Origin of the sequence: Paracoccus yeei ATCC BAA-599 (assembly GCF_000622145.1) — a bacterium.
GTDB classification, from domain to species: Bacteria; Pseudomonadota; Alphaproteobacteria; order Rhodobacterales; family Rhodobacteraceae; genus Paracoccus; species Paracoccus yeei.
Map to the genome: position 1 here is coordinate 69,210 of NZ_KK211403.1, position 54,565 is coordinate 123,774.

58 protein-coding genes and 1 pseudogene are annotated in these 54,565 nt (G+C 67.9%); 26 read left to right on the forward strand and 33 right to left on the reverse strand.

Annotated elements, in window-relative coordinates; genetic code table 11:
- The 11 genes and pseudogenes from BU28_RS25165 to BU28_RS0119890 all read right to left on the reverse strand — a co-directional run.
- Positions 1-442, reverse strand: a pseudogene (locus tag BU28_RS25165) (transposase family protein); the annotation flags it as partial.
- A gap of 294 nt (positions 443-736) precedes the next feature.
- The gene (locus BU28_RS0119845) at positions 737-2,599 is read right to left on the reverse strand and encodes a TniQ family protein (RefSeq protein WP_028720965.1); all 1,863 of its coding nucleotides are present in this window, start codon (positions 2,597-2,599) and stop codon (positions 737-739) included.
- The gene (locus BU28_RS24370; RefSeq protein WP_158212781.1) at positions 2,596-3,498 is read right to left on the reverse strand and encodes a TniB family NTP-binding protein; all 903 of its coding nucleotides are present in this window, start codon (positions 3,496-3,498) and stop codon (positions 2,596-2,598) included. Before BU28_RS24370 ends, BU28_RS0119845 begins: the two co-directional genes overlap by 4 nt.
- Positions 3,491-4,825, reverse strand: coding sequence for a DDE-type integrase/transposase/recombinase (locus tag BU28_RS0119855; protein WP_028720966.1), 1,335 nt, complete (start codon positions 4,823-4,825; stop codon positions 3,491-3,493). The genes BU28_RS24370 and BU28_RS0119855 overlap by 8 nt, the downstream gene beginning before the upstream one ends.
- A complete protein-coding gene (locus BU28_RS24375; RefSeq protein ID WP_028720967.1) occupies positions 4,822-5,400 on the reverse strand; it encodes a hypothetical protein in 579 nt (192 codons plus the stop codon). The genes BU28_RS0119855 and BU28_RS24375 overlap by 4 nt, the downstream gene beginning before the upstream one ends.
- Positions 5,397-6,080: a TnsA endonuclease N-terminal domain-containing protein gene (locus tag BU28_RS0119865; RefSeq protein WP_081791490.1), complete on the reverse strand. Its 684-nt coding sequence runs from the start codon at positions 6,078-6,080 to the stop codon at positions 5,397-5,399. Before BU28_RS0119865 ends, BU28_RS24375 begins: the two co-directional genes overlap by 4 nt.
- Positions 6,081-6,639: 559 nt before the next feature.
- A complete protein-coding gene (locus BU28_RS0119870; protein WP_028720969.1) occupies positions 6,640-10,236 on the reverse strand; it encodes a vitamin B12-dependent ribonucleotide reductase in 3,597 nt (1,198 codons plus the stop codon).
- Positions 10,237-10,626: 390 nt separating this feature from the next.
- Entirely contained in the window at positions 10,627-11,187 is a 561-nt protein-coding gene (locus BU28_RS0119875) for a 5-formyltetrahydrofolate cyclo-ligase (protein ID WP_036763800.1), read from the reverse strand.
- Positions 11,172-12,557 (reverse strand): magnesium transporter, encoded by a 1,386-nt coding sequence (gene mgtE, locus BU28_RS0119880; protein ID WP_028720971.1) that lies wholly within the window; start codon positions 12,555-12,557, stop codon positions 11,172-11,174. Before mgtE ends, BU28_RS0119875 begins: the two co-directional genes overlap by 16 nt.
- A gap of 63 nt (positions 12,558-12,620) precedes the next feature.
- Positions 12,621-13,460 carry a histidinol-phosphatase gene (gene hisN / locus BU28_RS0119885; RefSeq protein ID WP_080622921.1) on the reverse strand — a complete coding sequence of 280 codons (840 nt, stop codon included), beginning with the start codon at positions 13,458-13,460 and terminating at the stop codon, positions 12,621-12,623.
- A 77-nt stretch (positions 13,461-13,537) separates the two neighbouring features.
- The gene (locus BU28_RS0119890) at positions 13,538-13,897 is read right to left on the reverse strand and encodes a helix-turn-helix domain-containing protein (RefSeq protein ID WP_028720973.1); all 360 of its coding nucleotides are present in this window, start codon (positions 13,895-13,897) and stop codon (positions 13,538-13,540) included.
- Positions 13,898-14,121: 224 nt separating this feature from the next.
- Between BU28_RS0119890 and BU28_RS0119895 the strand changes: the two genes are divergently transcribed.
- The 4 genes from BU28_RS0119895 to BU28_RS23970 all read left to right on the forward strand — a co-directional run bounded on the left by BU28_RS0119895 (position 14,122) and on the right by BU28_RS23970 (position 17,252).
- Positions 14,122-15,036 (forward strand): NADPH:quinone oxidoreductase family protein, encoded by a 915-nt coding sequence (locus tag BU28_RS0119895; RefSeq protein WP_233144980.1) that lies wholly within the window; start codon positions 14,122-14,124, stop codon positions 15,034-15,036.
- 122 nt (positions 15,037-15,158) lie between these two features.
- Positions 15,159-15,929 (forward strand): Bax inhibitor-1/YccA family protein, encoded by a 771-nt coding sequence (locus tag BU28_RS0119900; protein WP_028720975.1) that lies wholly within the window; start codon positions 15,159-15,161, stop codon positions 15,927-15,929.
- A gap of 511 nt (positions 15,930-16,440) precedes the next feature.
- Positions 16,441-16,656, forward strand: coding sequence for a hypothetical protein (locus BU28_RS26555; protein WP_143809713.1), 216 nt, complete (start codon positions 16,441-16,443; stop codon positions 16,654-16,656).
- Positions 16,653-17,252: a Hint domain-containing protein gene (locus tag BU28_RS23970; RefSeq protein WP_051578345.1), complete on the forward strand. Its 600-nt coding sequence runs from the start codon at positions 16,653-16,655 to the stop codon at positions 17,250-17,252. Before BU28_RS26555 ends, BU28_RS23970 begins: the two co-directional genes overlap by 4 nt.
- Before the next feature lie 69 nt (positions 17,253-17,321).
- Here the strand turns inward: BU28_RS23970 and grxD are convergent, their stop codons facing one another.
- The 4 genes from grxD to BU28_RS0119925 form a co-directional block, all read right to left on the reverse strand.
- Positions 17,322-17,684 carry a Grx4 family monothiol glutaredoxin gene (grxD, locus tag BU28_RS0119910; RefSeq protein ID WP_028720976.1) on the reverse strand — a complete coding sequence of 121 codons (363 nt, stop codon included), beginning with the start codon at positions 17,682-17,684 and terminating at the stop codon, positions 17,322-17,324.
- A gap of 79 nt (positions 17,685-17,763) precedes the next feature.
- Positions 17,764-18,006, reverse strand: a complete 243-nt coding sequence (locus BU28_RS0119915) for a BolA/IbaG family iron-sulfur metabolism protein (RefSeq protein WP_028720977.1) — start codon at positions 18,004-18,006, stop codon at positions 17,764-17,766.
- Between the two features lie 89 nt (positions 18,007-18,095).
- Positions 18,096-18,761, reverse strand: coding sequence for an adenosylcobinamide amidohydrolase (locus tag BU28_RS0119920; RefSeq protein ID WP_028720978.1), 666 nt, complete (start codon positions 18,759-18,761; stop codon positions 18,096-18,098).
- Positions 18,758-19,573 carry an ABC transporter substrate-binding protein gene (locus BU28_RS0119925; protein ID WP_028720979.1) on the reverse strand — a complete coding sequence of 272 codons (816 nt, stop codon included), beginning with the start codon at positions 19,571-19,573 and terminating at the stop codon, positions 18,758-18,760. The genes BU28_RS0119920 and BU28_RS0119925 overlap by 4 nt, the downstream gene beginning before the upstream one ends.
- Before the next feature lie 278 nt (positions 19,574-19,851).
- Between BU28_RS0119925 and dusA the strand changes: the two genes are divergently transcribed.
- On the forward strand, positions 19,852-20,832 hold the full coding sequence (gene dusA, locus BU28_RS0119930; RefSeq protein ID WP_028720980.1) for a tRNA dihydrouridine(20/20a) synthase DusA: 981 nt from the start codon (positions 19,852-19,854) through the stop codon (positions 20,830-20,832).
- Here the strand turns inward: dusA and BU28_RS0119935 are convergent.
- Together BU28_RS0119935 and mazG are read right to left on the reverse strand one after the other, a co-directional pair.
- Positions 20,802-21,719, reverse strand: a complete 918-nt coding sequence (locus BU28_RS0119935) for a phosphotransferase (RefSeq protein ID WP_233144981.1) — start codon at positions 21,717-21,719, stop codon at positions 20,802-20,804. The two genes, dusA and BU28_RS0119935, sit on opposite strands and share 31 nt — an antisense overlap.
- 5 nt (positions 21,720-21,724) lie before the next feature.
- Complete coding sequence (mazG, locus tag BU28_RS0119940) at positions 21,725-22,564, reverse strand: nucleoside triphosphate pyrophosphohydrolase (protein WP_051578346.1); 840 nt, start codon at positions 22,562-22,564, stop codon at positions 21,725-21,727.
- A 350-nt stretch (positions 22,565-22,914) separates the two neighbouring features.
- On the opposite strand from mazG, the gene yajC reads away from it, so the two are divergent.
- The 11 genes from yajC (at position 22,915) to BU28_RS0119995 (ending at position 31,180) form a co-directional block, all read left to right on the forward strand.
- Positions 22,915-23,247 (forward strand): preprotein translocase subunit YajC, encoded by a 333-nt coding sequence (yajC, locus tag BU28_RS0119945; RefSeq protein WP_028720983.1) that lies wholly within the window; start codon positions 22,915-22,917, stop codon positions 23,245-23,247.
- A 14-nt stretch (positions 23,248-23,261) separates the two neighbouring features.
- A complete protein-coding gene (gene secD, locus BU28_RS0119950) occupies positions 23,262-24,929 on the forward strand; it encodes a protein translocase subunit SecD (RefSeq protein ID WP_028720984.1) in 1,668 nt (555 codons plus the stop codon).
- Between the two features lie 12 nt (positions 24,930-24,941).
- Positions 24,942-25,937 carry a protein translocase subunit SecF gene (gene secF / locus BU28_RS0119955; protein WP_028720985.1) on the forward strand — a complete coding sequence of 332 codons (996 nt, stop codon included), beginning with the start codon at positions 24,942-24,944 and terminating at the stop codon, positions 25,935-25,937.
- On the forward strand, positions 25,937-26,293 hold the full coding sequence (locus BU28_RS0119960; RefSeq protein WP_028720986.1) for an Mth938-like domain-containing protein: 357 nt from the start codon (positions 25,937-25,939) through the stop codon (positions 26,291-26,293). Before secF ends, BU28_RS0119960 begins: the two co-directional genes overlap by 1 nt.
- Positions 26,290-26,922: a heme ABC exporter ATP-binding protein CcmA gene (gene ccmA, locus BU28_RS0119965; protein ID WP_028720987.1), complete on the forward strand. Its 633-nt coding sequence runs from the start codon at positions 26,290-26,292 to the stop codon at positions 26,920-26,922. The genes BU28_RS0119960 and ccmA overlap by 4 nt, the downstream gene beginning before the upstream one ends.
- Positions 26,919-27,575, forward strand: a complete 657-nt coding sequence (gene ccmB, locus BU28_RS0119970) for a heme exporter protein CcmB (RefSeq protein WP_028720988.1) — start codon at positions 26,919-26,921, stop codon at positions 27,573-27,575. The genes ccmA and ccmB overlap by 4 nt, the downstream gene beginning before the upstream one ends.
- Before the next feature lie 52 nt (positions 27,576-27,627).
- A complete protein-coding gene (locus tag BU28_RS0119975) occupies positions 27,628-28,353 on the forward strand; it encodes a heme ABC transporter permease (RefSeq protein ID WP_028720989.1) in 726 nt (241 codons plus the stop codon).
- Positions 28,350-28,493: a heme exporter protein CcmD gene (gene ccmD / locus BU28_RS0119980; RefSeq protein WP_028720990.1), complete on the forward strand. Its 144-nt coding sequence runs from the start codon at positions 28,350-28,352 to the stop codon at positions 28,491-28,493. Before BU28_RS0119975 ends, ccmD begins: the two co-directional genes overlap by 4 nt.
- Positions 28,486-29,025 (forward strand): DsbE family thiol:disulfide interchange protein, encoded by a 540-nt coding sequence (locus BU28_RS0119985; RefSeq protein ID WP_028720991.1) that lies wholly within the window; start codon positions 28,486-28,488, stop codon positions 29,023-29,025. The genes ccmD and BU28_RS0119985 overlap by 8 nt, the downstream gene beginning before the upstream one ends.
- A gap of 122 nt (positions 29,026-29,147) precedes the next feature.
- Positions 29,148-30,254, forward strand: coding sequence for a histidinol-phosphate transaminase (hisC, locus tag BU28_RS0119990; RefSeq protein WP_028720992.1), 1,107 nt, complete (start codon positions 29,148-29,150; stop codon positions 30,252-30,254).
- Entirely contained in the window at positions 30,251-31,180 is a 930-nt protein-coding gene (locus BU28_RS0119995) for a prephenate/arogenate dehydrogenase family protein (RefSeq protein WP_028720993.1), read from the forward strand. The genes hisC and BU28_RS0119995 overlap by 4 nt, the downstream gene beginning before the upstream one ends.
- A gap of 55 nt (positions 31,181-31,235) precedes the next feature.
- Here BU28_RS0119995 and BU28_RS0120000 read toward each other — a convergent pair whose 3' ends face one another.
- Positions 31,236-31,559: an FYDLN acid domain-containing protein gene (locus BU28_RS0120000; RefSeq protein ID WP_028720994.1), complete on the reverse strand. Its 324-nt coding sequence runs from the start codon at positions 31,557-31,559 to the stop codon at positions 31,236-31,238.
- 140 nt (positions 31,560-31,699) lie between these two features.
- Here BU28_RS0120000 and BU28_RS0120005 point away from each other — a divergent pair, with 140 nt between their 5' ends.
- Both BU28_RS0120005 and BU28_RS0120010 read left to right on the forward strand, forming a co-directional pair.
- Positions 31,700-32,392, forward strand: coding sequence for a M48 family metallopeptidase (locus BU28_RS0120005; RefSeq protein ID WP_028720995.1), 693 nt, complete (start codon positions 31,700-31,702; stop codon positions 32,390-32,392).
- A 39-nt stretch (positions 32,393-32,431) separates the two neighbouring features.
- Positions 32,432-33,082, forward strand: coding sequence for a GntR family transcriptional regulator (locus BU28_RS0120010; RefSeq protein WP_028720996.1), 651 nt, complete (start codon positions 32,432-32,434; stop codon positions 33,080-33,082).
- A gap of 62 nt (positions 33,083-33,144) precedes the next feature.
- Here BU28_RS0120010 and BU28_RS0120015 read toward each other — a convergent pair whose 3' ends face one another.
- The 5 genes from BU28_RS0120015 to scpA form a co-directional block, all read right to left on the reverse strand.
- Positions 33,145-34,461 carry a homoserine dehydrogenase gene (locus tag BU28_RS0120015; RefSeq protein WP_028720997.1) on the reverse strand — a complete coding sequence of 439 codons (1,317 nt, stop codon included), beginning with the start codon at positions 34,459-34,461 and terminating at the stop codon, positions 33,145-33,147.
- 65 nt (positions 34,462-34,526) lie between these two features.
- Positions 34,527-35,054, reverse strand: coding sequence for a hypothetical protein (locus tag BU28_RS25905; protein WP_028720998.1), 528 nt, complete (start codon positions 35,052-35,054; stop codon positions 34,527-34,529).
- Positions 35,042-35,866, reverse strand: coding sequence for a hypothetical protein (locus BU28_RS0120025; RefSeq protein ID WP_028720999.1), 825 nt, complete (start codon positions 35,864-35,866; stop codon positions 35,042-35,044). Before BU28_RS0120025 ends, BU28_RS25905 begins: the two co-directional genes overlap by 13 nt.
- A gap of 55 nt (positions 35,867-35,921) precedes the next feature.
- Positions 35,922-36,410, reverse strand: coding sequence for a GNAT family N-acetyltransferase (locus BU28_RS0120030; RefSeq protein ID WP_028721000.1), 489 nt, complete (start codon positions 36,408-36,410; stop codon positions 35,922-35,924).
- A 100-nt stretch (positions 36,411-36,510) separates the two neighbouring features.
- A complete protein-coding gene (scpA, locus tag BU28_RS0120035; protein WP_028721001.1) occupies positions 36,511-38,655 on the reverse strand; it encodes a methylmalonyl-CoA mutase in 2,145 nt (714 codons plus the stop codon).
- Between the two features lie 57 nt (positions 38,656-38,712).
- Here scpA and BU28_RS0120040 point away from each other — a divergent pair, with 57 nt between their 5' ends.
- Together BU28_RS0120040 and BU28_RS0120045 are read left to right on the forward strand one after the other, a co-directional pair.
- Positions 38,713-39,237 (forward strand): DUF4174 domain-containing protein, encoded by a 525-nt coding sequence (locus BU28_RS0120040; RefSeq protein WP_028721002.1) that lies wholly within the window; start codon positions 38,713-38,715, stop codon positions 39,235-39,237.
- 99 nt (positions 39,238-39,336) lie between these two features.
- A complete protein-coding gene (locus BU28_RS0120045; RefSeq protein WP_028721003.1) occupies positions 39,337-39,519 on the forward strand; it encodes a hypothetical protein in 183 nt (60 codons plus the stop codon).
- On the opposite strand, the gene BU28_RS0120050 is transcribed toward BU28_RS0120045, so the two are convergent.
- The 8 genes from BU28_RS0120050 to BU28_RS0120085 form a co-directional block, all read right to left on the reverse strand.
- Positions 39,485-40,171, reverse strand: coding sequence for a hypothetical protein (locus BU28_RS0120050; RefSeq protein ID WP_028721004.1), 687 nt, complete (start codon positions 40,169-40,171; stop codon positions 39,485-39,487). The genes BU28_RS0120045 and BU28_RS0120050 overlap by 35 nt on opposite strands.
- 3 nt (positions 40,172-40,174) lie before the next feature.
- Positions 40,175-42,232, reverse strand: coding sequence for an acetyl-CoA carboxylase biotin carboxylase subunit (locus tag BU28_RS0120055; protein WP_028721005.1), 2,058 nt, complete (start codon positions 42,230-42,232; stop codon positions 40,175-40,177).
- 100 nt (positions 42,233-42,332) lie between these two features.
- Positions 42,333-42,563 (reverse strand): hypothetical protein, encoded by a 231-nt coding sequence (locus BU28_RS0120060; protein WP_036763811.1) that lies wholly within the window; start codon positions 42,561-42,563, stop codon positions 42,333-42,335.
- 54 nt (positions 42,564-42,617) lie between these two features.
- The gene (locus BU28_RS0120065; RefSeq protein ID WP_028721007.1) at positions 42,618-42,866 is read right to left on the reverse strand and encodes a hypothetical protein; all 249 of its coding nucleotides are present in this window, start codon (positions 42,864-42,866) and stop codon (positions 42,618-42,620) included.
- Positions 42,867-42,996: 130 nt separating this feature from the next.
- Entirely contained in the window at positions 42,997-43,413 is a 417-nt protein-coding gene (locus BU28_RS0120070; RefSeq protein ID WP_028721008.1) for a hypothetical protein, read from the reverse strand.
- 93 nt (positions 43,414-43,506) lie between these two features.
- Positions 43,507-43,641 carry a hypothetical protein gene (locus BU28_RS26690; RefSeq protein WP_260502589.1) on the reverse strand — a complete coding sequence of 45 codons (135 nt, stop codon included), beginning with the start codon at positions 43,639-43,641 and terminating at the stop codon, positions 43,507-43,509.
- A gap of 178 nt (positions 43,642-43,819) precedes the next feature.
- Entirely contained in the window at positions 43,820-44,446 is a 627-nt protein-coding gene (locus BU28_RS0120080) for a DUF6497 family protein (RefSeq protein WP_028721009.1), read from the reverse strand.
- Positions 44,447-44,463: 17 nt separating this feature from the next.
- Complete coding sequence (locus BU28_RS0120085; RefSeq protein WP_028721010.1) at positions 44,464-45,996, reverse strand: acyl-CoA carboxylase subunit beta; 1,533 nt, start codon at positions 45,994-45,996, stop codon at positions 44,464-44,466.
- A gap of 178 nt (positions 45,997-46,174) precedes the next feature.
- Between BU28_RS0120085 and alr the strand changes: the two genes are divergently transcribed.
- The 6 genes from alr (at position 46,175) to BU28_RS0120115 (ending at position 51,329) form a co-directional block, all read left to right on the forward strand.
- Complete coding sequence (gene alr / locus BU28_RS0120090) at positions 46,175-47,206, forward strand: alanine racemase (protein ID WP_028721011.1); 1,032 nt, start codon at positions 46,175-46,177, stop codon at positions 47,204-47,206.
- A complete protein-coding gene (locus BU28_RS0120095; protein ID WP_028721012.1) occupies positions 47,203-47,961 on the forward strand; it encodes an MlaE family ABC transporter permease in 759 nt (252 codons plus the stop codon). The genes alr and BU28_RS0120095 overlap by 4 nt, the downstream gene beginning before the upstream one ends.
- Positions 47,961-48,689 (forward strand): ABC transporter ATP-binding protein, encoded by a 729-nt coding sequence (locus BU28_RS0120100; protein WP_028721013.1) that lies wholly within the window; start codon positions 47,961-47,963, stop codon positions 48,687-48,689. The genes BU28_RS0120095 and BU28_RS0120100 overlap by 1 nt, the downstream gene beginning before the upstream one ends.
- Before the next feature lie 117 nt (positions 48,690-48,806).
- Positions 48,807-49,910, forward strand: coding sequence for a PhoH family protein (locus tag BU28_RS23975; RefSeq protein ID WP_036763815.1), 1,104 nt, complete (start codon positions 48,807-48,809; stop codon positions 49,908-49,910).
- Complete coding sequence (gene ybeY / locus BU28_RS0120110) at positions 49,903-50,424, forward strand: rRNA maturation RNase YbeY (RefSeq protein ID WP_051578347.1); 522 nt, start codon at positions 49,903-49,905, stop codon at positions 50,422-50,424. The genes BU28_RS23975 and ybeY overlap by 8 nt, the downstream gene beginning before the upstream one ends.
- A complete protein-coding gene (locus tag BU28_RS0120115) occupies positions 50,421-51,329 on the forward strand; it encodes a CBS domain-containing protein (protein WP_028721015.1) in 909 nt (302 codons plus the stop codon). The genes ybeY and BU28_RS0120115 overlap by 4 nt, the downstream gene beginning before the upstream one ends.
- Here BU28_RS0120115 and BU28_RS24385 read toward each other — a convergent pair.
- Positions 51,326-52,138 (reverse strand): GNAT family N-acetyltransferase, encoded by an 813-nt coding sequence (locus BU28_RS24385; protein WP_028721016.1) that lies wholly within the window; start codon positions 52,136-52,138, stop codon positions 51,326-51,328. The genes BU28_RS0120115 and BU28_RS24385 overlap by 4 nt on opposite strands.
- A gap of 12 nt (positions 52,139-52,150) precedes the next feature.
- Complete coding sequence (gene purL / locus BU28_RS0120125) at positions 52,151-54,322, reverse strand: phosphoribosylformylglycinamidine synthase subunit PurL (protein ID WP_028721017.1); 2,172 nt, start codon at positions 54,320-54,322, stop codon at positions 52,151-52,153.
- Positions 54,323-54,565: the final 243 nt, after the last annotated feature.

A 54,565-nucleotide genomic window follows, 5' to 3' on the forward strand; every position in this document is an offset into this window, starting at 1 on the left:
GAAATAGCCGATGGGGTAACGCTTGAACTTCTGACGTTCCGGCCTATCGCCATCCACATCCGGCAGGCGCGATAGCCCATGCCGCTGCAGGCAGCGATGCAATGCCGAACGCGTCAGATGGGGAATGGATGGTTGCAGGGCATAGAGGCAGTCGTCCAGCGGCAGCAGCGTGTGGCGCCTGAACGCCACGACTGTTGCTTCTTCCTCTGCACTCAGGCTCGTGGAGCGCGGCTCCTTCGGCCCGGTCTTCAGATCCTCCACTGTGGCCCGCTTGCGCCATTTTGACACGGTCTTGGGGTTGATGCCCAGCTCCCGGCTCAGTGACGCGGTCGAAGCTTGCGATCATTCGGGCCAGCCCTGGAACCGATGGCGGGCAGTCCCTCATTATTGCTGCTCGGATGGCGTGCGTGGTCTTGGCGCTCCCGTGACGAACTTGGCCCAGAATGCCTCCTTCCATTCCCAAGAAAGGACCGCACCATCAAACCGTGGGATCAAACAGCTAGCCGGCGAGAATGGACAACTCGCCCTCTAGAATGGCCAATTTATGGGTTACGCGACACGGTCAGCTGTTACCTCACCCAAAAAATGACCATTTAGATTGAGAAAAACAATAGTTTACCGAGCAGAAAGCTCGATACATGACCATTATGTCCCTGAAATCTGTCCACTTTCCGGACTTGCGCAAGAAAAAACCGCGCTCTTTCAAGCGCAGTTTAGCCTTTTCGACGCCTTCGGGTCAAGCGTTACGTATCGCCTCGAAGAAGCGTGGTTCGCGCCGGTAAATCCTTGCGCGAACGCGCTTCGCGGGAAACGCGGGCGAGATGTGGGCCGCATCGAGCCTCCGGACGGCCTCGGACGGGAAAAGCCTCAGGATGCGCGCCTCGTCGGTCATAAAGACGTATCTTCCGGCGAATATCTCCAGGTCCTGCCGTCGAAAAACCGGACGCTCTCCGCCGTTCCAGCGGACACGTCGGGCCTCTCTAAGCCCGGCAGGAGCCAGATCAGGCGAGGCGAGCCTGATCACCACCTCGGGGGAGGTTCGCAGGAACGCGGCGGCGGAACTGACGCAGATCTCGTCAGGATGCTCGGGCGATGTCAGGGCCTCCCGCACGGCCTCGCTGCGAAACCGCAGAGCGTCGAGGCGACGGCCTTTCGCGGTAATCGCCCGAATGTCGGCAAGCCCGCCGTTCAGGACTGCCTCGATGACGCGACCGCTGGACACGCCGGTTTGCCGTGACACCGCCGAGAGATTTGTCCATCCGGAGACCTCAGCGGCTTGCGCCTCAGCCCGTGTCGCAACGTCCCGCAGAAACATGTCCATCTCGGATCTCCGATAACCGGTTCGGCGCAGGCCGGCACGACCGTTTCCGATCGGGGCGATGACGCCCGCGTCAAGGAGGGATTTCGCGACACTGCGAGAGCAGCCGAGATATTCGGGAAGATCGTTGAACCGCAGCGCGCTGCTCAGATCCTTGGCCAGTATTTCCGCGCCCGCCGAATCCAGGAGAATGAAGTTCGGCGTCCGAGCGTCGTCAGGCGAGATCATCCCCTCGGCCTCCAGCGCGCGCCTGAAGCGCTTCGGATGAGCGGCTGATGTTCGGCCCGCGCGACGAAGCGTCACTCCGTCCGGCGCGGGTGCCGGCTCCCCACCCACATTAGTGCCCTCATCATACGGGAACGCCCTGAACATGGCGTCCCGGAAGACGCTTCGCGACGGATCTGCCGATCTGCCCGGTCCAGCCTTGGCGAAGAAGTCGTGCAGGGCGCCGAAGGTGGCGCGTGGCGCGAACCGCTTCATCCCGCGACCCGTTGCGTCGCTGGCGATCCGGTCCAAAAAAGCGTGTAGCCCGTCAGGCCCTCCGTTCATGATCGTGAACCCGGCACGTGCCTCTTCAGACGTCGCGGAAGCCGCGTCCTCGTGATTGACGTTGACGCCGCGCGTCGCGACCACGCCGATCATTTCCGTCACATTGATCGCGTCCCTGAGCTCGTGGGCGTCCAGGAAGGGCTGGCCCCGGGCACCATTCAGCCGATCCTCGACATAGGTCTGGAGGGGGCTTTCCTCCGTTGCCAGTCTCAGGGCCCGTGAGATCATGCCCGGGTCCCGGCCGATCAGTGCGGGAAAGTCGGCCATCGCCGACCGGGCGTCTGACGCGTCGATGTCGGTAAGCGCCAAACGGTGACGCGAGCAGACGCGACATGTCCTGATCTGCCATATCGTCCGGTGCGCCCAGGGGGCGCCCAAGTGATACGGATGGTCCGACGCGTCCTCCTCCACGCAGGCCGGGCAGAAGCGGACAGGCCCCACGATAACGGCGCGGGAGCAGAGGGCGTGCCCGCGGAACAGGTATCTTGATCGGGTCGTGCGGATCAGCGCGTCATGGCCAAGGGACTCGACCGGCTCGCCGCCCACCTCGGCGAGCGCGGCGAGCGCCGTCTTTTCGCCGCGGCAGACGCCGGCGCGGGAAAGGCCGACCAGTCTGCAAAAATCGTGCGCCGACGCCCCGACGTGAAAGCTCGCCAGCCGGGAGAGCCATGAGGAGGGGGACTCGCCCGCCCGTCTGGGCAGCGTCGGGAAGAGCCTTTCAGGAACGGTCATTCTTTACCCATCCCCAGAAACGGGTTGGCGTCGAACGGGACCCCCTCCCGGAACCCCCAGGACTCGGCGAGATGCTGACGGTCGACCGAGGTCGCTCTTTCCTGGCCGGCGAGTTCGATCGCGTCGAGAACGCCCTCGATCATGCGGCCGAACCCGTAATCGGCCGCCCGGGCCAGCGCCAGCAGATCGGCCTCGCTCATGTCGGACGCGAGCCCCGCCCTGTCGCAGTAGCCCGTCGCAAGCTCCATAAGGTCACGCCCGTCGCACTCCCAGGTCACCGGCCGGAGCGAGAGCTTGGCCATCCTGCGCGACACCTGCTCGTCGGAACGCACAGCGTCCTCCAGCATGGGCAGCCCCGAAGGCACGGGGACGACGGCATGATCCCCTTTCATCAGGGTCTTGATCGTGTTCAGGATGCCGTGGCGCTCCCTCGGGAGGCCGGTCCGGAACACGTCATGCGCCTCGTCTATCCAAAGGACCACCACCCCGAAGAGGGCCATCCGATGCCTCACCCGTTCCCAGATCTTGTGTTGCGGGTCGCGCGCGCCGGACATGTCCAGGCCGGTCACGCGGATGATCTCCGCGCCGAGGCTTTTGAGCGTCGCGGGGCTCGGCACGTCGATGGCGAGGGTCGGCATGGCGGCCGGCCCGGCCGCCGGGCCTAGCAGGTCGCGAAGCCCGCGTGCCACCAGCGAGGTCTTGCCTTGGCCGGGCGCGCCGGTGACCACGAGGCCGCGCGTCTCGCGCGTGGCGCCGAAGAGCCGGGGGCGAAGCGGCTGAGCCGGATCTTCGCCGGACGTCAGAAGCGCCCCCATGTGCCGCCTGAAGTCCGAGTCACGATCCCTCTCGACGTAAAGGGATCTGAGGCGGTCCATGCGGGAGCGGGAAAAGTCACTCATCGTCAGCCTCCCGCAAACGCCAGCCGCCCGCCCGACCGGGACCGCCCTGCCGCCCGGCACGCGGCTCGCCGTCGGCCACGAACCCGCCGGCGAGGATATCGCCCGCTCGGGCATCCGCGGCCTCGGCGGAGAGGGCCGGGAACCCCGTGAAGAGGCGCGCCTCCGCGCGCCCCAACGCTTCCGTCGTCCAGTTTCGGGACGTGATCCCGGCGGCGCGGCAGGCGTCGTCGTTGATCCGGTCGATCTCCTCCAGCGCCTCATTGACCGCAACGCCGGCCGCCGCCGCGCTCCGGAGCCCCGATGCGCGAACGCGCCGAACCACGAGCTCCCAGGCGGCCGCGGTCACCCCTCTGAATCGGGGATCAGCGGCCGGGACCCCGTCCCAGCCCGCTCCGAAATCCGCCTCGATCCGGCCCAGATCCTCGGGCGACCACCTGACCTCCAACGTTCGCCCCGGGTTCCGGACGCGCCAGGCCGCAAGTTCGCGGCTCTGATACCGGACCCCCATCACGCTGACCCCGCCGCTTTGGGGCACGCGCGAGAGGCGAACGCCGAAAACGAGCCGCCGCAGGCGAGCGTCCGGCGGCGGGATCACCCCGAACTGGTCGTCGGCGCTGAGCGCTCGCCATACCTGAAGCGGGGTCCGTCCGGCGAGCCCCGCGTGAGGCCGGTTGTGATAGACGTCCACCACCCAGCGGATCAGGGCGCGGCCGAGATCATCCGCCGTCAGGGCGGCGGGGGCCTCAATGTCCGCGTCGCCGCGTTCGAGCACGTTGCCGAAGGTGCGGCCCGTCAGCCGGGCCAGCAGGTCCGTGCCGATGCTGCGAAACACCCGCTCGATATAGGGCCGCATCCAGGGCGTGCCCGCCGGCGCCCGTTCCACCGCGATCCGCAGGTCATGGCAGGCGGCCCGGAACTCGGCGGACTTGTAGGCCGCGCCGCAATCGGTGACGACCAGCTCCGGCGTGCCATGCATGTCCCAGGGGGAGAGGGCGCCGACCGCGTTCGCCCAGGGGCCCTTGTCGAGCGTGACCAGCTCCAGGGTGCGCAACGCCGTCGCGGCGGTGGGGGACTTGTCGAGCTTCATCGCGACGATGCAGCGCGAGGTCGCGTCGATCGCCACCGAGAGCCAAAGCCTTTCGGTTTTGGCGCGGTCTCCAATGCCGGACTCGTCCAGAAGGTCCCCGAGGCCCATATCGGAAATCAGGGTCAGCAGATCGACCAGCCACTCGTCGATCTCGACCCGCTCCAGGAGCCGGGTCGGCGCGAGGCCGGCGGAGACGGCGCGATGCTTGCGCAGCGCCGCCGCCTGGCCCAGGCGCTTCACGTCGATCTCGAACGGGTCCAGGCGCGCGATCGCCTGGCCGGTGGCCTTGTGGGACGGGACGGGCAGTTCGGCGTCGCCCGCCGCGTGGTTCGAGCGTTCACGAGCCGCAGGGTCCTGGGCGAGGGGGGGACATGGCACTTGCGGTCCCCGGTGTATCCGGCCTCGCCGCGCACGATCTCGTTCGCGGCCCGGGTCATCCGGCCCATCGCGGCGTAGAGCGACGCGTCCGTCCGGGACAGCTTGCCGGCCGCCTCCATGTCGAGGAAGGCCTGGACGTAGGCGTTGCGCCGCCTGATCACGTCCATCTGCCGGCCGCCGAGCCGTGACAGGCAGGCCGCGTCGGTATTGGCCGCGCCGTGCGGCGCGTAATGGTCACGCCGGATCTCGACGTCTTCGGATAACCGGCGGGCCAGGTCATGATGCGAGATCTGGACTGACAGGCCGTCCCGTCCGGGGCGGACGAGGACGTAGCCGCCCTCGGTCGCGTGTCCGACCTCGTGCGGGACGCCGCCGATAATCACGCAATCATGCCTGGAGAGCCGCCACGCGGGGACGGCGCGCGGAAGAGTGCTCATGCGGCCACCCCCGTCGGGGCGACCAGGGTGTCCGGCGTGATCGGCGAACGTCCGTGCGGCGCGAGCGCGCCGTCCCGAACCAGGCTCAGGACCGCCCGCGCCCCGGCACAGCCAGCGCCGGAAGCCTTGGCGATGGCGCCGATGGGCGACGCGCCCCCCATCGTTCGAACGACACTGGTCACGGCGGCCAACGCGTCGGGACATACGGGGCCGAGCCGGTTGAGGAGGGTCGCGTTGCGCACCTCGACCGGGTCGGTGTCGCGATCCGTCACCAGGACGATACGGGCCGCGAAAGCGGGATCGATCTGCGCAGCGATCTCGGCCAGCGCCACACGCACGCCGCTGCTGATGACGCGGGCCGCCGGCTTCACCGCGACAGCGACCCTCTCGCCAGAGCGGAGCGTGACCAGGAAGTCGAACGTGTGGTGCCGCACCACTCCGGACCCGTCCCTCCACGCCACGCGCGGCGGCTGTTCGGCAACGTCGGCAACGTCGGAGCGGGCGCGAAGCACCTCAAGCACCTGCATCTCAAGATGACTCTCGAAATAGACGACGCGGGCGCCGCTGAAATCGGCGACAAGCTCCCCGGTGAAATGGTGCTTGCCGACGACCCCTCCACGGGACGCCAGAGACGGCGCGGGCGGCACGATCGTGCCGCCCGTAAAATGAGACTGAGTCATGCGAAATACCCCCGAGACACGCGCAATAAGACCGCTCCGAAGCCGGAACGGGATGATCAGCCGTCTGTCTCGGGGATTAGATCTCCCGGAGCGCGCCTACGGCGCGGCCCGTGTCAGGAGCAGGTCGGGCGTGCAACACGCCCTTCCGCCCCGAAACGAGGCGGCATGATAATCGGGCGCGTTTCTTGTGAGGCATCGCGTCGACCATAAATGTTTGCTGGGATACCATATGTAGTCGAATCACCCGATTCGATCAAGATGTGGATTGTCCGAATCTAAGTCACACCGGTCGGGTTCGAATTTATTAATAAAAATCAATAGTTTGATTATCGTTTGGTCGGGTAAAACCTCTTTCGCCACCACCGCGTCAAAAGGGCCGTAATTGGTAAGCCCGCGCGGGATGGAAGAAGAGCGAAAGGTGTTTCGTCCTGATTTCGTGGAATTTCAGAGGCGGCTGACCTTCCGGAGAAATCGGAAAGGACAAACCTCAGAGGGCGAGAATGGACAACTCGCCCTCCAGAATGGCCAATTTATGGGTTACGCGACATACGCGACACGGTCAGCTGCAGCCGCTGGTGCCGCCGCAGGTGTTGCACTTCATGCAGGTGCCGTTGCGCACCAGCGTATAGTTCCCGCATTCGGCGCAAGGGTCGCCTTCGTATCCCTGCAGGCGGGCCTTGGTGCGCAGGTCCACGGCGGCACCCCCCTGCGTCACGGCCAGGGTCGAAACCCCGGCCTGCAGCACCATCAGATCCTGCGGCAGGCGCTTGCGCAGATAGCCTGTCGAGCTGATCTGCTTGAGCATCTCAAGCGAGCGCGTGGCGCCTTCGACGGCCGGCGGGACAGGGGCCTGGGTTTCGCGCTCGCCTCCGCCCAGGTCGTCGAACCGCGCGCCTTGCGGCTGGACATGCGCCAGATCGGTGCGGTCCAGATAGCTGACGGCCAGTTCGCGGAAGACATAGTCCAGGATCGAGGTCGCGTTCTTGATGCTGTCGTTGCCCTGCACCATCCCCGCCGGCTCGAACCGGGTAAAGGTGAAGGCATCCACGAACTCCTCCAGCGGCACGCCGTATTGCAGGCCGACCGACACGGCGATGGCGAAATTGTTCATCATCGCGCGAAAGCCCGCGCCTTCCTTGTGCATGTCGATGAAGATCTCGCCCAGGCTGCCGTCGTCGTATTCGCCGGTCCGCAGATAGACCTTGTGCCCGCCGACCATCGCCTTTTGGGTATAGCCCTTGCGGCGCTGGGGCAGCTTTTCGCGGTGGCTGCGCACCGCCTCCTTGACGATGATCCGCTCGACCACCTTTTCGGCGATGACGGTGGCGCGTTCCTGCGGGGTGCCGCTTGCCAGCACCTCCTCGGCCTCGTCATCGCCCTCGACCAGCGCGGCCGCCAGCGGCTGGGACAGTTTCGAGCCGTCGCGGTAAAGCGCGTTGGCCTTGATCCCCAGCGACCAGGACAGTTCATAGGCCGCCAGCGCATCGGCAATCGTGGCGCTGTTGGGCATGTTGATCGTCTTCGAGATCGCGCCCGAGATGAAGGACTGCGCCGCCGCCATCATGCGGATGTGGCTTTCCACCGACAGATAGCGGGTGCCCTTCTTGCCGCAGGCGTTGGCGCAGTCGAAGATGGCCAGATGCTCGGGCTTCAGATGGGGGGCGCCTTCCAGGGTCATGGTGCCGCAGACGTGGTCGTTGGCCGCCTCGATCTGGGCCTTGGTAAAGCCCAGGTGGCGCAGCATGTCGAAGCTGGGGTCCAGAAGCTTCTCGGCCGGGATGCCCAGGGTCTGGCGGCAGAAATCCTCGCCCAGGGTCCACTGGTTGAAGATGAAGCGGATGTCGAAGGCCGATTCCAGCGCCGCCTCGATCCGGTCCAGCTCGGCCGGGCCGAAGCCGTGGCCGACCAGGCTGGCGTGGTTGATATGGGGCGCGTTCCCCAGGCTGGCGTGGCCCACGGCATAGGCGGCGATCTCGTCGATCTGGGCGGGGGTATAGCCCAGCGTCCGCAGCGCGGCGGGAACCGAGCGGTTGATGATCTTGAAATAGCCGCCGCCCGCCAGCTTCTTGAACTTGACCAGCGCGAAATCGGGCTCGATCCCGGTGGTGTCGCAATCCATGACCAGACCGATGGTGCCGGTCGGGGCGATCACGGTCGCCTGGGCGTTGCGATAGCCGTGCTCCTCGCCCAGGGTCAGGGCCTCGTCCCAGGCGTTCTGGGCCATGGCGACCAGGCGCGGGTCGGGGCAGTTCTCGACGTCCAGTTCGACGGGACGGACGTTCACCCCGTCATAGGCGCCGGTGCCATGGGCGGCGGCGCGGTGGTTGCGGATCACGCGCAGCATGGCCGCCGCATTCCGTGCATAGCCGGGGAAGGGCCCGCGCTCGGCCGCCATTTCGGCCGAGGTCGAATAGGCCACCCCCGTCATGATCGCGGTCAGCGCGCCGCACAGCGCCCTGCCTTCGGCGGAATCATAGCCCAGGCCCATCGTCATCAGCAGCCCGCCGATGTTGGCATAGCCCAGGCCCAGCGTGCGGAAGTCGTGGCTGCGCTGCGCGATCTCGGCCGAAGGGAACTGCGCCATCAGCACGCTGATTTCCAGCGTCAGGGTCCACAGCCGCGTGGCGTGGACATAGGCGTCCGCGTCAAAGCCGGTGCCGTCCCAGAAGGTCAGCAGGTTCATCGACGCCAGATTGCAGGCGGTATCGTCCAGGAACATGTATTCGCTGCACGGGTTGCTGGCACGGATCGGCCCGTCCTCGGGGCAGGTGTGCCAGGCGTTCACCGTGTCGTGGAACTGGATGCCGGGATCGGCGCAGGCCCAGGCGGCATGGCCGATCTGGTCCCACAGCTCGCGGGCGCGCACGGTCCTGGCGGTGCTGCCGTCGGTGCGGCGGACCAGTTCCCACGGCAGGTCGTCGCGGACGGCGCGTAGGAAGGCGTCCGTCACCCGCACCGAATTGTTCGAGTTCTGCCCGGAAACCGAGGCATAGGCATCCGAATCCCAATCCGTGTCATAGGTTGGGAATTCAATCGAATCAAAGCCCTGCCGGGCATATTGCAGAACCCGGTTGATATAGGTTTCGGGGATCATGCTGCGCTTGGCGCCGCGGATCGCCGCCTTCAGGGCGGGGTTCAGGGCGGGATCGGTGGCATCCTGGGTGCTGCCGTCCCATTCCCGAATCGCTGCGAAGATCTCGTTCAGCTTCCGTTCGTGCATCTTGGAGCCGGCCACCAGCGACGCGACCTTCTGTTCCTCGATGACCTTCCAGTTGATGAACTGCTCGATGTCGGGGTGATCCATGTCGCAGATCACCATCTTTGCCGCGCGTCGGGTCGTACCGCCCGATTTGATCGCGCCGGCTGCCCGGTCTCCGATCTTCAGGAAGCCCATGAGCCCCGAAGATTTCCCGCCGCCCGACAGTTTCTCGCCCTCCCCTCGAAGGGACGAAAAATTGGTGCCCGTTCCCGAGCCGTATTTGAAGAGCCGCGCCTCGCGCACCCACAGGTCCATGATGCCGCCGTCGTTCACCAGGTCGTCGCTGACCGACTGGATGAAGCAGGCATGGGGCTGGGGATGTTCATAGGCGCTGTCCGACCGCACCAGCTTGCCGGTCCGGTAATCGACATAGAAATGCCCTTGGGACGGGCCGTCGATGCCATAGGCCCAATGCAGCCCGGTGTTGAACCATTGCGGACTGTTCGGCGCCCCCATCTGGCGCGCCAGCATGTGGCGCATCTCGTCGTAATAGGCGCGGGCGCTTTCCTCGTCCGAGAAATATTCGCCCTTCCAGCCCCAATAGGCCCAGGCGCCTGCCAGACGGTCGAACACCTGGCGGGCCGAGGTCTCGCCCACAAGGCGCTCAGCTTCGGGCAATTCGGCCAGGGCCACCTCGTCCGCGACCGAGCGCCACAGGAATTCCGGGACGCCCTTTTCCTTGACCCGCTTCAGCCGCGCCGGCACCCCCGCCTTGCGGAAGTACTTCTGGGCGATCACGTCCGAGGCGACCTGGCTCCACCCTTCGGGAACCTCGACGGCCTCGTTGCGAAAGACGATCTGGCCGTCCGGGTTGCGGATCTCGCTGGCGGTCGTGGTAAAGGCGATCCCGCCATAGGCTCCGCCGCGTTCGGTGGTAAAGCGCCGCTCGATTTTCATCCTGCACCCCGATCTGCCTGCCGCCCGCCCGGATGCACGGCGCAGACCCGGCGACGCCATGCGTCGTCCAGGACCGCAGCGCGCGGGCAAGGCTGTTGATGTCTGTCTGTCTGCCGCCGCTGCCCGGACCGTGCGTGGCACAAGATCTGGTGGCTGGGCGATCATGACGCACAAACTGACGCGCGTCGCGAGTCGATTCAACGTGAAAATTTTTACATGAATGTCAGCTTGAGGTTGACAGTCGCCCCGGCGCGACAGGCCGTAGATTCGTCGTCACCCCGGGTTAATTTCATCCACCTGTGCGGCCCTTGGGCAAAACCCAAGCGATCCGGCGGTTGGTCACAGCTTATCCACCGCCTTGCCCACAGGTCGGGTTGCGGTTTTGTTCGCCTAACCCCGCGCCAAAGGTTTTTTCGCCGGAACCAGAATCCGGCGGTCCGTGACGACCAGATCCAGCGGCTGGTCGGTCGGTTCGGCGGGAATCGGGGGCACCTCTTGCGTGTCATAGGCGAATCCCACGGCCAGCACCTCCCCGTCCCGGCGCAGCACCTCGAGCGTGCGGTCATAGAAGCCGCCGCCATAGCCCAGCCGGTTGCCGACCAGGTCAAAGCCGGCCAAGGGCACGATCAGCACCTGGGGAACCAGAACCGGCGCGTCCTCGGGCGGATGGCTGGTGCCGAAGGTCCCGCCCTCGAGCCGGCCGTCATGGCGGCGAAAGACCAGCGGCCGGGCCGGGCCCGTCACCACGGGCAGGCAGACCGGCCCCGCATGCGCGTCCATCGCGGGACGCGGATCGGCCTCGCCCCGCATGGGCCAGTAGCCGGCCAGAACCTTGCCCGCATGGGGTTCCAGGACCTCGCGCAGGTTCCTCGTCAGGGCCGCGTCGTCGCCCCCCTGGGCGCGCGCGGCCAGCGCCCGCAGGCGCAATTCGGATTTCAGATCAGCATCCATGTCGCCAGCCCCAGGAAAGCAAAGAATCCCATCATGTCGGTCATCGTGGTGACGAAGGTGCCCGAGGCCAGTGCCGGATCCAGCCCCAGCCGGCTAAGTCCCAGCGGCACCAGCACGCCCCCCGTGGCGGCGACGATCTGGTTGGCGATCATCGCCATGCCCAGCACGACCCCGATCATCGGCGCGCCCAGGATGAAGGTGCCGGCCAGGAACAGGATCACCGCCAGTCCCAGCCCGTTCAGCAGCCCCGCCGCCAGTTCGCGCAGGATGACGCGCCGCGCATTGCCGCTGGTCAGTTCCCGCGTGGCCAGCGCCCGGACCGCGACCGCCAGCGACTGGGTGCCCGCAATGCCGCCCGTCGAGGCGACGATGGGCATCAGCGCGGCCAGGATCACCAACTGCGCCACCGTCGCCTCGAACCGCGAGATGACCAGCGCGGACAGCGAGGCGGTGAACAGGTTGATGACCAGCCAGGGCAGGCGCTGCCGCGCCGTCTGAAGCGGCCCGTCCGAGACATGGCTTTCGTCCGAGACGCGGGCCATGCGCAGGAAGTCCTCCTCATGCTCCTCGTCCAGGACCGACATGGCGTCGTCGATGGTGATGATGCCCACCAGCCGGTCGTGGTCATCGACCACCGGCGCCGAGATCAGGTGATACTTGTTGAAGGCATAGGCCACGTCGCCTTCGTCCTGCCGGGCCGAGATGGTGCGGAAGCTGTCCTCGGTGATGTCGCGCAGGGGGATGTGGCGGCGCGAGGCCAAGAGCTTGCCCAGCGTCACATAGCCCGTCGGATGGCGGCGCGGATCGACCAGGACGACGTGATAGAACTGATCGGGCAGCCAGTCCTCCTGCCGCAGAAAGTCGATGGTCTCGCCCACCGTCCAGTGTTCGGGTGCCGTCACGACCTCGGACTGCATCAGGCGGCCGGCCGAGTATTCGGGATAGGTCAGCGACTGTTCGACGGCCGCCCGGTCGCTGTCGTCCAGCGCCGCCAGGATGGCCTGCTGCTCGGGCGCCTCCATGTCCTCGATCAGGTCGACGACATCGTCGCTGTCCATCTCGCGCACGGCTTCGGCCAGCACGGCGCGGGGCAGCTGCTCGATCACCTCCTCGCGGATCGACTCGTCGATCTCGGTCAGGATGTCGCCGTCGATCTCGCCCGAGTAAAGCTGCAGGAACTCGCGCCGGCGCTGCGGGGTCAGCTGTTCGATCAGGTCGGCGATGTCGGCCGCGTGCACCGGGTCCAGAAGCGCATCCAGAAGCGGGCCGTCGCCCTCGTCGATGGCTCGCTCGATGGCGTTCAGGTCGTGCCGGCTCAGCTGGAAGTCGTCTTCCGTTGCGTCGGCTTCGGCATCGCGATGCTCGGTCATGGCGGGCTCACTTTGGGCGGGCGGTTCGTGTTGGCGGCACCATAGGGGGGATGGAGCCGCGCCTCAATCGTCCGCCGGGCCGAGAAGCGCCAGCGCCTGGGCGTGAAGCGCGGGCGACCCGGCGGCCAGGATCCGGCCGCCGCCATGGGCAGGGCGGCCCTGCCAGTCGGTCACGATCCCGCCCGCCGCCTGGACGACGGCGATCGGGGCGGCCACGTCATAGGCCTGCAGGCCCGCCTCGATCACCAGATCGACATGGCCCGCGGCAAGCAGGGCGTAGGCATAGCAGTCAAGGCCATAGCGGGTCAGCCGCACCCGGTCGGCGACGCGACGAAAGGCGGCATGTTCGGCAGGGCTGCCCACCTCGGGGTAGGTGGTCATCAGCGTGGCCTGGGCCAAGTCGACCCCCTGGCGGGCGGCCAGCGCGCGGGTGCCCGCGCGATCCGACAGGCTGGCGCGGCCGAACCCGCCCTCGAACCGCTCGCCAAGGTGGGGCTGGTCCACGATGCCATAGATCGGGCCGTCGGCCGCGGTCACGCCGATCAGGACGCCCCAGCTGGGCGCCCCGGCCATGAAGGCGCGGGTCCCGTCGATCGGGTCCAGCACCCAGGTCAGGCCGCTTGTGCCGGGCTGTGCGCCGAATTCCTCGCCCAGGATGGCGTCGTCGGGGCGGGCCTCGGCCAGGATCGCGCGCATGGCGCGTTCGCTGGCACGATCCGCCTCGGTGACGGGGTCAAAGCCCTTCTGGGCCTTGTTGTCGGGATGCAGGTCCGGGCTGCGGAACAGCCGCAGCGTTTCGACCCGCGCCGCGTCGGCCAGCCGGTGCGCCGTCGCGACGATCCCAGCGGCCGTGTCCGGGGAAATGCCGGCACTCGCGCCGGCCGGCCTTTGGACTTCGTGCATGGACACCCCGCGGCTGTGACAGGGATCACAGATAGCGCGCCTTTCCCCCAAGCGAAAGCCCAGGCGCCCCGGTCGGGTCAGGCGGCGTCCGACAGCACCCGCGCCAGTTCAAAGATCTGGCGGCGCTGCGCCTCGGGCATGGCGTAATAGGCGCGGACCAGCTGCAGCGCCTCCTTGTCGCCCAGGATGTCGCCTTCGACCGTGGCCTGAACCTGCCCGTCCTCGAGCCCCTCGAAGAAGAAGCTGACCGGAACCTCGACCGCCTGCGCGATGTCCCACAGGCGCGATGCCGAAACCCGGTTCATGCCGGTTTCGTACTTCTGGATCTGCTGGAACTTGATGCCGACCTTTTCGGCCAGCTGCTGCTGGGTCATTCCGATCATCCAGCGACGATGGCGGATCCGCTTGCCCACGTGGACATCGACGTTATGCTTCATGGTAACACCTCACTCACTCAATCTGAACGTGCACTATAGCATCGTGCCGCAATTTTCGAGCGCGAACTGGATCATCTGACCAAAAAGACAATCCCTTTGACGCTCTGCCCGGCTTTGCGGTTACTTGCGCAAACCCGGTGGCAGCTTCGGGGAATATGGCAGGGGGAAATATGGCTGGATACTGGAAAGTGATGGGGTTGTCCGAAAAGGCAACTTCGCCCGCGATGGGCGAGTGGCCCGCCCGTGCGCCGGGACCGGACGAGGTGGTGGTCAGACTGCGCGCGGCGGCGCTGAACTTTGCCGACCTGCTGATGCTGGACGGGCGCTATCAGGACACCCCGCCGCGCCCCTTCATCCCCGGCCTCGAAGGCGCGGGCGAGGTGATCGAGGCCGGGCCCGAGGCGGGGCTCGCGCCCGGCACGCGCGTCGCCGTCTACAGCCAGGGCACCATGGCCGAGGCGAATGTCTTTCCCGCCGCGCATTGCGTGCCGATCCCCGACACGATGGGCTGGGCCGAGGCGGCGGGTTTCCTGATCGCTTACGGCACCAGCCACCTGGCGCTGTCCCATCGCGCAGGCCTGCGTGCGGGCGATGCGCTGGCCGTGCTGGGCGCCGCCGGCGGGGTCGGGCTGACGGCGGTCGAGATCGGCGCCGCGCTGGGGGCGCGGGTGATCGCCGTGGCCCGGGGGGCGGCACGGCTTGAAACGGCCCGCGCGGCCGGCGCGGCCGAGACCATCGACAGCGAGACCTGCCCCGACCTGCGCGCGGCGCTGCGGGCACTGGGCGGGGTCGATGTGGTCTATGACCCCGTCGGCGACGCGCTGGGTGAGGCGGCGTTCGGCGCGCTGCGCCCGGGCGGGCGCTTCCTGCTGATCGGCTTTGCCGGGGGCAAGCCGCCCCGGCTGCCGCTGAACCATGCGCTGGTCAAGAACATCGCCATCCACGGGCTGTACTGGGGCGCCTATCGTACGCTCGATCCCGGTGCCATGCGGGACAGCCTGACCGCGTTGATGGCGCTTTACCAGGCGGGCCGGCTGCACCCCCACGTCGGCGCCACCCTGCCGCTGGAGCGCCTGCCCGAGGCCTATGCGCTGCTGGAAAGCCGCAGCACCTCGGGCAAGATCGTCGTGACGATCTGACTTTTGCGTCACCGGCCGGGCGGCGGGGCGGTGGCGCATTGAAAATCCTGCGAACTCTGCCAATATCCTGCGTGATGGTGGGCCGGCATGGCCGCACCGCGATTTTCGACCGGGGAGAACCGATGCAAGACTACAACACGATCCGCACGGCCGGGACCGCGACGCGCTCGGCCGCCGTGGACGAAGGGCTTCGCGCCTATATGAACAAGGTCTATGGCCTGATGGCCGTGGGCATGCTTGTTACCGCCGGCGCCGCCTGGGGCATGGCCGGACTGGCGTTGTCGGACGTGCAGACGCCCTATGCGCTGGGTAACGGCCAGTACCTGACCGAGTTCGGCAAGACCCTGTACCTGTCGCCCTTCAAGTGGCTGGTGATGTTCGCGCCGCTGCTGATGGTCTTTGCCTTCGGCGCCGCGCTGAACCGGCTTTCGGTGCAGGGCGCGACCACGCTGTTCTATGCCTTCGCCGCCGTCATGGGCGTGTCGATCAGCTGGATCTTTGCCGCCTATACCTCGGTGTCGATCGTGCAGACCTTCCTGGTGACGGCCATCGCCTTTGCCGGCCTGTCGCTTTACGGCTACACAACCAAGCGCGACCTGTCGGGCATGGGCACCTTCCTGATGATGGGCCTGATCGGGCTGATCGTCGCCTCGATCGTGAACATCTTCCTGAAGTCCAGCGCCATGCAGTTCGCCATCTCGGTGATCGGCGTGCTGATCTTTGCGGGGCTGACCGCGTTCGACACGCAGAACATCAAGAATACCTATCTGCGCCTGGCGAACTCGGATCGAGATTTTCTGGGCAAGGCCGCGATCATGGGCGCGCTGCAGCTGTATCTGGACTTCCTGAACCTGTTCATGTTCCTGCTGCAGTTCATGGGCAACCGCGAATAAGCGGGCGTTCCATCCACGAGATTCGCGACAAGGCCGGGCATCTGCCCGGTCTTATCCATTTGTTCTGCCATGGTTCCTGCGCAGGGATCCCGGCGCTCTGACCCTTTGGCTTCGCCGGCCTGTCGCCTGTCAATTTTCCAGACATGACGTACAAAATAACGCGGAATGATTATCCATGAAATCCAATGCAATGATGCAGGTAATATTGGTTAACGCTTTCATTTAAAAAGATTCCGTACTGACAAGTTCAGCAATTCTTCTTGTCAGGCAATTAAAGCAAATTAGACATGACGGCGCCGGTGCATTCCGCGCCGGTGCCGTCTCGATGCAGTCCGCCAACTTCCTCCGGTCCATTCTGACCGGATAACGCCCTTGGGCGAACGGGAATGTCTGTCTTGATTGTCGATGCGGTGAACCGATCACGCCATGCATTGGGCGTGTCTGATAGCGAGTACTTGAATGACTTCCCAGAACAAGCACAACGGCAGCAACGACCACGGCGGCCATGGGCATGACCATGGCCACGGGCACCACCATGGCCACGGGCACGACCACCACCATGGCGGGCACGGACATGGCCACGGGCAGGACCACCACCATGGCGGGCATGGACATGGGCACGGGCACGACCACCACGGCGGCCACGGCCATGGGCACGGGCATGGCGGCCATCATGGCGGTGGACATGGCGGCGGCTGCGTTCCCTGCTTTGCCGGCGGCACCATGATCCTGACCGAGGCGGGCGAGATGCCTGTCGAACGCCTGGTTCCCGGCACCCGCGTCATGACCCGCGATAACGGGCTTCAGGAACTGCGCTGGACCGGATCGCGCGTTGTCGATGCCGCGATGCTGGACCAGAACCCAAACCTGCGCCCGATCCGCATTGCGGCCGGGGCGCTGGGGAACGGCCTGCCCAGGCGCGAGCTGATCGTGTCGCCGCAGCACCGTGTGCTGGTGCGCTCCAGGATCGCGCAAAAGATGTTCGGGGCGGCCGAGGTTCTGGTCGCCGCCAAGCAGCTGCTGCAGATCGACGGCATCGACATTGCGACCGACCTCGAGTCGGTCGAGTACTTCCACTTCCTGTTCGACCGGCACGAGATCGTCCTGTCGGAAGGCGCGGAAACCGAGTCGCTTTACACCGGCCCCGAGGCGCTGAAGGCCGTGGGCCCCGCCGCCTGCGAGGAGATCTTTGCGATCTTCCCCGAACTGCGCGACATGCCCGAGGATCACCCCCCCCAGGGCGCGCGCCTGCTGGCCTCGGGGCGCCAGGGCCGCAAGCTGGCGGTCCGCCACGCCCAGCACCAGAAGGCGCTGGTCCAGTAACACCCGCGGGAGCGAAACGAAAACGGCCGGTCGCGGGACCGGCCGTTCCTTTTTCCCGGGACCGCCCTTTCAGGCGTTCGCTTCGCGGATCTTGTTCGCGGCGTCCTTGTCATAGGCCACGCCGGCCTTGTCGAACAGCTGGTCCAGCTCGCCCGACAGGGTCATCTCGGTCACGATGTCGCAGCCGCCCACGAACTCGCCCTTGACGTAAAGCTGCGGGATCGTCGGCCATTCCGAGAAATCCTTGATTCCCTGGCGGATGTCGGCATCCTTCAGCACGTCCACGTCGCGATAGTCCACGTTCATGTAGTTCAGAACACCGGCCACGCGGCTGGAAAACCCGCATTGCGGCATTTCCTTGCTGCCCTTCATGAACAGCACCACGTCGGCGCCTTCGATGGTGGCCTGGATCTTTTGACGAACATCCGTCATCTGGTTTTCCTTTCGTTTCCTTCGCCGGCAGGCGGGCAGGTCGATCCGGCCCGGCCCGGCGGGCCTGTCTGCGGGCCGGTTATTCGGGGGCCTTGGTGGTCAGGGCCAATGCGTGCAGCTCGCCGCTGGGGCCGTCCATCTTGCCCTGAAGCGCGGCATAGACGGCGCGCTGCTGCTGAACCCGGTTCATGCCGCGAAAGCTTTCGTCGATGACCTCGGCGGCATAGTGGTTGCCGTCGCCGGCGAGGTCCGTGATCGTGATCTGGGCCTTGGGAAAAGCTGCGCGGATCAGCGCTTCGATGTCCTGGGCTTCCATCGCCATGAAGGGGTCCTTTCTGGGTTTCACCCACATGTAAGGAACCCCCCCGCGCCACGCAAGATCGCGGCAGAGGCCCATGTGCCGGGCCGGGGTCATCGCCGGCCCGCCAGCGGCGGCGGCGCCTGCATCCAGGCCCGGACGCCCGCGGCCACCGCGTCGTGGCAGGCCCGGCCAAGCGCCTCGCCCAGGGCCGTATGCAGTCCGGCATGGGGCAGGGGCGTCCCATCCAGGCGCACGGCCAGGGCGATGCAGTCGGTGCCGGTCCCGGTGGCCTGCCCGGTGGAAAGCACGGGTCCCAGCGCGATCATCGCCGCCGTGCGGGCCTGGGCCGCGATGGTCATGGCCTCGACCAGCGCGGGCAGGTCCAGCGCGGCACCGATCCTGACCGCCATGTTGATCGTCCCCCAGCCCGCCGGGTCCGGCTCGCGCCGCCGCCCCACGCGTTCGGCGTTCGACAGGCCGACGGTCGCCAGCGCCTCGACCTCGATGCCGCCGATCCGCGCCACGGCGTGATGATGCCGCCTGACATCGCGCGAGGTCAGCATCGCGACCGACCCCGACTCGTCCCGCCACGCCAGTTCGGCGGCAAGCCAGGGCGCCACGTCCAGGTCCGTCGTCAGGTCCGCGTCGCGCACCTCGCGCCACAGGATGCGCTGCGCCGAAACCAGACCGGGACGGTGGACGGCCCAGCTCAGCACCCGGTGCGGCGCGCCCAGGTCGACGCCAAGCCAAGGCCGTTCGCAGGCGATCCGCATCACGGCGCGATCATCCGCTGGCGGGCAGAGGCAAGGGCGCGCAGCGCCTCTGCTACGGCGGGGGTACCGCACAGCCAGGCCCGGTCGGGAATCTCCAGCCGCCGTGCGCCCAGGTCGCGCAGCGCAGGATGGGCCAGCACCTCCTCGGACCGCGAGGCACCGGGATAACGCGGGCCCAGCACCAAGAGGTCGGGCCGGCCCGCCACAAGCTGTTCAAGCGCAAGGGTGCCGCCGCCGCGCATGCCCAGCTCTCCGGCCAGGTTGCGAAAGCCCGCGGCGTCCAGGATGCGGCCCGCCAGGCTGTCCGGGCCCGTGGTATAGCCGTTCGCCTGATAGATGGCCGCCAGGGGCCTGGGCCCGCGCGGATGCAGGAAAGGCGCGATGTCCCGGTCGAAGGCGCGGACGCGCGCCTGTGCCTCGGGGGCGCGGCCCAGCAGCGTGCCCATGCGGTAGAGCGCGTCGCGGATGCCCTCCAGGTCCTCGGCCGGGTCGAACAGGGCGACGGAGACGCCCAGCCGCTGCAGCAGCCGCACGGTCGCGGCGTCGCCCAGGCTGCTGGCCAGCACCAGGTCGGGCCGTAGGGCCAGCACCTCCTCGGCCCGGCCCCGGTTGGACGGGATCGCCGCCGCCCGGCTTGCCATGGCTGAGAGCGCCGGGTCGCGCGCGAGTTCCGAAACCGACACGAGCTGTTCCGGCGCAGCCACGGCCAGCGCCAGTTGGTCGGTGCAGAGGTTGATCGACACCACCCGCCGGGGCGCCGCCCCCGCGGGCATCGCCAGCGCGACCAGCATGGTGAACAGAACCCAAAGCCGCAAATCCGTCCCTCCTGCGGCCACGGCTTAGCGCGGCCCCGTCCTCTGCGCCACCGCGATCCGCAGCGGCGCAGCTCGGGCGGGCAGAGCGTGTTCCTCTCGGCTCGGGTTGTCGGGAACAGCTGAACAGGCATTCGGCCTTGTTTCGCGCCCCGTGCGCGCCATCTGGGAAAGAAAGCTTCGGCGCAATGTGCATTCCGAGGTCGAAACCCGGCGCAACGAACCGTAAAAGGGCCCGTGAACCGGCACGCCTGCACGCCCGATGCATTGAAATACAGACGATGAACAACGAACAATCCTACAGACTGTCCGTCGCCCCGATGATGGACTGGACCGATCGGAACTGTCGCGACCTGCACCGGCTGCTGTCGCGCCGGGTGCTGCTTTACACCGAGATGGTGACGGCGCAGGCCGTGATCCACGGCGACCGGGCGCGGCTTCTGGATTTCGACGCGGACCAGCATCCCGTCGCCCTGCAACTGGGCGGGTCCGAGCCGGCCCTGCTGGCCGAGGCGACCCGGATCGCGGCGGATTGGGGCTATGACGAGATCAACCTGAACGTCGGCTGCCCCAGCGACCGGGTGCAGTCGGGGTGCTTCGGCGCGGTGCTGATGACCCGGCCGGAGTTGGTGGCCGAATGCGTCCAGGCGATGATGCGCGTCAGCCCGGTCGAGGTCACGGTGAAATGCCGCATCGGTGTCGACGACCAGGTCCCGGAACAGGTCCTGCCCGCCTTCATCGCCCGGATGCGGGACGCGGGCGTGCGCCGCCTGTCCATCCACGCCCGCAAGGCCTGGCTCCAGGGCCTGTCCCCCAAGGAAAACCGCGAGATCCCGCCCCTGGACTATCCGCTGGTCCACCGAATGAAGGCCGAGTTTCCCGACCTGCACCTGTCCGTGAACGGCGGCATCGGCTCGCTCGACCAGGTCCGCGACCAGCTTGGCACGATGGACGGGGTGATGGTCGGGCGCGCAGCCTACCACCAGCCCTGGGACATTCTGGGCCGGGCCGATCTGCTGTGGGATCAGGAGCCGCCCTTCGCCACGCCGCTTGACGCCGCACAGGCCATGCGGCCGCGGATCGAGGCGCATCTGGCCCGCGGCGGGCGGCTTCACCAGATCGGACGGCACATGCTGGGCCTGTTCCACGGCCGCCCCGGCGCGCGCGGCTGGCGGCGGATCCTGTCCGAAGGCGCGGCGCGGGCCGAAGCCCCGGCCGAGGCGCTTGCCGTCTATGACGCCGCGCTGGCCGAAGTCGCCTGAGCCCAGTCCCGCATCGCCCCGGCCAGCGCCGACCGGCGGACCGGCTGGCGCGCGGAATCGAGGTAATAGGCCAGCATGATCTCTCCGATCATGAAGCGCAGGAGGGCGCGCTGGTCGGGCGCGATCAGCCCCGGCACCGCCGTCAGAGCCTGGTAGTCGGGCGCGGCGATGCCATCGATCCGGGGCAGGGGGATAGCGCGCCGGCTTTCCAGCCAGACCAGCAGCCGGGCTGCGTCCCGGACCACGGCCATGGCCCCCCAGTCCTGCAGGTCGATGCCCGTCATCCGGTCGGTGACGGCGTCGTAGAACAGGTTGTCGCCGGTCAGGTCGCCATGCAGGCGTGCGCGCTCGACCCGGGTTCCGGCCAGGGCGCGGCCGTCCTGCGCCATGCGCCGCAGGACGCCCGAGACCAGGGCGCGGTCCGCCCAGTCGCCGGTCGTGGCGGCCAGCCGCTCCTCGATCCCGCGCAGCCAGAAGCGCGGGCCGAACCGCCCCTCCTCGCGCGCAGGGCCCGCCAGATGCGCCAGCCATGCCCCGGCCCGCGCCACCAGCCGCGCGCGTTCGGCAGCGGGCGCCGAATCCAGCGCCTGGACCAGCGGCACGCCGGGGGCGGCGCGCAGCACCACCGCGCCTGCCTCGGGCAGGACCGTCAGCGCCGGCGCGACGCAGTCAGGGCTGTTCCCGAATGCCGCCGCCGCCTCGTCCAGCCGCCGCGCGGCGCCCAGGGCCGTCGCAGCGGGATCGGCGGTGCGGAACTGCTTGAGGAAGGCGCGTTCGCCCTGCAGCCGGATTTCCCAGACCCGGCGCTGGGGCAGGTCGCGGATCAGCCGCAGGACCCTTGCCCCGGCAAGCGGGGGCAGGGCCGCCAGCTCGGCGGGCAGGTCCAAATCCTTCAGCCCCGCTCGTCCGCCTTGGCCTGGTTCCACAGGGCGTCCATCTCGGCCAGGTCGCTGTCCTCGGGGCGGCGCCCCTGGGCGGCCAGCGCAGCCTCGATCCGGCGGAAGCGGCGGGTGAATTTGGCATTGGCCAGGCGCAGCGCCTCCTCGGGGTCGATCTTCAGGTGCCGGGCGAGGTTCGCCATGACGAACAGCAGATCGCCGAATTCCTCGGTGACATGGCCCTGGTCGGCGCCTTCCTGCGCTTCGGCCAGCTCGGCCGCCTCCTCGCGGATCTTGTCCAGGACCTCGGCCGGGCCCGGCCAGTCGAAGCCCACGCGCGCGGCCCGGTTCTGCAGCTTGACCGCGCGGGTCAGGGCGGGAAGTCCCAGGGCGACGCCGTCCAGCACGCCCTTCTCGGCCTTGGCGGCGCGTTCGCGGGCCTTGATCTCCTCCCAGTCGCGGACCTGCTGTTCGGCCGACTTGTCGCGGGATTCGTCGCCGAAGATATGCGGGTGGCGGTCGATCATCTTGTCCGAAATGCTGGCGACGACGTCGGAGAATTCGAAAAGTCCCGCCTCGGCCGCCATCTGGGCGTGAAACACCACCTGCAGCAGCAGATCGCCCAACTCGCCCGGCAACTCGTCCCAGGCCTCGCGGGCGATGGCATCGGCGACCTCATGCGCCTCCTCGATCGTGTAGGGCGCGATCGAGGCAAAGCTCTGTTCGATATCCCAGGGGCAGCCCGTCTTGGGATCGCGCAAGGCGGCCATGATGGCAAGCAGGCGGGGAATCCCCGTCTCGTCGGGCTCGGCGATGCGCTCGGCCAGGGCCGGATGGATTGCGTCTTGCGCCATGGCGTTCCCCCTGCGGTTCGGATCCCTTCTGCTGCCACAGGGCGCGGCCGGTGTCCACGCCGTCCGTGGCGGGTGCGGCTTGGGGGCTCCGCCCCCGTCCTTCGGACTCCCCCGGGATATTTGGGCAAGAAAGAAGCCGAGGCTGCCGGGTCAGTGTTTCTTGCTTGTCCAAATATCCTGGGGGGAGCGCGGGACGCGCGGGGGGCGAAGCCCCCCATTCGGGACAAGGTCGGGGCTGTTGCCGATCTCGTCATCCCGGCTTTTCTTGCCATCCCCCGGTCGCGCGGCTAGGGTGCGCGCCAATTCCGCCGGGGGACCGCCCGGAACCTGTCAACCGAAGGGATCAAACCATGTTCGTGACCCCCGCCTATGCCCAGGCCGCGGGCGCCCCGTCTGCCGGCGCCAGCATCGCATCCTTCCTGCCGCTGATCCTGATCTTCGTCATCATGTATTTCCTGATGATCCGCCCCCAGCAGAAGCGCATGAAGGAACACCGTGCCCTGATCGAGGCGCTGAAAAAGGGCGACGAGGTCATCACCCAGGGCGGGCTGATCGGCAAGGTTACCGCCGTGCGCGACAACGAGCTTGAGGTCGAGATCGCGCCGGGCGTCAGGACGCGCGTCGTGCGCTCGACCATCACCGGCGTCGTCAACCGCACCGCGCCCGTCGCCGCCAACAGCTGAGGCTAACGGCCAAGATGCTTCATATCCCGACCTGGAAACGCCTGCTGATCCTTGGCCTGATCGCCATCGGTCTGCTTTATGCGATGCCGAACCTGTTCTATTCGCGGGTCGAGCAGCATAACGATGCCATCAAGACCATCGGGCGGAGCGGCGTGGAGACGCCCGAGGATGTCGCCGCCCGCGCCGGCTGGCCGGATTGGCTGCCCTCGGGGCTGGTAAACCTCGGGCTCGACCTGCGGGGCGGCGCCCATCTGCTGGGCGAGGTCCATGTCGCGGATGTCTACAAGGCGCGGATGGACGCGCTTTGGCCGGAACTGCGCGATGCGCTGGTGGCGCAGCGCGATACCGTGGGCGCCGTGCGCCGCATCGCCTCGCCCGACGGCGGCCAGCTGATCGTCGAGATCGGCAACCCCGACCAGATGGCCCGCGCGGTCGAGATCGCGCGCGGCCTGGCCACGCCCGTCACTTCGCTGACCGGGGCGGGGCAGTCGGACATCGTGGCCACGGGGTCGGGCAACCGGCTGACCGTGCAGCTGTCGGATGCCGAGAAGGCCGCGACCGACGACCGCACCGTGCAGCAGTCGCTGGAGATCATCCGCCGCCGGATCGACGAGGTCGGCACCCGCGAGCCCACCATCATGCGCCAGGGCAAGGATCGCATTCTGATCCAGGTGCCCGGCATCGGCTCGGCCGAGGAGCTGAAGCAGCTGATCGGCACCACCGCCAAGCTGACCTTCAACCCGGTCGTCGGCCGCGGCACCGATCCGAATGCCCGGCCCGGGCCCGGACATGTCCTGCTGCCTTCGATGGACGAGCCGGGCGTGTTCTATACGCTCGAGGAAAACCCCGTCGTCACCGGCGAGGACCTGACCGACGCGCGGCCGAGCTTCGACCAGAACGGCCAGCCGGCGGTCGATTTCCGCTTTGGTCCGGCCGGGGCCAAACGGTTCGGGGCCTATACCTCGGCCAATATCGGCCAGCCCTTTGCCATCGTGCTGGACAACCAGGTGATCTCGGCCCCGGTGATCCGGCAGGCCATCACCACCGGCTCGGGCCAGATCTCGGGCGCGATGGACGTCGACGAATCCACCCGGCTTGCGGTCCTATTGCGCGCGGGCGCCCTGCCGGCCGAGATGACCTTCCTGGAGGAGCGGACCATCGGTCCGGAACTGGGCCAGGATTCGATCGACGCGGGGCGGCTGTCGTCCATCATCGCGACGGCGGCGGTCGTGGCCTACATGATCGCAAGCTATGGGCTGTTCGGGGTCTTTGCCTCGATCGCGGTCACCGTCAACGTCATCCTGATCCTGTCGATCATGTCGATGATGGGGGCCACGCTGACGCTGCCCGGCATCGCCGGAATTGTTCTGACGGTCGGGACCGCGGTGGACGCCAACGTCATCATCTATGAACGCATCCGCGAGGAATTGCGCGCCGGCAAGCGCGTGGTCAAGGCCATCGACGACGGCTTCAACGAGGCGATGTCGGCGATCATCGACGCGAACGTAACCTCGTTCATCTCGGCCGCGGTGATGTTCTTCCTGGGCTCCGGCCCGGTCAAGGGCTTTGCCGTGACGCTGACCATCGGCCTGGTCACCTCGGTCTTTACCGCGATCTACCTGACGCGTCTGATGATCGTGTTCTGGCTGGAGTGGCGCAAACCCAAAGAGCTGATTCTGTAAGGGAGCAGGACCATGGCATTTCGTCTGAAACTCGTTCCCGATCATACGGAAATCGACTTTTTCCGCTGGCAGTGGCTGACCTTCGGCCTGTCGGCGGCGGCGATGCTGGCCTCGGTCATCATCGTCGCGGTGATGGGGCTGAACTTCGGCATCGACTTCAAGGGCGGGACGACGATCCGCACCGAAAGCACGACCGCCTTCGAGGTGGGCGACTATCGGCAGGCGCTGGCGCCGCTGGACCTGGGCGACGTCTCGATCACCGAGGTGTTCGACCCGAGCTTCGGCCAGACGCAGCATGTGGCGATGATCCGCATCGGCACCACGGACGAGACCGGATCGGTCACGCCCGAACAGTTGAACCAGGTCGAGGCGGCGCTGAAGACCGTCGATCCCGAGGTGCGGTTCGCCGCCGTGGAATCGGTCGGGCCCAAGGTCTCGGGCGAACTGGTCAAGACCGCCTTCTATGCGGTCGGCGCCGCCTGCCTGGGGATCATGGCCTATATCTGGCTGCGCTTCGAATGGCAGTTCGCCATCGGCTGCGTCGTTTCGCTGATCCACGACGTGCTGCTGACGATCGGGCTGTTTTCGCTGTTCCAGCTGCGCTTCGACCTGACGACCATCGCGGCGCTGCTGACCACCTTGGGCTTTTCCTGCAACGACACGGTCGTCGTTTTCGACCGGCTGCGCGAGAACCTGATCAAGTACAAGACGCGGCCGCTGATCGACCTGATGAACCTGACCTGCAACGAAACCCTGTCGCGCACGATCATGACGGCCGTCACCACCGGGATCGCGCTGACCGCGATGCTGATCTTTGGCGGCGACGTGATCCGGGAATTCGTCGTGGCGATGCTGTTCGGGGTGTTCGTCGGCTGCTATTCGACCATCTATGTCGCCAAGAACATCGTCCTGTGGCTGGGCGTCAAGCGCGACTGGGCCAAGCCCGGCGAGAAGAAGGACAAGCCCGCGACCGAGGAAATCCCGGCCGCCTTCCGGGACGCGCCCTGATGGCCAACATGGTTCCGACCGAGTTCTCGGGGGCCGTGCCGGTGGACGGCTACGGCCCCGGCTTTTTCCGGGTGGGCGGGGTCGTGCATCGCTGCGCGGTCATCGTGACCGAGGCCGGGGTGACGCCCTGGGGCGGGCTTGAGGACCGCGCGGCCCTGCTGGCACTCGCGGGCTCGGTGGACGTGCTGTTCCTGGGCATGGGGGCGGACATCGCCTTTCCGCCCCGCGACCTGGTCCTGGCGCTCGAGGCGGCGGGCGTGATGCCCGAGCCGATGAATTCGCCCTCGGCCGCGCGCAGCTACAACGTCACCCTGTCAGAAGGGCGGCGGGTTGCCTGCGCGCTGCTGCCGCTGTGAGCCTGCTTGAGGTTCGCGGCCTGGCGGTGGCCAGGGGCGGGCTGCGCGTGCTCGAGGGGCTGGATTTTTCCTTGCAGGCCGGGCGCGTCCTGGTCCTTCGCGGGCCGAACGGCCTGGGCAAGACGACATTGCTGCGCACGCTGGCCGGGCTGCAGCCCGCCGTTGCGGGCGAGGTCGTGGCGGCGCAGGACGGCGTCGCCTATGCCGGCCACGCGGATGGGCTGAAGCCCGCGCTGACGGTGGCCGAGAACCTGCAGTTCTGGGCGTCCGTCTTTGGCGGGCGGGGCATTGCCGAGGCGCTTGGGGCCATGGACCTTGCGCCCCTGGAAAGGCGCCCCGCGCATATGCTGTCGGCGGGACAGAAGCGGCGGCTGGGACTGGCGCGACTGATGGTCACGGGCCGTCCCGTCTGGCTGCTGGACGAACCCACGGTTTCGCTGGACACGGGGTCTGTGGCGCTGTTCGCCGCCATGCTGCGCGGCCACCTGGGGCAGGGGGGCGCCGCGATCATTGCCACCCATATCGACCTGGGCCTGCCCGAGGCGGAGGTGCTGGACCTGAGCCGGTGGCGCGCCCGGCCCGGTCGGCGCGAGGCACGGCCCGCGGGCTTCAACGAGGCGTTCGGATGAAGGCGCTGCTGCTGCGCGACCTGCGGCTGGCCGTGCGCGCCGGGGGCGGCTTCGGCCTGGCGCTGGCCTTCTTCCTGATCGTCTGCACGCTGGTCCCTTTCGGCATCGGCCCCGAGGGCGGCACCTTGGCCCGCGTCGCGCCCGGCATCCTGTGGATCGGGGCGCTGCTGTCCTGCCTGCTGTCGCTGGACCGCATCTTCGCGCTCGACCACGAGGACGGCTCGTTGGACCTGCTGGCCACCGCGCCGCTGCCGCTGGAGGGCATCGTTGCGGTCAAGGCTCTGGCGCACTGGCTGACGACCGGCCTGCCGCTGGTGGTCTTTGCCCCGGTGCTGGGGCTTTTGCTGCATCTGCCAGGGCCGGCCTATGGCTGGCTGGTCGTCTCGCTGGCGCTGGGGACGCCCGCGCTGTCGGTGCTGGGCGCCTTTGGCGCGGCGGTGACGGTCGGGCTGCGTCGGGGCGGGCTGCTGTTGTCGCTGCTGGTCCTGCCGCTGTATGTGCCCACCCTGATCTTCGGCGCCGAGGCGGTGCGGCGCGGCGCGCAGGGCGCCGATCCCGCGACGCCGTTAGTGTTTCTGGCGGGCATCTCGCTGGCGTCGCTGGCCCTGATCCCCTTTGCCGCAGCCGCCGCGTTGCGCGTCAACCTGCGGTGAATGCACCATGAGGCCAGTTGAGCGGCGCGGCGCGGCGGGGTAGGGAGGGATCATGTCGCTTTGGGAATACGCCAACCCCGTCAAGTTCATGCGCGCCTCGGGCGCGGTCCTGCCCTGGGTGGCGGGGGGTGCCGCGCTGTGCATCGCCCTGGGCCTTGGCTGGGGTTTCCTGACGCCGCAGGACTATCGCCAGGGCGCGACGGTCAAGATCATCTTCCTGCACGTCCCCGCCGCGCTGATGGCGATCAACGCCTGGCTGATGATGCTGGTGGCCTCGCTGATCTGGCTGGTCCGGCGCCATCACGTCAGCGCGCTGGCGGCCAAGGCCGCGGCCCCGGTGGGGGCGGTGATGACGCTGATCGCGCTGGTCACCGGCGCGATCTGGGGCCAGCCGATGTGGGGGACGTGGTGGGAATGGGACCCGCGGCTGACCTCGTTCCTGATCCTGTTCCTGTTCTACCTTGGCTATATCGCGCTTTGGGCCGCCATCGAGGACCCGGACAGCGCCGCCGACCTGACCGGCGTTCTGTGCCTGGTCGGTTCGGTATTCGCGCTGCTGTCGCGCTATGCGGTGAATTTCTGGAACCAGGGCCTGCACCAGGGCGCGTCGCTGTCGCTGGCCCCGGGCGAGCGGATGTCGCCGGTCTACAAATACCCGCTTTACGTCTCGATGCTGGGGTTCTTCCTGCTGTTCCTGGCCTTGATGCTGGTGCGCACCCGGACCGAGATCCGCCGCCGCCGCCTGGCCGCCCTGCTGGCCCGGGAGAACCGCGCATGATCGAGCTTGGAAAATACGCGGGCACGGTGCTGGCCGCCTATGGCATCAGCCTGGCCCTTCTGGCCGGTGTCGTGGTCCAGACGCTGCGCGCCAACGCCCGCGCCCGCCGCGCGCTGGAGGAGCATGAACGCCATGGCTAGGGTTTCGCCGATGATGCTGCTGCCGGTGGCGATCTTTGCGGGCTTTGCCGCGATGGCCGGCTGGGCGCTGCTGCGCGACGACCCCGACAGCCTGCCGTCGGCCATCGCCGGCCGCGAGGCGCCGGCGGTGTCGGCCACGACGCTGCCGGGGGCGACGCAGCTGACCGACGCGATGCTGCGCGAACCCGGCGTCAAGCTGGTGAACTTCTGGGCCAGCTGGTGCCCGCCCTGCCGGGCCGAGCACCCGACGCTGACCGCGCTGTCGGCCGAACTGCCGGTCTATGGCATCGACCTGAAGGACCCCGAGGCCAATGCCGCAGCCTTTCTGGCCGAGCATGGCGACCCGTTCCGGGCGCTCGCGACCGACCCGCGCGGGCGGGTGGCGATCGACTGGGGCGTGACCGCCCCGCCGGAAACCTTCATCATCGACGGGCAGGGCAAGATCCTTTACCGCTTCGCCGGGCCCCTGGTCGGCGACGATTACCGCCAGCGCTTTCTGCCCGAGCTGGAAAAGGCCCGCGCCGTCGAGTGACGGCAAGGCCGGCATGGGTATTTGGGAAACGGTGAAAGCCTGGGGCCTGGCGCCTGTTGGGCGAGGGCCTTTCCAAGCCGGTCGCGCGGGGCTAAGACGGCCGGGCTTGCAAGAGGCCCCACATGTCGCAGAACCAACCGACCATCGCCCCGCAACCCGGGATCATGGAGATCGCGCTTTACCAGGGGGGCGCCGCCAAGGTCGCGGGCGTCGAGAACGTGGTGAAGCTGTCGTCGAACGAAAACCCCTTTGGCCCCTCGGACAAGGCGCGCGAGGCCGTGGTCCGCGCCGCGCACAGTTTGCACCGCTATCCCAACACCGACCACGCCGGCCTGCGGGCGGCGATCGGCGCGGTCCACGGGCTGGATCCCGAGCGCATCATCTGCGGCGTGGGTTCGGACGAGATCATCCATTTCCTGTGCCAGGCCTATGCGGGGCCGGGGACCGAGGTCCTGTTCACCGAACATGGTTTCCTGATGTATCGCATCAGCGCCCATGCGGCGGGCGCCACCCCGGTTCAGGTGGCCGAGCGCGACCGGGTGACGGACATCGATGCTCTGATCGCCGGCGCGACCGAGCGGACGCGGCTGATCTTTGTCGCCAATCCGAACAACCCCACCGGCACCATGGTCGGTCTGCCCGAGCTTGAGCGGCTGGCCCGTGCCGTGCCGCAGGCGATCCTGGTGGTGGATGCCGCCTATGCCGAATATGTCGAGGGCTACGACGGCGGCGCGGAGCTTGCGACGCGGCTGCCGAACGTGGTGATGACGCGGACATTTTCGAAGATCTATGGCCTTGGGGGGCTGCGCATCGGTTGGGGCTATGGCCCGCGACCGATCATCGACGTGCTGAACCGCATCCGCGGCCCCTTCAACCTGTCTCAGGCGGCGATGGATGCGGCCGAGGCCGCCGTGCGCGACCGCGACCATGTGGCCCGCTGCCAGGCCGAGAACGCCCGCATGCGCGCCTGGCTGGCCGAGGCGCTGGCGGAAAAGGGCGTACCCTCGGACACCTCCTGCGCCAATTTCATCCTGGCGCGCTTTGCCGATGAGGCGACGGCCACCGCTTGCGACGAGGCGCTGAAGGCCGAGGGGCTGATCGTGCGCCAGGTGGCCGGATATGGCCTGCCGCATTGCCTGCGCATCACCGTGGGTGACGAGGCATCCTGCCGGCGCGTCGCCCATGTCATCGGCCAGTTCATGGCTGCGCGCGCCGGGGTTGGGGCATGAGCGCGATCTATGACCGGGTGGCGCTGATCGGGCTGGGGCTGATCGCCGGCTCGATGGCGCGGGCCATGCGCGAGAAGGGGCTGGCGCGCGAGATCGTGGGTCATGCCCGTTCGGCCGAGACACGCGCCACAGCCGCCGAGATCGGGCTGGTCGACCGCGTCTTCGAGACGGCGGCCGAGGCGGTCGCGGGGGCCGACCTGGTGGTCCTGGCGGTGCCCGTAGGTGCCATGGGGGATGTCGCGGCCGAGATCGCGCCGCATCTTGAGCCCGGCGCCACGGTGACGGACGTGGGCTCGGTCAAGCAGGCGGTGGTGCAGGCCGTGGCGCCGCATCTGCCGGATGGCGTGCATTTCATCCCCGGCCACCCCCTGGCCGGGACCGAACACTCAGGGCCGCGCTCGGGCTTTGCCAGCCTGTTCCAGAACCGCTGGTGGCTGTTCACGCCCACCGAGGGCTGCGATCCCCTGGCGCTGGAGCGGCTGCAGGACCTTGTGCGTCGCTTTGGCGCCAAGACCGAGCGGATGGACGCCGCGCATCACGACCTGGTGCTGGCCGTCACCAGCCACACGCCGCATCTGATCGCCTATACCATGGTGGGTGTGGCCGACCACCTGAAGCGCGTCACCGAATCCGAGGTGGTGGAGTATTCCGCCGCAGGTTTCCGCGACTTTACCCGCATCGCCGCCTCCGACCCGACGATGTGGCGCGACGTGTTCCTGCAGAACAAGGACGCCGTGCTGGACATCCTGGGCCGTTTCACCGAGGAGCTGTTCGTCCTGCAGCGCGCGATCCGCATGGGCGACGGCCAGCACCTGTTCGATTACTTCACCCGCACCCGCGCCATCCGCCGCGGCATCATCGAGGCCGGGCAGGACACCGCCGCCCCCGACTTCGGCCGCAGCCAGCCCGGGCCCGGCGAGGGCTGAGGCATGAAAAAACCCCCGGCAGCCTTGGTGCCGGGGGTCGTGGATGATCCGCGGATCACTCTTCGTCGCTGTCGGGCACGTCCGCGATGTCGTCCAGCGACACGTCGCCGTCATCGTCGTCGTCGTCCAGCAGATCGTCGTCCAGATCGCCGTTGTCGGCATCCGCATCCAGATCCTCGTCATCGACCAGATCGGTCTGATCCTCGTCCCGCGCCGCGGTCTTTTCCGAGATCAGCGACCGAGAGCGACCGTTCGTCAGGCTTTCGACCGTGAAGACGTTGCCGCATTCCGGGCAGGTCATCGGATCGTTCATCAGGTCGTAGAAGCGGGTCGCACAATGGGGGCACTGACGCTTGGTGCCCCATTCCTCTTTGGGCATGGTATTCTCTTTCCGCCGCAGTTGGGTAAATCCGCTGTCCCCTGCCACAGGTGGAACAGGCTGTCAAAGCCTTTTCCCCCTTGCAGGCGGGGCGCGGTCAGGCTTCCTAGCTAGGCAAGCTGGGCCACGGGGTCAAGGGAATGACGGCACGGAACATCATGGTCGGGGGGGATATTCCGGTGACGCTGCGCCGCTCGGCGCGGGCGCGGCGCATGACGCTGCGGGTAACCCGGGCCGAGGGGCAGGTGGTGCTGACCCTGCCGCTTTGCGCCACCCTGACCGAGGGGCGGGCCTTCGCCGAATCCCGCGCCGAATGGCTGCGCCGGGTCCGGGCCGAGATGCCGGCGGTTCAGCTGGTGGCTCCGGGCGCCTGCCTGCCGGTCGAGGGGCAGGGGCTTTGCATCACCCCGGCGCCGGTGCGCGCGGCCCGCATCGCGGGCGATGCGCTGCTGGTTCCGCAGGGCCGGCCGGCGGCGGTCGTGGTGGCGGCGTTCCTCAGGCACCTGGCCCAGGCCCGCCTGGTTGTCGCCTGCGACCGCCACGCGGCGCGGCTAGGCCGGCCGTTCCGGGCCATCGCGCTGCGCGACACCCGGTCGCGCTGGGGCAGCTGCACCCATGGCGGCCGGCTCATGTTTTCCTGGCGCCTGGCCATGGCTCCGCCCGCCGTCCTCGACTATGTCGCAGCGCATGAGGTGGCGCACCTGGCCCATATGGATCATTCCGCCGCCTTCTGGGCGACCACCGCCGCCCTTTGCCCCGACTGGCGGGCACAGCGCGGCTGGCTCCGCACGAACGGCCATGACCTGCTGGCCTGGCGGTTCCGCGCCGATTGACGGATTGACGCGCCGCGCGTTTGTGATCACAAGGCGGGCATGAGCATCGCACCCACCCGCCCCTCGGAGACATCGGCCCATGAACGCGTCTATCGCAGCCTGCGCGGGCGGATCATGCTGGGCGAACTGCCGCCCGGCCTGCCCCTGACGCTGCGCGGGCTTGCCGCGGAACACCGCGTGTCGATGACCCCCGCGCGCGAGGCGGTGCGCCGCCTGGTCGCCGAGGGCGCCTTGACGCTGTCCAGTTCGGGCCGCATCACCACGCCGGAACTGTCGGTCGAGCGGATCGAGGAACTGGCCGCCCTGCGCGCCCTGATCGAGCCCGAGCTTGCGACCCGGGCCCTGCCGCGTGCGCATCAGGCGCTGATCGACCGGCTGGCGCTGATCAACGCGGCCATCGGCGAGGCGGTCGAGGCCCATGACGCCGTGGGCTATATCCGCACCAACCTGGAATTCCACCGCACGCTTTACCTGCGGGCCCAGGCGCCGGCAATGCTGGCGATCCTGGAAACCGTCTGGCTGCAACTGGGGCCGACGATGCGCGCGCTCTATGGCCGGGTCAAGCGGCACGAACCCCCGCGCCACCATCGCATGATCCTTGCGTCGCTGCGTGCGGGGGATGAGCCGGGACTGCGGCTGGCCGTGCGCGCCGACGTGACCCACGGGCTGCGCCACCTCGCGCAGGGCTAGGGCGCTGCCTGCGCTTTCACCGTTTCACAAATACCCATGCGACAGTGGCGGCAGGCGCTGCGTCAGACCTCCTCGATGCGCAGCTCCACCGGGTCGCCCGCGATGACGCCGGTGCCGGGCAGGGCCTCGATCGCGTGGTCGATGGCCTCGGGCGTGGTCTTGTGGGTGACGATCAGGACCGGCGCGACCCCCGCCGTCTGCTGGTGGCCGTATTGCCGCATCCGGTCGATCGAGATGCCCGCATCGCCCAGGACGCTCGCGACCTTGGCCAGCGCGCCCGGCTTGTCGGTCAGGGCCAGGCGGATGTAATAAGCGGCTGGCACGGCGGTGCGCGCGGGCTGGGGCAGGGCCAGGCCGCTGGCCGGCAGGCCAAAGGCCGGCATGCGCACGCCGCGCGCGATCTCCACGATGTCGGACAGGACGGCGCTGGCGGTCGGGCCTTCGCCGGCGCCCGCGCCCCGCAGGACGATCTGCCCGACGGAGTCGCCCTCGATCACCACCATGTTCGTGCCGCCCTGCAACTGCCCCAGCGGGCTGTCGGCGGGGACAAGGCAGGGGGACATGCGCTGTTCCAGGCCCCGGCCCGTCATCTGCGCCACGCCCAGCAGCTTGATGCGATAGCCCATGTCGGCTGCGCGGCGGATGTCGTCGATGCTGACCCGCTCGATCCCCTCGATCTCGACCGCGTCGAAGGTGGGCCGGGTGCCGAAGGCGATGGCGGCCAGGATCGCCAGCTTGTGGCTGGCGTCGATGCCGCCCACGTCCAGCGTCGGGTCCGCCTCCAGATAGCCCAGCTGGCGCGCCTCCTCGAAGACGGTCTCATAAGGCAGGCCGGCGTTTTCCATCCGGGTCAGGATATAGTTGCAGGTGCCGTTCATGACGCCCATGACGCGGCGGATCTCGTTCCCGGCCAGGGACTCGGTCATGGTCTTGATGACCGGGATGCCGCCGGCAACGGCCGCCTCAAAGCGCAGGACGCAGCCGTTCGCCTCGGCCAGTTCCGCCAGTTCCTGGCCATGGATCGCCAGCAGCGCCTTGTTGGCGCTCACCACATCCTTGCCGGCCTTCAGCGCGGCGGTCACCGCCTCGCGCGCGACGCCCTCGTCGCCGCCGACCAGTTCGACGAACACGTCCACGTCCTCGCGCAGGGCAAGGGCGCGCGGGTCGTCCTCCCAGGCATAGGCCGACAGGTCCACCGCGCGGTTCTTCATCCGGTCGCGGGCGCTGACGGCGCTGATGGCGACGGGGCGGCCCGACCGGGTGGCCAGCAGCGCGGCATGGTTCTGGATGATCCTGACGGTGCCGGTGCCGACCGTCCCCAGGCCTGCGATGCCGAGACGAAGCGGAGAGGCGTCTTGCCCCTTGTTCTGGGCGGTCATGTGAAACTCGTATCTATGGACAGGGGCGGTGTTAGCGGATGGCGCAGCACGTTGCAACGCACGCCTTACGGGCCGTCGTCGCCCGGCCAGCGGCCCATGACGCCGGTCGCGCGCATGACGGCCAGGACGCGCCCGCCCAGGTCCAGGGTGGCCGCCTGGATCGACGCCAGCTCGGCCAGGCTCAGCGGCGCGTCCTGGACCTCGCCCCGGCTGCCGACAAAGGCGGGGTGCCAGCGTCCGGCATCGCCCGTCGGCCGCCACGAGGCATGGCACAACAGGTTGCGCTGCAGTTTCGCGCGGCCCAGGGCTTCGGTGATCTGGTCGCGGTCGCGCAGGCCGGGGTGGCGCCGCATGGCGGCGTCCAGTTGCTCGATCAGCGTGCCCATCGAATCGTCGGCCAGCTGGCCCATGCGTTCGACCCAGTTCTGCATCTCGGCGGGCGTCAGGTCGTCGGCCAGCCGCGCCCGGTCCAGCGCATAGATCGTGCGCTTCAGAACCTCTTCCAGCCAACCGAAGCTTGCCACGCATTGCCCCAGCGCGGCGGCGAAATCCTGGGGCAGGGTGTGATGCGCCTCGGGGCCTAGTCGCGCCACAGCTGATCCACCCAGCCCACCGGGCGCAGGTAATGGCGCAGGTGCTTGGACAGGCTTTCGCGCCGCCGCCCGTCGAAGGTCGCGCGCAGGTGATCCAGGGCCGAGCGGTGCTGGTCCTTCTCGCTCCACCGTCCGACGATGGCGTCGGGCGGGTTCAGGTCGCCCGGAAAGATCACGATCCGCGTGCCGCGCGGGATCCGCGCCTGCCGCCAGTAGTTCAGCGGAAAGTTCGGCACGCAATGCATGCGGAAATGCGCCAGCCAGCCCTTGGGCCAGAACTTGACCCCGCCCGGCGCGTTGCGGGTGACGAAGCGCTGCTCATAGCGGAACTTGTCGGCGGCGGCCTGCGGATCGGCGCGGAAGATCTCCTGCAGGGGCTTCAGCTTGCCGACGCGCATGCGATAGACCGAGGTCTGGCCCATCTTCTCGAAGGGCGTGTTCGGGTTCAGGCCAAGCACGGTGTCGTCCGGGTCGCCAAAGGAAAAGAAATCGTCCAGACTGCCGGTGACGATCACGTCGAGGTCCAGAAACAGCACCACCCCCGTCACGTCGCCCAGATCGCCCCATAGCCGCGATTTCGGCCACTTGCCGCGGGTGTTGACCGGGGCCTGGTATTCGAACTCGGGCAGGGGCCGCACGGCGATGTCGGGATGCAGCCCTGCGCCGTCATCGGTAAAGCAATACAGCCGGAACGGCGGCGTGATGTTGCGCGCAACCATGCCGTGCAGGCGGTTGACGAATTCGGGCCCGAACTTGGTGCCCCATTTGATGCAGATGATCTGCTTGACCGTGCTGTTGCGCCCGTCGTTCATACCCGCCTCGCTTTCAGAGCGCGACTCTGGCACGCGGCCCCAGGGCAGGCAAGGCTCACAGGATCTTCTGCAACAGCAGCAGGTCCATCCAGCGCCCGAACTTGCGCCCGGCATCCGGGAGACGGCCGACCAGGGCATAGCCCAGCGCGCGATGGAAGGCCTCGCCCACCCGGTTCTCGGCCGAAACGGCGGCGATCATGGAATGGGCGCCGGCCCGGCGGGCATGATCCTCGATCGCCGCCATCAGCGCGCGGCCCAGCCCCCGGCCTTGGGCGTCCGGGGACAGGATGATGGTATGCTCCATGGTATGGGCATAGCCGTTGCTGGCGCGAAACCGGTCGTAGGTCGCAAGGCCCACCGGCCGGCCCGCCGCCTCGGCCACCAGGAAGGCGCGGCCCGCCGCCTGCCGCTCGGCGATCATTCGCTGCAACGAAGGCACCGTCTTTTCCTCTGATGAAAAGGTGACGGCGGTGTCCCGGATCAGCGGGTTCCAGAAGGCCATGATCGCGGGCAGGTCGGCATCGGTGACGGAGCGGATCGTCACGGCGCGCCTCGGAACGGACCGGCCGCCGGGCCCCGCGCACGGCGCCCGGTCTTCACCGTTTTCCAAATACCCATGCGACGGATGCGAGGGGCACCGCGGTTCATGCCGCGCGCGCCGCCCGGATCAGGCCCAGGATGTCGCGCGCGGCCGAGGGGATGTTGGTCCCCGGTCCGAAGATCGCCTTGACCCCGGCCTTCTTCAGGAAATCGTAATCCTGCTGCGGGATGACGCCACCGCAGATCACGATGATGTCCTGGGCCCCCTGGTCCTTCAGCGCGGCGATCAGCTTCGGCGCCAGGGTCTTGTGGCCCGCCGCCTGGCTGGAGATGCCGACCACATGCACGTCGTTGTCGATGGCGTCCTGCGCCGCCTCCTCGGGGGTCTGGAACAGGGGGCCCACGTCCACGTCGAACCCGATGTCGGCGAATGCGGTGGCGATGACCTTGGCGCCCCGGTCGTGGCCGTCCTGACCCATCTTCACGACCAGCATGCGCGGGCGGCGGCCCTCGTCCTCGGCGAATTGCTCGACGTCGCGCTGGATCCGGGCGAACTCGTCATCGCCTTCATAGGCGGCGCCATAGACCCCGGCCAGCGTCTTGACCTCGGCCCGGTGGCGGCCGAATTCCTTTTCCATCGCCATGCTGATCTCTCCCACGCTGGCCCGGGCGCGCGCGGCCTCGACCGCCGCCTCAAGCAGGTTGCCGCCTTCCTTCGCGCGCCGGCTCAACTCGGCCAGGGCGGCCTGGCAGGCCGCCTCGTCGCGGCTGGCGCGGATGCGTTCCAGGCGCGCGATCTGGGCCTCGCGCACCTTCATGTTGTCGATGTCCAGGATGTCGATCGGGTCCTCTTTCGTCAGACGATACTTGTTCACGCCGACGATCACCTCCTCGCCGCGGTCGATCTGGGCCTGGCGGCGCGCGGCGGTTTCCTCGATGCGCAGCTTGGGCATGCCGCTGGCGACGGCCTTGGTCATGCCGCCCATGGCCTCGACTTCCTCGATCAGGGCCCAGGCCTTTTCGGCCAGTTCGTGGGTCAGGCTTTCGACGTAATAGCTGCCGGCCAATGGGTCGACGACATGGGTGATGCCGGTTTCCTCTTGCAGGATCAGCTGGGTGTTACGCGCGATGCGGGCGCTGAACTCGGTCGGCAGGGCAATGGCCTCGTCCAGCGCGTTGGTGTGCAGCGATTGCGTGCCCCCCAGCGCCGCCGCCATCGCCTCATAGGCGGTGCGCACCACGTTGTTGTAGGGGTCCTGTTCCTGCAGGCTGACGCCCGAGGTCTGGCAATGGGTGCGCAGCATCAGGCTGCCGGGCTTTTTCGGATCGAACTCCTTCATGATCCGCGTCCACAGCAGGCGCGCCGCGCGCAGCTTGGCGGCCTCCATGAAGAAATTCATGCCGATGGCGAAAAAGAACGACAGCCGCCCGGCGAACTGGTCCACGTCCATGCCGGCCTTCAGCGCGGCGCGGACGTATTCGCGCCCGTCGGCCAGCGTATAGGCCAGTTCCTGCACCAGGTTCGCGCCCGCCTCCTGCATGTGATAGCCGGAAATCGAGATCGAGTTGAACTTGGGCATCTCGTTCGAGGTGTATTCGATGATGTCGGCGATGATCCGCATCGAGGGTTCGGGCGGATAGATATAGGTGTTCCGCACCATGAATTCCTTCAGGATGTCGTTCTGGATCGTGCCCGACAGCACGGAACGCGGATGGCCCTGTTCCTCGCCGGTGACGATGAAGTTCGCCAGGATCGGGATCACCGCGCCGTTCATCGTCATCGAGACCGAGACCTTGTCCAGCGGGATGCCGTCGAACAGGATCTTCATGTCCTCGACCGAATCGATGGCGACGCCGGCCTTGCCCACATCGCCCTCGACGCGCGGGTGGTCGCTGTCATAGCCGCGGTGTGTCGCCAGGTCGAAGGCCACGGATACGCCCTGCTGCCCGGCGGCCAGCGCCTTGCGATAGAAGGCGTTCGATTCCTCGGCGGTGGAAAAGCCCGCGTATTGCCGGATCGTCCAAGGCCGGCCGGCATACATGGTCGCGCGCGGGCCGCGGGTGAAGGGCTCGATCCCCGGCAGGCTGCCCAGATGCGGCAGGTCCTGGATGTCGGCCTCGGTATAAAGCGGCTTGACCTCGATCCCTTCCAGCGTGTGCCAGGTCAGGCTGTCGGGATCGGCGCCCCGCAGCTCCTTGCTGGCGAGCTGGCGCCAGGTCTGAAGATCGGCTTTGGTGCTTTCGCTCATCTTGCATCCTTTCCCGTGGCCCGCTTCGCCCTATATGAAGATAAGGACGGGGGCGCGATGAAACTGAAACGGTTGATCTTTCTGATGACGGTGCCGCTGCTGGCGGCGATGGGCCCACGGCCGGACGGGGAAGGGGACGGCCATCGTCCCTTCGTGCGCGGCGAAGTTCCGGCCGCGACCAGCGAGGCCAAGCCCATGTCGCGCGTCCTGCCCGAGGGCGAGCTGTCGGTCATTCCCGCCGACCAGGCCGAGCCGCAGGAATTCCTGTGGCAGGCCCGGCCGCTGGTGGTCTTTGCCGACACCGCCGCCGACCCCGACTTCGCGGCGCAGCTTGCGCAGCTGCGCCGCGACCCGGCGGCGCTTTTGCTGCGCGACGTGGTGGTCATCACCGACACCGACCCGGCGGCGAACAGCGCCTGGCGGCGGCAGTTCCGTCCAGAGGGGTTTTCCGTGGTGCTGCTGGACAAGGACGGCCAGGTCAAGCAACGCCTGCCCAGCCCCCGGTCCGTGCGCGAGATTTCCCGCGCCATCGACAAGTTTCCGCTGCGCCGGCGCGAGATCGGCCGTGCGGCACTGCCGTAGGATCGTGCGAAAATCGAAACGACTTCATTGCGGGACGGGCCTTCGCGCATTATCTTGAGCACAGGGCAGCCCCGCTGCCCGCTGCCAAGGAGGCTTGCCATGTCCAAATCGTCCCAGCCGCGCGCGACGGAACAACCCGCCCCGCCCAAGCGGCGCAGGCTGGACCCGGCGACCGAAGTGCTGGTCGAACGCCTGCGCAGTGCCCGCACTGCGAATGAAATGGCGGTGATTGTCGGCCTGAAACCCATCAAAGGCCGCTCCGGTCCGAAGATCGCCTACTAAGACGCTGGCGCAGCGCGGCCAGTTCGCCCGGCAGGCTTGACGACAGCAGCGCCAGTTCCGCCTGCCTTGCAGCCAGTTCGGCCTCGCGCTCCTCCTCGATGACGCGGCGCAGGGCATCCTCTCCCAGAAAGACGCTGGTCATCAGCAGGCGCAGGGCTTCCTGCCCGCTTTCCCGCGCCGCCTCGGTCAATTCCAGATAATCCCCGAACATTTCGACCGCGCGGCCGTGATCCTGGTCGGCCTGCTTCTGCATGGCCCGGGCAAAGGACGCCATGATGGACAGCTGCCTGTAATAGGTCACGACCGGGTCGATGACCTCGGCCGGCAGGATGTGCACGTCCTCGATGATCGCGGAAAAGATGCGGTCATTGGCCTGCTCCGGGATAAAGGGGATCCGGCCGCTGTCGCGCAGCCGCGCCAGCAGCGCGGCGGTGCCGCCCGCATCCAGCCGCTGGCTTTCCAGGGCGACGACATGGGCGCGGATTTCGGCCAGCAGCGCGCGCTGCACGTCGCTGACCCGCTCGGCCCGCAGGGTGCGGGCACGGCGGCGGTTCAGCCAGTCGTTGACGGGCCAGGCCAGCATCGCCACGGCGGCGGCGACCAGCGCCGCCAGCACCGTGGGATTGAAAAGGCTGCCCTGGGTCCCGCCCATGGATCACTCGAATTCCATGATGACGTCATCGACCTTGAGGCTTTCGCCCGGCGCAGCGTTGACCGACTTGACCACGGCACGGCGTTCGGCGCGCAGGATGTTTTCCATCTTCATCGCCTCGACGGTGGCCAGCGCCTGGCCCTCCTGCACCTCGTCGCCGGCGGCCACGTTCACCTTGACCACCAGCCCGGGCATCGGGCACAGCAGGAACTTCGAGGTGTCGGGCGGCAGCTTTTCGGGCATCAGCCGCGCCAGTTCGGCGGCGCGCGGACGGCGGACATAGGTCTTGAGATCCGCTCCCCGCACCCTCAGCCGATAGCCCGAGGGCAGGGGTTCGACCTTCATCACCAGGGGCGTGCCGTCGACCGACAGCCGCGCCAGGGACTGCCCGGGCAGCCAGTCGCTTTCCACGCGCAGCTTGTGGCCCTGCAACTCGACCGTCGAGCCCTGCTTGTCGGCGGTGATGCGCACGGGAATGTCCTGACCGGCAAGGCTGACGACCCAATGTTCGCCGACATGGCGTTCGTGGTTGTCCAGCCGCCCCGAGATGCGGCAGCGGCGGATTTCCGCCACGCGGTGCATGGCCGCGGCCGAGGCGGCGACGCGCAAGACCTCGTCCTCGGGCAGGGTCGCGCCCAGGAAGCCCTCGGGATATTCCTCGGCAATGAAGGCGGTGGAAATGTCACCCGAGACGAATTTCGGATGGTCCATCACGGCCGACAGGAAGGGCAGGTTGTGGCCGATGCCCTCGACCTCGAATTCGTCCAGCGCCAGACGCATGCGTTCGACGGCGGCCTCGCGCGTCGGCGCCCAGGTGCACAGCTTGGCGATCATCGGGTCATAATACATGCTGATTTCGCCGCCTTCATAGACGCCGGTATCGTTGCGCACGCCGGCGGGACCCGCGGGGGGCGTGGCACCCGGCTGGGCCGGAACCCAGCGGCTGGCCGCAAGCATCGGGCCGGCCGCGACCTCGGACGGCGGGCGATAGCGCGTCAGCCGGCCGATCGAGGGCAGGAAGTTGCGATAGGGGTCCTCGGCGTAAAGCCGGCTCTCGATGGCCCAGCCGTTGATCGTCAGATCGTCCTGGGCAAAGGGCAGCGGCTCGCCCCCGGCGACGCGGATCATCTGCTCGACCAGATCGACGCCGGTGATCAGTTCGGTCACCGGATGTTCGACCTGCAGCCGGGTGTTCATTTCCAGGAAATAGAAATTGCGCTGGCCGTCGACGATGAATTCGACGGTGCCGGCGCTGGTATAGCCCACGGCACGGGCCAGGGCGCAGGCCTGCTCGCCCATGGCCTTGCGGGTCGCGGCGTCCAGGAAGGGGCTGGGCGCCTCCTCGATGACTTTCTGGTTGCGGCGCTGGATCGAACATTCGCGTTCGTGCAGATAGACGCAGTTGCCGTGCTTGTCGGCCAGCACCTGGATTTCGATGTGCCGGGGCTGGGTCACGAATTTCTCGATGAAGATGCGGTCGTCGCCAAAGCTGTTTGCCGCCTCGTTCTTCGAGGATTCGAAGCCTTCCCGCGCCTCCTGGTCGTTCCAGGCGATGCGCATGCCCTTGCCGCCGCCACCGGCGCTGGCCTTGATCATCACCGGATAGCCGATCTGACCCGAGATCCTCACCGCCTCCTCGGCATCGGCGATCAGGCCCATATAGCCCGGCACCGTGCTGACGCCGGCTTCCTGCGCCAGCTTCTTCGAGGTGATCTTGTCGCCCATCGCCTCGATCGCGGGGCTGGGCGGGCCGATGAACACCACGCCCTCGGCCTCGAGCGCCTGGGCGAACTTCATGTTCTCGGACAGAAAGCCATAGCCCGGATGCACGGCCTGCGCGCCGGTCTGGCGGATCGCATCCATGATCTTGTCGATGACGATATAGGACTGGTTCGCGGGGGCGGGACCGATGTGAACGGCCTCGTCGGCCATCTTGACGTGCAGCGCATTGCGGTCGGCGTCGGAATAGACGGCGACGGTCTTGATGCCCATGCGCCGGGCGGTCTTGATGACGCGGCAGGCGATCTCGCCCCGGTTGGCGATCAGGATTTTATCGAACATGACGGCTTATCTTTCCCCCGCAGTCCCTGTCTGGACATGAAAAAGCCGCCCTGGCGCACGGCCGGGACGGCATGAATGGCAAACGCCTTGGCGTTCTTGATCAGTAGCGGCGCTGAGTCGGCTGGCACAGCCGCACGTCGTCGCACAGCGCACCTGCGGCCGCGCCGATGGCTGCGCCCTTGACCACGTTATGGCCGCCGACATGGGCGACGGTCGCACCGACGCCCGCGCCGATAAGGCCGCGGTCCATGTCGGTCGGGTTGATGTTCTGGGTGCAGCCGGCCACGGCCAGAAGGCCGAACCCAAGCGCGAAGACGATTTTCTTCGACATGTCGAAAGCTCCGAAAAGGGGGCGCGGCGCGTGGCGCCGTCAGCCCCGGTGAAATCAGTAGCCGCGCGACTGGCAGACGCCGGCGTCGTCGCACAGCGCGCCGCCCGCAGCACCGATAAGAGCGCCGGTGCCCACGTCGCCGTCGATGATCTTGGCGACAGCCGCACCGGCCAGCGCGCCGCCGGCCGCGCGCTGCGCGTCGGGGGACAGGCCCATGCCGCCACCATAGCCCTGGTCGCAAGCAGCCAGTCCGGCGACCAGAAGGGCAACGCCAGAGAGACGGAGGATGACGGATTTTTGCATGGTTCTTTGCCTGTATTGTGGGACCCCAAGGGGGCCGACCGTGTCAGCGATGCAGGCAATATTGCACGCCAGTATGGCGGAAGAAACTGACAACGATGTGAAAACTTGCGCGCCTGCATATTTCCGCCCATCAGTCGTTCCCGTCGGCCTCGTCGTCCTCGTCCTCGTCCCAATCCAGGTCGTCCCAGTCGAACTCGGGCGCTTCGGCGGCGAAAAGCTGCGGAAAGCTCGCCTCGGCCTTTTTCATGTCGATGCGCAGCATCTGGTCATAGTCGGTCGGGTCCAGCTTGCCGATGGCGACGACCTCGCGGCCGATCAGCCAGGACAGGCGGCCGGCGTCCAGATTGCCGCGGGGAAAGGGTTCCTCGCCAAACTGCCGGATCAGCGCGGCCATGAAGCCTTCGTCCGCGCGACGATCGGCGGCCTTGCGGTCGCGAAAACGCTCGCGCTGGACCAGGGGCGTCGCCCCCTTCTTGTTGGCGCGCCGGATGGTGAATTGAAAGTCGGTGCCGGGAAGGCGGCCGGGAAAGCCGCGGTGCTTCAGCATGAGATGCCCCTTTTCTGCAGCGGATTGGCGCGCAGGCGGCGGGGCGGACGCAAAGGGCGCGGGCCGCCAGGCAGCCCGCGCCTTGGGTCGGGCTTAGTTGGCGCCGTATTTGCCCTGGAAGACAGGCTCGGGCTGGACCGGGGCAGGGGTGATGACCTCGGGTTCCTTCTTGGCGCAGGCAGCGGCCAGGCCGACCAGGACAAGGGCGATTGCAAGCTTTTTCGACATGATGTCGTGCTCCTGTGTTGCGGGGCGGGGCCCCGACTGCTCGGGTTGGATTCGGCTGCCATCGGCGGCCGAGACCACAGCATAGTCAGAGCCTTGGGCGCATCACAGGCGGCGAGATCGCGTTTCGTCCGGCGGGCAGGCCCCTGTGGCAGGCTTGCATCATAGCGGATATTCGCCATCACCAGGGTTCCCATTCGCAGCTGTCGCGGTCGGCGGGCAGCTTGAACGCCTCGAACAGCTGCAAGGCGCCGGGGTCGTAGCTGCCGAAGGGCGTGTTCTTGTCGGACAGGCTGATGACGATCTGGCGCGGCCGCGGACCGGGGTTCGCGATGCGGGGCAGGACCCATTCCTGGCACAGCCAGACGATATCGTCATGCACCGGGTCCTGCGCCAGCACGTCGGGCGCGGTGGGCAGGGCCTCCTCGACCATCGCGTCGGCTTCGGCCTCGGCCTGGTCGTCGACCTCGGCCGGGGCCGGGTCCAGCGTGGCCGGGTCGATCATGCCGTCCTCGGCCGTATCGCCCGTGACCTCGGCGGTTTCGGTGTCGATGTCGATCGGCCCGCGGTCCGCCCCCTCGATCGCGTCCGAGGCGGGGCCGCTGGTCGAGGGCACCCGCGAGGCCAGGTCCGGCACCAGGAAGCGAAAGCGATAGGTCAGGCCGGTGCCGCCCGAGGTGTCCCGGATCGTCTCGATCCATTGCGCCTGCGCGCCGGACGGCAGGGCGATGGGCGCCTTGTCCTGTGCCGCCGCAGGGCCGCCAAGCGCCGCAAGCGTCATGCCGACCGCCGCAAGGAAATGGGCCATGGTCCGGTCCGTCGCGGTCACAAGGGAATGTTGTCGTGCTTTTTCCATGGATTGGACAGCTTCTTGCCACGCAGGGAAGCCAGCGCGCGCGCCACCCGCCGGCGGGTCGAACGCGGCTGGATCACTTCGTCGATAAAGCCTTTTTCGGCGGCGACAAAGGGGTTGGCAAAGCGGTCCTCGTAATCCTTGGTCCGGGCGGCGATCTTGTCGGGCTCGCCCAGCTCGCTGCGATACAGGATCTCGACCGCGCCCTTGGCGCCCATCACCGCGATTTCCGCCGTGGGCCAGGCATAGTTGAAATCACCGCGCAGGTGCTTGCTGGCCATGACGTCATAGGCGCCGCCATAGGCCTTGCGGGTGATGACCGTGACCTTGGGCACCGTCGCCTCGCCATAGGCGAACAGCAGCTTCGCGCCGTGCTTGATGACGCCGCCATATTCCTGGGCCGTGCCCGGCAGGAAACCCGGCACGTCGACAAAGGTCAGGATCGGGATCTCGAATGCGTCGCAGAAGCGCACGAAACGCGCCGCCTTGCGCGAGCTGTCGATGTCCAGGCAGCCCGCCAGCACCATCGGCTGGTTGGCGACCACGCCCACGGTCTGGCCCTCGATGCGGATGAAGCCGGTGATGATGTTGGCCGCGAAATCCTGCTGGATCTCGTAGAAATCGCCCTCGTCCGCGACCTTCAGGATCAACTCCTTCATGTCGTAGGGCTGGTTCGGGTTGTCGGGGACCAGCGTATCCAGGCTGGGCTCGATCCGGTTCGGGTCGTCGAAGAAGGGCCGGGTCGGCGCCTTTTCGCGGTTGTTCAGGGGCAGCAGATCGACCAGCCGGCGGATCTCGGTCATCGCCTCGACGTCGTTCTCGAAGGCGCCGTCGGCGACCGAGGATTTTTTGGTATGGGTCGAGGCGCCGCCCAGCTGTTCCGCCGTCACGACCTCGTTCGTCACCGTCTTGACCACGTCCGGGCCGGTCACGAACATATAGGACGTGTCCTTGACCATGAAGATGAAGTCGGTCATCGCCGGGCTATAGACCGCGCCGCCGGCGCAGGGGCCCATGATGACGCTGATCTGCGGCACCACGCCCGAGGCCATGATGTTGCGCTGGAACACGTCCGCGTAACCGGCAAGGCTGGCGACGCCCTCTTGAATCCGCGCGCCGCCCGAGTCGTTCAGCCCGATCACCGGGGCGCCGTTCTGCACCGCCATGTCCATGATCTTGCAGATCTTCTGCGCATGGGTTTCCGACAGCGAGCCGCCGAAGACGGTGAAGTCCTGCGAGAACACATAGACCATGCGGCCGTTGATCGTGCCCCAGCCAGTGACGACGCCGTCGCCATAGGGCCGATCCGCCTCCATCCCGAAATCGGTCGAGCGGTGGCGCACGAACATGTCGAATTCCTCGAAGGAACCCTCGTCCAGCAGCAGCTCCAGCCGTTCGCGCGCGGTCAGCTTGCCGCGGGCGTGCTGGGCGTCGATGCGGCGCTGGCCACCGCCAAGGCGGGCATCGCGCCGGCGGGTCTCCAACTGGTCCAGGATGTCTTTCATGCCCGTCTCCTCCGCTTTTGGGCAGGTTAGGGCCTTCGCTGCGCCGCGGAAAGAAAAAAGACGAAAATTTGCAAAATGTGCTAGCAAGTGCGTGAGCAAATGGCAAATCCGCAAAATCGGACGCGGTTGACAATCGGCGCCGGGCGAATAGGAAAGGGCCAAACCACAGGGGGCCCGCATGTCTGCCGCTTCGGGACTGACGATCGACCTTTCGGCCATCCGGGCCAACTGGAAATCCCTGGCCGACATGGCCCCCGGCGCGCGGGCGGGCGCGGTGGTCAAGGCCGATGCCTACGGTTTGGGCGCGTCGCGCGTGGCGCCTGCGCTCTACGATGCAGGGGCGCGGGACTTTTTCGGGGCGCTCGCCTCGGAAGGGCGGGCGATCCGGCCGCTGCTGGCGCAGGACGCCGATATCTATGTGCTTTCGGGCCATATGGAGGGCGAGGACCTGACCGGGCTGATCCCCGTCCTGAACAGCCCCGAGCAATTCTTTCGCGACCGCGCCCTGCGGCCCAGGGGGGCCTTTGCGATCCAACTGGACAGCGGCATGAACCGGCTGGGCCTTGAGCCCGGCGAATGGGCCGCGATCCGGGCCGAGGCGCTGGCCGCCGGTCCGCGGCTGGTCATGTCGCACCTGGCCTGCGCCGATGAGCCGGAGCATCCGGCCAATGCCCAGCAGTTGCAGGCGTTCCGCGCCATGACGGACGGCATCGGCGTGCCGCGCGCGCTGGCCGCGACCGGCGGCACGCTGCTGGGGCCCGACTATCACTTCGATCTGGTGCGGCTGGGCATCGGCATGTATGGCGGCCTGCCTTATGCCGAGGCGAAGCCGGTGGTCGGCCTGGCCCTGCCCGTCATCCAGACGCGCGAGGTCCGGCCGGGCGAGTCGGTCGGCTATGGCTATGCCTGGACCGCGCAGCGCCCCGCGCGCATCGCGACCGTGGCGGCGGGCTATGCCGACGGGCTGTTCCGCGCGCTGGCCCGGCAGGGTGAACTGAAGCTTTGGGCGGGCGAGCGAGCCTGTCCGGTGGTGGGCCGCATCTCGATGGACCTGATCACGGTGGACGTGACGCAGCTGCCTTTCGTCCCCGACACGCTGGACGTCCTGAACGAGCGGCAGGGGGTCGATGCGCTGGCTGATCTTGCGGGCACCATCGGCTATGAAATCCTGACCTCGCTTGGCAGCCGCTATCCCCGGACCTATCGGTGAATCCAGTCCGGCTGATCGGGCGCGGGGCGATTGCCGCGCTGCGCGGCATCGGGCGCGTCGCGATCTTTGCCGCGCTGGGGCTGGTCCGCGTGGGCCAGCACCCTTCGGAACTGGCGCGGCAGGTGCTGCATATCGGCTGGCTGTCGCTGCCCGTGGTCGGGCTGACGGCGCTGTTCACGGGCGCGGCGCTGGCCTTGCAGATCCATTCGGGGGGCGAGCGGTTCCAGGCGGGCGACGTCGTGCCCGCGATCGTCGCCATCGGCATGGCCCGAGAGCTGGGCCCCGTGCTGGGCGGTCTGATGGTCGCGGCCCGCGTGGCATCGGCCATCGCGGCCGAACTTGGCACCATGCGCGTGACCGAACAGATCGACGCGCTGGTGACGCTGTCCACGGACCCGGTGGGCTGGCTGGTGTCGCCGCGCCTTTGGGCCGCGATCCTGTGCCTGCCGGTGCTGGTAGGCGTGGGCGACCTGATCGGCATCATGGGCGGCTGGCTGGTGGGGGTGAACGCGCTGGGGTTCAATTCGGCCAGCTACCTGTCGAACTCCTGGGCCTATCTCGAGCGATGGGATGTCGTCTCGGGTCTGGTCAAGGGCGGCTTCTTCGGCCTGGTCGTGGCACTGTCGGGCTGCTGGTTCGGGATGACCGCCGGGAACGGCGCCGCAGGGGTGGGGCGGGCGACGACCAATGCGGTCGTCGCGGCCTCGGTCGGCATCCTTGCGGTCAACTTCGCGCTGACGGGGCTTTTCTTCTGATGCTGGTGGTGCGGGGCCTGTCCAAGCGGTTCGGCGGCAAGACGGTGCTGGACGGCGTCGACCTGGACCTGGGGCAGGGCGAAAGCCTGGTGGTCATCGGCGGCTCGGGGACCGGGAAATCGGTGCTGCTGCGCTGCATCCTGGGGCTGGAGCGGCCGGACGCGGGCGACATCCTGTGGAACGGCGCGCCCATCGGCGCCGGCTTCATGGACCAGTTCGGGATGCTGTTCCAGAACGCGGCGCTGTTCGACAGCCTGCCGGTCTGGCGCAACGTGGCCTTTCGCCTGCTGCGCACCATGCCCAAGGCCCGCGCCCGCGCCATCGCTCTCGACAAGCTGGCCCGCGTCGGCCTGGGGCCCGAGGTCGCGGACCTTTATCCCGCCGCCCTGTCGGGGGGAATGCGCAAGCGCGCGGGCCTGGCCCGCGCCATCGCCGCCGACCCCCGCGTGATCTTTTTCGACGAACCGACGACCGGGCTGGACCCGATCCGCGCCGCCGCGATCAACACCCTGATCCGGGGCATCGTGGACGAAACGGGGGCAAGCGCCATCACCATCACCCATGACATGGCCTCGGCCCGCGTCATCGGCGACCGGGTGGCGCTGCTGGACGGGGGCCGGGTCCGCTGGCAGGGGCCGGTCGCGGCGATGCAGGACGCGCCCGACGCCTATCTGCAGGACTTTATCGCGGGGCGGGCGCGGGCCGATGGCTCGCAACCGGGGGATTAGATGCCTATATCGGCACCAGACCCTGCGCAAATTCTCGCCAGAGGCTTGGGGCCCCTTGTGCGAATCCCGCGCAGTTGCAACCATGAACCTGTCCTTTCGTCCTGACCGGAGACAAATTTGGGTCTTTCCCCGACGCCCCCCGCGACCGTGAACGCTGGCGAAACCCTGCTGGAATTCCATGACAACAGGCTGCTGATCGACCTGTGCGGCCCCCATGACCGCCATCTGGCCCGGATCGAGGAGGCGCTGAAGGTCCATATCCTGCGACGCGGCAACCTGTTGTCCGTGGTCGGCCCCGCTGACGCGCAATCCGAGGCGGCGCAGGTCCTGCGCGGGCTTTACGCGCGGCTGGAACAGGGCCGCCCGGTCGAGATGGCCGAGGTCGAGGCCGCGCTGCGCATGGGTGTCGAGACCGCCCCCGAAGGCCCGAGCCCGGCCGAGCAGCTCGAGATGTTCCAGTCGGGCCCGATCGAGCTGCGCACCCGCAAGAAGACCATCGAGCCGCGCACGGATGCGCAAAAGGACTATGTGCGGGCGCTGTTCGGCAACGAACTGGCCTTCGGCATCGGCCCGGCCGGCACCGGCAAGACCTATCTGGCCGTCGCGGTCGGCGTCACCATGCTGATCGGCGGCCATGTCGACCGCATCATCCTGTCGCGCCCTGCTGTCGAGGCGGGCGAGCGGCTGGGCTTTCTGCCGGGCGACATGAAGGAAAAGGTCGACCCCTACATGCAGCCGCTCTACGACGCGCTGAACGATTTCCTGCCGTCGAAGCAGATGCAGAAGCTGATGGAAGAAAAGCGCATCGAGATCGCGCCCCTGGCCTTCATGCGCGGCCGGACGCTGTCGAACGCCTTTGTCGTTCTGGACGAGGCGCAGAACGCCACCACCATGCAGATGAAGATGTTCCTGACCCGCCTGGGCGAAGGTTCGCGCATGGTCATCACCGGCGACCGCACCCAGATCGACCTGCCGCGCGGCGTCCATTCCGGCCTGACGGATGCGGAAAAGATCCTCAAGGATATCAAGGGCATCAGCTTCAGCTATTTCACCGCAAAGGACGTGGTGCGCCACCATCTGGTCGCCCGCATCATCGAGGCCTACGACACCGAGGCCGAGGCGGCGCTGGCCCGGGGCGAGCCGCTGGACGACCGCGGCCAGCGCATCCCGCGCCGCGAGCCGCGCTTCCTGACCAACGCCGGGGGGCAGGCCGATGCCTGACGAGATGCCGGAGCACGAGCAGGGCGAGATCGTCGACATCGTGATCGAGGACGAACGCTGGGAGGACGTGGACCTGCTGGGCATGTCCCGGCGCGCCGCCCATGCGACCGGCGAATGGCTGGGGCTGGAAGGCTTCCAGATCGTCGTCATGGGCTGCGACGACGACCGCATCGCCGGGCTGAACGCCGAGTTCCGGGGCAAGCCCAAGCCCACCAACGTGCTGAGCTGGCCGGCCCTGGCCTTCGACCAGCGCGAACCGGGCGTCCGGCCGGACTTGCCCGATGTCGAGGAGCTTGGCGACATCGCCATATCGTTCGATACCTGCCAGCGCGAGGCCGAGGCCCAGGGCAAGCCCTTTGCCGACCATGCCACGCACCTGCTTGTCCATGCCATGCTGCATCTTGCAGGATACGACCATATCGACGATCTGGATGCCGAGACGATGGAAGATGCCGAACGCTCGATCCTGGGCAAGCTGGGCATCCCCGATCCCTATCTGGAAATGGAAACATGACGAACGACCGAAGTCCCGACACTCCCGAACCCGCCACACGGGACGAGGGTGGCGGAGAGGGACGCGAGCATCCGCAGACACGGGGCCTTTTCGGCCGTCTTCTGGATGCGTTTTCGGGCAACGACCCCGAGGCGGACGCCCGGCAGGGGGACGAGGCCGGGGGCCAGGGCGTCCTGGGCCTGGGCAACCTGCGCCGGATGCGGGTCGATGACGTGGCCATCCCCAAAGCCGAGATCGTGGCCGTGCCCGTCACCACGACCCTGCCGGAACTGGTCGAGATCTTTCGCGAACACGGGTTTTCGCGCATCCCCGTCTATCGCGACACGCTGGACGCGCCGTTGGGCCAGATCCACCTGAAGGACCTGGCGCTGAAATACGGCTTCGGCGCCGAGGCGCCGGCCTTTGGCCTGCAGCCCATGCTGCGGCCGCTGCTTTATGTTCCGCCATCGATGTCCATCGGCGTGCTTTTGCAGCACATGCAGCAGAAGCGCATCCATATGGCGCTGGTCATCGACGAATATGGCGGGGTGGACGGCCTTGTCACCATCGAGGACCTGATCGAGCAGGTCATCGGCCAGATCGAGGACGAGCATGACGAGATCGACGGCGGCCTGATCCTGCCCGAAAGGCCGGGGCAATGGCTGATCCAGGCCCGCGCGCCGCTGGAGCTGGTCGAGGCCGAAACCGGGCGCAAGCTGGACACGGACCCCGACGACGACATCGACACGCTGGGCGGGTTGATCTTTGCGCTGACCGGCCGCGTTCCGCTGCGGGGCGAGGTCATCCCCCATGGCTCGGGCGTCGAGTTCGAGATCATCGAATCCGACCCGCGCCGGGTCAAGCGGCTGCGGATGCGGCTGGCCGGTGCGCCGGCCCAGACCGGGCCGGACGCCCAGGCGTCCTAAAGGGCGGCGAAGGCCGGGGCGTGCGCGATGGCGCTGCCCCGGGGCAGCGCGGGGCCCGCGGCCAGCAGGTGCGGGCCGGCATAGGGGGACTGCACCTCGACCGGCTGAAAGCCAAAGCGCGCGTAATAGGCCGGATCGCCCAGAACCACGACCGTGTGATCCGCCATCGCCGCCAGCGCCGCGCGCACCAGGGCCGTGCCGATGCCTCGGGCCTGAACGGCCGGATGGACCGCCAGGGGCGCCAGCGCCAGCGCCGGGCCTTCGGCTGCCAGCGGCGACAGGGCGACGTGGCCCACGATGCTGCCCTGGACATCGGCCACCAGGGACAGCGCCAGATCACCCGCCGCGCGCAGGTCGGACACCAGCCGCGATTCAGCCCCGCCGTCGAAGGCCAGCTCAAGCAGGGCGGCAATCGCCGTCCTGTCCTGCGGGTGTTCGGGGCGGATACGGGGCATAACCTCAGTCCGGGTGAAGTCGCGCAGGATCGCGCTGCTTTCCGTGCCCCAAGGGCTGGCGGCGGTGCGGGCCTGATGCGCGGCGAAAGCCTCGGCATCGGCGAAAAGCTCATCCAGGCGCCAGACCATCGGATCGTCCTGCTGGCTCAGGTCGAAGCGCAGGTTGCCCGGCTCGGCCCGGCTCAGGCTGACGTGTTGGGGCAGCAGGTCCAGCGCCAGCATCATCTGTGCCGCATCCTGGCAGGTCAGCGTGCCCGACAGCGCGACCAGCGGGCGGTCAAGGGCGATGCCTTCCCCACCCTCGATCCGGGCGGGGGCGTGGTGGTGGTGGTGCCCGCAGGCGCAGCCGGTCATCGGGTTCCCCTTTCAGGCAAGGCCAAGGTTCAGGGTCTGGACGAAGGCGGTGCGGTAAAGCTGCGAGAGTTCGGCCAGGGGGGCACTGTCGCCGCCCAGCGTGACGGCATCGCCGCCAAAGCGCCCGACACGCGCCAAGGGCACGCCTGCTTCCTGTGCGGCCCGGGCCAGCGCCTCGGCATTGGCGGGGGTGCAGGCGACCAGATAGCGGGCCTGATCCTCGCCATAAAGCTGGGCGATGTCGGCGCTGTCCAGCGTGACGCCCAGCCCGGCCGCCTCGGCCAGCTCAAAGGCCGCCAGCGCTAGCCCGCCGTCCGACAGGTCGGCTGCGGCGCTGAACAGTTTGCCTTGTGCCCGGACGAATTCGCCATGCTTGCGCTCGGCCGCCAGATCGACCGGCGGGGCATCGCCCGCCTCGATGCCGAAGGCCTCGGCCGCTAGCGCCGACTGGCCCAGATGGCCCGCCGTGTCGCCGATGACCAGGGCCAGGTCGCCCTCGGCCGGCAGGCCGGCGATCAGGTCGTCCAGATCGGCGATCAGCCCGACGCCGCCGATGGTCGGGGTCGGCAGGATGCCCTTGCCGTCGGTTTCGTTGTAAAGCGAGACGTTGCCCGAGACGATGGGGAAATCCAGCGCCGTGCAGGCCTCGCCGATGCCTTTGATCGCGCCGACGAACTGGCCCATGATCTCGGGCTTTTCCGGGTTGCCGAAGTTCAGGTTGTCGGTCGTGGCCAAGGGCAGGGCGCCCACGGCGCAGAGGTTGCGATAGGCCTCGGCCACCGCCTGCTTGCCGCCCTCATAGGGGTTCGCCTTGACATAGCGCGGCGTCACGTCGCTGGTGAAGGCCAGCGCCTTGCCCGAGCCATGCACCCGCACCACGCCGGCGCCAAGCCCCGGACGGCGCACGGTGTCGGCGCCGACCTGGGTGTCGTATTGTTCCCAGACCCAGGCCTTGTGCGCATAGCTGGGCGAGCCGATCAGCGCCCGCAGCGCCGCGATGGGGGCAATGGCGGGCAGGGCCGGCATCGCGCCCGCGGCGGGGGTTTCCACCCAGGGCCGGTCGTATTCCGGTGCGCTGGACGACAGCTTCGACAGCGGCAGGTCGGCCACCACCTCGTTGCCATGCACGATCAGGAACCGATCCTCGGCAATCGTCTCGCCGACGATGGCGAAGTCCAGGTCCCATTTCTCGAAGATCGCGCGGGCCTCGGCCTCCTTCTCGGGCTTCAGCACCATGAGCATGCGCTCCTGGCTTTCGGACAGCATCATCTCGTAAGCCGTCATGGCGGTTTCGCGCTGCGGGACATGATCCAGCACCAGCTTGATGCCCAGGCCGCCCTTGTCACCCATCTCGACGGCCGAGCAGGTCAGCCCCGCCGCGCCCATGTCCTGGATCGAGATCACGCTGTCGGTCTGCATCAGTTCAAGGCAGGCCTCCAGCAGGCATTTCTCGGTAAAGGGGTCGCCGACCTGAACGGTGGGACGCTTTTCCTCGATCGTGTCGTCGAATTCGGCGCTGGCCATGGTGGCGCCGCCAACGCCGTCGCGACCGGTCTTGGCGCCCAGATAGACCACCGGCATCCCCACGCCCGAGGCCGCCGAGTAGAAGATCTTGTCGGCATCGGCGAGGCCCGCCGCAAAGGCATTCACCAGGCAGTTGCCGTCATACGAGGCATGGAAGCGCACCTCGCCCCCCACGTTCGGCACGCCGAAGGCATTGCCATAGGCGCCGATCCCCTCGACCACGCCCTTGACCAGATGCGCGGTCTTGGGGTGTTCGGGCCGGCCGAAGCTGAGCGAATCCATGGCGGCGATGGGGCGCGCGCCCATGGTGAAGACATCGCGCAGGATGCCGCCCACGCCGGTCGCAGCGCCCTGGTGCGGCTCGATATAGCTCGGGTGGTTGTGGCTCTCCATCTTGAAGACAACGGCCTGGCCGTCGCCGATGTCCACCACGCCCGCGTTCTCGCCCGGACCGCAGATCACCTGCGGGCCGGTGGTGGGCAGGGTGCGCAGCCATTTCTTCGAGGATTTGTAGGAGCAATGCTCGTTCCACATGGCCGAGAAGATGCCAAGCTCGGTAAACGTCGGCTCGCGGCCGATGATCTCCAGGATGCGCTGGTATTCGTCGGGCTTGAGGCCGTGCGCGGCAATCAGCTCCTCGGTGATCTGCGGTTCGTTCATGCTTGGCGCCCCTTTCCCCGGTTCTGTGGCCTTTTAAGCGCCGCCGGGGGTTTAGGAAAGGGGCCGCAGGCCGCCGTGCCGCGCGTCCCGGCAGGCAGGGCCGGGAAACGGGCAAAAAAAAGCCGGGCACGAGGCCCGGCCTAAGTCCAACAGGGAGGTTGAAGGTGATGAGAGTTTCCTCAGACCATCTCCTTCGCAGCCCGAGATATGTGCAGTTTGCGAACGGTTCAAGGATGAAAACCG

What these genes read in the sequence shown, in the direction of transcription:
- BU28_RS0120065 (WP_028721007.1), bottom strand. Translation starts at nt 42,866, where the DNA reads ATGCAAAAATCCGTCATCCTCCGTCTCTCTGGCGTTGCCCTTCTGGTC.
- dusA (WP_028720980.1), top strand. Translation starts at nt 19,852, where the DNA reads ATGAACAACGAACAATCCTACAGACTGTCCGTCGCCCCGATGATGGAC.
- BU28_RS0119845 (WP_028720965.1), bottom strand. Translation starts at nt 2,599, where the DNA reads ATGACCGTTCCTGAAAGGCTCTTCCCGACGCTGCCCAGACGGGCGGGC.
- BU28_RS0120115 (WP_028721015.1), top strand. Translation starts at nt 50,421, where the DNA reads ATGACGAACGACCGAAGTCCCGACACTCCCGAACCCGCCACACGGGAC.
- BU28_RS0120055 (WP_028721005.1), bottom strand. Translation starts at nt 42,232, where the DNA reads ATGTTCGATAAAATCCTGATCGCCAACCGGGGCGAGATCGCCTGCCGC.
- BU28_RS0119985 (WP_028720991.1), top strand. Translation starts at nt 28,486, where the DNA reads ATGGCTAGGGTTTCGCCGATGATGCTGCTGCCGGTGGCGATCTTTGCG.
- BU28_RS0119890 (WP_028720973.1), bottom strand. Translation starts at nt 13,897, where the DNA reads ATGAAGCATAACGTCGATGTCCACGTGGGCAAGCGGATCCGCCATCGT.
- mazG (WP_051578346.1), bottom strand. Translation starts at nt 22,564, where the DNA reads ATGGCGCAAGACGCAATCCATCCGGCCCTGGCCGAGCGCATCGCCGAG.
- BU28_RS0119900 (WP_028720975.1), top strand. Translation starts at nt 15,159, where the DNA reads ATGCAAGACTACAACACGATCCGCACGGCCGGGACCGCGACGCGCTCG.
- hisC (WP_028720992.1), top strand. Translation starts at nt 29,148, where the DNA reads ATGTCGCAGAACCAACCGACCATCGCCCCGCAACCCGGGATCATGGAG.
- BU28_RS0120080 (WP_028721009.1), bottom strand. Translation starts at nt 44,446, where the DNA reads ATGGCCCATTTCCTTGCGGCGGTCGGCATGACGCTTGCGGCGCTTGGC.
- BU28_RS0120025 (WP_028720999.1), bottom strand. Translation starts at nt 35,866, where the DNA reads ATGAACGACGGGCGCAACAGCACGGTCAAGCAGATCATCTGCATCAAA.
- ccmB (WP_028720988.1), top strand. Translation starts at nt 26,919, where the DNA reads ATGAAGGCGCTGCTGCTGCGCGACCTGCGGCTGGCCGTGCGCGCCGGG.
- secF (WP_028720985.1), top strand. Translation starts at nt 24,942, where the DNA reads ATGGCATTTCGTCTGAAACTCGTTCCCGATCATACGGAAATCGACTTT.
- BU28_RS0119895 (WP_233144980.1), top strand. Translation starts at nt 14,122, where the DNA reads ATGGGCGAGTGGCCCGCCCGTGCGCCGGGACCGGACGAGGTGGTGGTC.
- BU28_RS24385 (WP_028721016.1), bottom strand. Translation starts at nt 52,138, where the DNA reads ATGACCGGCTGCGCCTGCGGGCACCACCACCACCACGCCCCCGCCCGG.
- BU28_RS0119995 (WP_028720993.1), top strand. Translation starts at nt 30,251, where the DNA reads ATGAGCGCGATCTATGACCGGGTGGCGCTGATCGGGCTGGGGCTGATC.
- BU28_RS26690 (WP_260502589.1), bottom strand. Translation starts at nt 43,641, where the DNA reads ATGTCGAAAAAGCTTGCAATCGCCCTTGTCCTGGTCGGCCTGGCCGCT.
- BU28_RS0120015 (WP_028720997.1), bottom strand. Translation starts at nt 34,461, where the DNA reads ATGACCGCCCAGAACAAGGGGCAAGACGCCTCTCCGCTTCGTCTCGGC.
- BU28_RS26555 (WP_143809713.1), top strand. Translation starts at nt 16,441, where the DNA reads ATGACCATGGCCACGGGCACCACCATGGCCACGGGCACGACCACCACC.
- BU28_RS24375 (WP_028720967.1), bottom strand. Translation starts at nt 5,400, where the DNA reads ATGAGCACTCTTCCGCGCGCCGTCCCCGCGTGGCGGCTCTCCAGGCAT.
- ccmD (WP_028720990.1), top strand. Translation starts at nt 28,350, where the DNA reads ATGATCGAGCTTGGAAAATACGCGGGCACGGTGCTGGCCGCCTATGGC.
- BU28_RS0120100 (WP_028721013.1), top strand. Translation starts at nt 47,961, where the DNA reads ATGCTGGTGGTGCGGGGCCTGTCCAAGCGGTTCGGCGGCAAGACGGTG.
- BU28_RS0120070 (WP_028721008.1), bottom strand. Translation starts at nt 43,413, where the DNA reads ATGCTGAAGCACCGCGGCTTTCCCGGCCGCCTTCCCGGCACCGACTTT.
- BU28_RS0120060 (WP_036763811.1), bottom strand. Translation starts at nt 42,563, where the DNA reads ATGTCGAAGAAAATCGTCTTCGCGCTTGGGTTCGGCCTTCTGGCCGTG.
- BU28_RS0119865 (WP_081791490.1), bottom strand. Translation starts at nt 6,080, where the DNA reads ATGACTCAGTCTCATTTTACGGGCGGCACGATCGTGCCGCCCGCGCCG.
- mgtE (WP_028720971.1), bottom strand. Translation starts at nt 12,557, where the DNA reads ATGACCGAGCATCGCGATGCCGAAGCCGACGCAACGGAAGACGACTTC.
- BU28_RS0120010 (WP_028720996.1), top strand. Translation starts at nt 32,432, where the DNA reads ATGAGCATCGCACCCACCCGCCCCTCGGAGACATCGGCCCATGAACGC.
- BU28_RS24370 (WP_158212781.1), bottom strand. Translation starts at nt 3,498, where the DNA reads ATGAGTGACTTTTCCCGCTCCCGCATGGACCGCCTCAGATCCCTTTAC.
- BU28_RS0120045 (WP_028721003.1), top strand. Translation starts at nt 39,337, where the DNA reads ATGTCCAAATCGTCCCAGCCGCGCGCGACGGAACAACCCGCCCCGCCC.
- hisN (WP_080622921.1), bottom strand. Translation starts at nt 13,460, where the DNA reads ATGCACGAAGTCCAAAGGCCGGCCGGCGCGAGTGCCGGCATTTCCCCG.
- BU28_RS0119960 (WP_028720986.1), top strand. Translation starts at nt 25,937, where the DNA reads ATGGCCAACATGGTTCCGACCGAGTTCTCGGGGGCCGTGCCGGTGGAC.
- BU28_RS0120085 (WP_028721010.1), bottom strand. Translation starts at nt 45,996, where the DNA reads ATGAAAGACATCCTGGACCAGTTGGAGACCCGCCGGCGCGATGCCCGC.
- BU28_RS0120000 (WP_028720994.1), bottom strand. Translation starts at nt 31,559, where the DNA reads ATGCCCAAAGAGGAATGGGGCACCAAGCGTCAGTGCCCCCATTGTGCG.
- BU28_RS0119975 (WP_028720989.1), top strand. Translation starts at nt 27,628, where the DNA reads ATGTCGCTTTGGGAATACGCCAACCCCGTCAAGTTCATGCGCGCCTCG.
- ybeY (WP_051578347.1), top strand. Translation starts at nt 49,903, where the DNA reads ATGCCTGACGAGATGCCGGAGCACGAGCAGGGCGAGATCGTCGACATC.
- yajC (WP_028720983.1), top strand. Translation starts at nt 22,915, where the DNA reads ATGTTCGTGACCCCCGCCTATGCCCAGGCCGCGGGCGCCCCGTCTGCC.
- grxD (WP_028720976.1), bottom strand. Translation starts at nt 17,684, where the DNA reads ATGACGGATGTTCGTCAAAAGATCCAGGCCACCATCGAAGGCGCCGAC.
- BU28_RS0119875 (WP_036763800.1), bottom strand. Translation starts at nt 11,187, where the DNA reads ATGGATGCTGATCTGAAATCCGAATTGCGCCTGCGGGCGCTGGCCGCG.
- BU28_RS0120040 (WP_028721002.1), top strand. Translation starts at nt 38,713, where the DNA reads ATGAAACTGAAACGGTTGATCTTTCTGATGACGGTGCCGCTGCTGGCG.
- secD (WP_028720984.1), top strand. Translation starts at nt 23,262, where the DNA reads ATGCTTCATATCCCGACCTGGAAACGCCTGCTGATCCTTGGCCTGATC.
- alr (WP_028721011.1), top strand. Translation starts at nt 46,175, where the DNA reads ATGTCTGCCGCTTCGGGACTGACGATCGACCTTTCGGCCATCCGGGCC.
- BU28_RS0119915 (WP_028720977.1), bottom strand. Translation starts at nt 18,006, where the DNA reads ATGGCGATGGAAGCCCAGGACATCGAAGCGCTGATCCGCGCAGCTTTT.
- BU28_RS0119870 (WP_028720969.1), bottom strand. Translation starts at nt 10,236, where the DNA reads ATGAAAATCGAGCGGCGCTTTACCACCGAACGCGGCGGAGCCTATGGC.
- scpA (WP_028721001.1), bottom strand. Translation starts at nt 38,655, where the DNA reads ATGAGCGAAAGCACCAAAGCCGATCTTCAGACCTGGCGCCAGCTCGCC.
- BU28_RS0120050 (WP_028721004.1), bottom strand. Translation starts at nt 40,171, where the DNA reads ATGGGCGGGACCCAGGGCAGCCTTTTCAATCCCACGGTGCTGGCGGCG.
- purL (WP_028721017.1), bottom strand. Translation starts at nt 54,322, where the DNA reads ATGAACGAACCGCAGATCACCGAGGAGCTGATTGCCGCGCACGGCCTC.
- BU28_RS0120005 (WP_028720995.1), top strand. Translation starts at nt 31,700, where the DNA reads ATGACGGCACGGAACATCATGGTCGGGGGGGATATTCCGGTGACGCTG.
- BU28_RS23970 (WP_051578345.1), top strand. Translation starts at nt 16,653, where the DNA reads ATGATCCTGACCGAGGCGGGCGAGATGCCTGTCGAACGCCTGGTTCCC.